Raw genomic sequence first — 57671 nt, forward strand, 5'->3', positions numbered from 1 at the left:
GGCTTATGTTGGCTTTTCCATAAGTGGGTTTCAATAAAGAAATTATTTTGAATCTGGGATTCTGATTCTTAGAGTCTGTGTTTTCTGTTAATTATTTATTAACCTTATTTTATCCACAGATTTGGCGGAATTTTAAAAAATTACAAAGCGGCTTTTTTAGAGCCTCTCTATTTAACCGATAAATTGCAAAATGATATATAAAATCAAGCAGGTTCTTTGTTTTACGATTGGTTATAAAGGGTGCTATAAATTTTTAACGAAACAGGGTTTTTCCCATAATCCAAAAGCGTGAATTTGAATTTCCCACAATGCATTGGCTTGTGTATAACATCATGGAGTTATCCTCACATTTTTTTGGTGTGCACAAAATGCTTGTTTCTTTGCACATCTTTCAACAAGGGCCTGTGAATCCTGTGACAAAAGAAAAATTGGACTTTCATTTATATATGATTTCTGATGCGACCGGAGAGACTCTCCTGTCGGCAGGTCGTGCTGTGGCCTCGCAATATGTAGAAGCGCGTGCAATCGAACATGTTTATCCGCTTATTCGTAACGAAGCCCAATTGCAGGAAGTGATCGGCCAGATCAACCGGAACCCCGGAATTGTGCTTTATACAATAGTGGATGAAAAAATAGCGCATTTATTACATTCGGCATGTGATAAAATGGGTGTGCCTTCGGTTTCTGTTCTTGATCCGGTTTTTCAGGCATTTCATTCCTTTTTAAGGCTGCCGGCAAACCGGCGTGCCAGTGCCCAACACCAACTTGATGCAGATTATTTCAAGCGCATCGAGGCACTCGATTACACAATGGATCATGATGACGGCCAATTGCCGGATGGCTTACAAAATGCCGATGTGATTCTCGTCGGAATTTCGCGAACATCAAAAACGCCGACAAGTATCTATCTTGCCAATCGTGGTATAAAAACAGCCAATGTTCCACTGGTGCCGGGTGTTGAACCACCCAATCAGCTCTTTTTGTCAAAAAAACCGTTAATTGTCGGTCTTATTGCTTCTGCCGACCGGATAAGTCAGGTGCGGCAAAGTCGCAATATCGGTGGAGGTCTCACCACTGAAAGCTATATCGACAGGGCAAGCATCGCGCAGGAACTCAATAATGCAAAACAGATTTGCATGCGCAACAATTGGCCTATTATCGATGTTTCACGCCGTTCTATCGAGGAAACGGCAACTGCAATTCTCGAACTTTACCTGCGCGATCATCAGATCTGAATATTGATAAAAAGAAAAATTATGCAACATAAACCGCTCATTCTCGCATCTTTAAGCCCGTTCCGAAAATCGATTCTGGAAAATGCCGGTCTCGAATTCGGTGTTGAAGGAGCAAAAATAGATGAACGTGAACTGGAAAAAGCTTTGGGTAAAATCACGCCTCAAGAGCTTGCCAAAGAATTGGCAATAAAAAAGGCTGAAGATGTTTCCGGCCGGTTTCCCGATTCGCTTGTTATCGGATGCGATCAAACACTCGATCTTGAAGGAAAAGCACTCCACAAAGTGTCAAATCTTGAGGGCGTGCGGCAGCGTCTCGTCGCTTTATCGGGAAAAACACATTATCTTCATAGCGGTATCGCTTTGGCAAAAGCCGGTAAAGCCGATTGGGTCGGGCTTTCGACTGCAAAAATGACAGTCCGTTCATTATCGCCGGAATTTATAGATTATTATATCGATAAAGCAGGAGAAAATGTTCAATCAAGTGTCGGTGCCTATCAGGTTGAAGGCTTGGGTATCCAGCTATTTGACAAAATAGAAGGAGATTATTTTACCATTATCGGTTTACCTCTCTTATTATTGTTGCAGAAATTACGCGAGACAGGAATCATCATTCGATAAGATGACACATATAACGACAGAAATTCCCCATGCTTTTGTAACCGGCTATCCGGTCGGGCATTCCCTTTCACCGCAAATTCATCGCTTTTGGCTCAAAAAATATAAGTTGGCCGGAACTTATGATGCGGTCGAGGTAACACCGGAAAATTTTGAAACATTTATCAATTCGCTGCAAAAAAAAGGTTTTTGCGGCGGCAATGTTACGCTGCCCCATAAGGAAGAAGCCTTCCGCCTTGCCGAAAAAAAAGACGAGGCCGCTTTAAGGATAGGTGCTGCCAATACATTATGGTTCGAGAATAACATACTTTGTGCGAGCAATACCGATGGCTATGGCTTTGAAGCCAATCTTGACGATTTTGCCCCCGGTTGGGGTGGAAATGTGGCACTTGTCATTGGCGCCGGAGGGGCGGCGCGGGCAGTTATCTATACACTCGAACAACGCGGTTTTGACAATATTTATCTTGTAAACCGGACGAGATCACGTGCCGAAAAGCTTGCCGGTTATTTTGGCAATCAGGTAAAAGCACGCAATTGGAGCCAAATAGATGATCTCGTTCCTCTGGCGGATTTAATCGTCAATACGACATCTTTGGGGATGACAAATAACCTTATCGAAAAAGATAGCAAACCGTTTATCCATCTCGATCAGGCAAAGCCGTCTGTTCTGGTGACAGATATTGTTTATACTCCTTTGATGACACCAATTCTATTGGAAGCCAAAGCCAAGAACCTCAATTATGTTGATGGAATCGGAATGTTGCTTCATCAGGCTGTACCGGGGTTTGAACGTTGGTTTGGAATGAGACCTGTTGTGGACAATGAATTACGACAAGAAATTCTGGGTAAAATGGGCGAATAAATGATTATCCTTGGGCTTACAGGTTCTATAGGCATGGGAAAAACGACAACGGCCGGCTTTTTCGAGGAAGCCGGTGTTCCTGTTTATAATGCCGACAAGGCTGTTCATGAACTTTACGAAAGTAAAGAGGTTATCGAAAATTTAAGCCGTATTTTCCCCGATTGTCTGACTGATGGCCGGATAGACCGGTCAAAATTATCAAAAGCAATTGTCAAAGATCCGTCAAAGCTTGCCGTTTTGGAAAAGTTCATTCACCCTCTGGTACGCAAAAAAGAAAAGGATTTTGTCAAAAAGCACCGCAATCAGGGTGCCCCGCTTGTGGTTCTCGATATTCCTTTATTATTTGAAACGGGGCCGGAAGGACGGGTTGACAAAATAGCGGTTGTTTCGGCTCCGCTTGCAATCCAGCGGCAACGTGTGCTTGCCCGCAGCGGCTGGGATGATGAAAAACTCGACCGCATCTTGTCTCGTCAAATAACCGATGAAGAAAAGCGAAGGCGTGCCGATTTTGTTATTGATACCGGCAAGAGTCTCGATGATGCCAGACAACAGGTAAAACATCTGATTGCCCGCTTGACCGGCAAGTAAACTGCCCGTCGATAAAAAATAAGGGTATTTTCGGGTGACAATTTTTGTAAAATTGAAATGACGACTTAATCGCAGATTTTGGCGATGTTATATCCGGATTATCCATAGTTTCTTTCAGAGATAGGATGTAGGAATCATCAAAACGTTTTTGCGTCGATTATTTTTGATTTTCACCCTTCCGGTGAGGTGAGCGAATATAGTCAACGGAAAGACGATTTGTTGTTTATTGCCTCTTCAAGACGCAAGAAAGATAGGAAATAATCCATTATGAAGGTGCAATTCGTGCAAAAACAGCAATGCAAGTCAAGGCAGGTTAAAGAGTAGGTGAGAGCAGGTTTTTATGAGAGAAATTATTTTTGATACTGAAACAACAGGCCTTCACAAAGAAACAGACCGTATTGTCGAAATCGGCTGTGTGGAGATGGTTGATCGCTATCTCACTGATAAAACTTTTCATGTCTATCTCAATCCTCAGGGTGTGATTATTCCTGACGAGGTTGTGGCAGTCCATGGTCTTACCAATGAGCGCCTCAAGGACGAGCCGAAATTTGAAGAAATAGCCGATGATTTTCTTTCCTTTATCGAAGGCGCGACACTGATTGCCCATAATGCGAATTTCGACCTCGGTTTTTTGAATGCCGAATTGGGGCGTATTCATAAACCTCTTATCAGTGTTGATCGTATTATTGATACATTGGCGATGGCACGACGGAAATTTCCGATGGGGCCAAATTCTCTGGATGCTTTGTGTAAACGCTTCGGTATTGATAATTCACGCCGGACGCTACATGGTGCTTTGCTCGACTCTGAAATTCTCGCCGACGTTTATATCGAACTTATTGGCGGCAAACAGGGTGCTCTGGGATTTGACGGTGGAAAAGCTGACAGCCAATCAAACGAAAACGAAGATCAGAGTAAAATTGTTCTGAAAACTCGCCCTCAGCCATTGCCAAGCCGTTTGAGCGAAGAAGATAAAGCCGCCCATGACGCTTTGCTTGCAAAAATCGGCGAAAAAGCCATGTGGAGCCACATTAAAAATTGAAGTGTCGGCAAAAGCCGAATAACGGCAAAATCCGAAATATCCTGACGCGGGGATTGGTTTTTGTGAAATCTTCAAAAAAATGAAATCAATTTCCGACAGAACCGATTTGAAATTTATAAAAACCGGCTAACACCTTTGAAACTCTGCTAAAAAGGGAATTTACAATCGAGCGGCGCGTGCTCTAACGATTGATTTATAGATGTTCTTGCAATCGACTTTATTGCAGTTGAATCTGTTCGATCTTGTTAAAACCTGTTTTCAGGCGGTCTTTTGATAAAAATAGGCCGGTTTATAAAAATAGACCGTTGTGGAGAGGGGGAAACCACAACGGCCTTTTTTACTGCACTTCAATCAACAGTCCGGAGAGGGAAAGTAGACTGTTGCATCCGGTAAACGGCGGGGGACAAAGCCGGACAACCGGACATATCGACGCAGTGTCGATAGGTCATATAAAAGAATTTAAAAATGGCTTTTCAAGGGCAACTATATTAACATTTTGTAACAAATGCGTGAAAAGAACCTATAAGGACCTGACGATAAATTTTGCGCGCTCCACATTTTCTATCGTTTGCCGATGGGCTTTTTTGGTTCAATATGCTTTTAGACTATAAAATGTTTTCAAAATTCGATGTCAGGATTGACGATGCACAAAAATGATCACCTTTTTCTCGTTGACGGTTCAAGCTATATTTTTCGCGCCTATCACGCTTTGCCGCCATTAACACGGAAAAAAGACGGTTTGCCTGTTGGTGCACTGGCGGGTTTTTGCAATATGCTCTGGAAATTGCTGTGTGATGCGCGTGATACAGCAGTTGGCGTTGTGCCGACGCATTTTGCTGTCATTTTTGACTATTCATCGGAAACGTTCCGTAAAAAGATATATCCCGAATATAAAGCAAACCGCCCTACTCCACCTGAAGATCTTATTCCCCAATTCAGCCTTATCAGGCAGGCTACCCGCGCTTTCAATCTACCCTGCATTGAAAAAGAAGGTTATGAGGCGGACGATATTATCGCGACTTATGCTTCGGCGGCTACCCGAAGTGGTGCAAAAACGACAATCATTTCTTCCGACAAGGATCTCATGCAACTCGTCAATCAACAGGTCGGGATGTATGACGGCATGAAAGACCGCCCGATCGGCATTAAAGAAGTTATTGAAAAATGGGGCGTTCCGCCTGAAAAGATGATTGATTTGCAATCTCTTACCGGCGATTCGACCGATAATGTTCCAGGTGTTCCGGGTATTGGCCCGAAAACAGCAGCCCAGCTTCTTGATGAATTTGGTGATCTTGATACGCTGTTGGCTCATGCCGGAGACATCAAACAACAAAAACGTCGTGAAAATATCATTGAATTTGCCGATCAGGCAAGATTGGCACGTCAACTTGTAACATTGAAAACCGATGTTCCGCTTGAAATCGGTCTTGATGGGCTTCTGTTGGAGCCAACCGACGGGCCGCGCCTTATCGGCTTTTTGAAAGCAATGGAATTCAATTCTTTGACGCGCCGTGTTGCAGAAGCGACCAATTGTGATGCAGCTTTGATCGAGCCGGTCAATCTTGATGTCGAATGGGGCAAGAGTGCCCACGGTCCTGATCTTGAGTCGGGTTCGGATGTCGGCGGAGCGCCGGAAGCGAGTGGCAATCTTGAGCAAGAACAAAAAAGCGGCTCTGACGGTGCACAGGAAAACACCCCGCAGCTTCTTGCAGAAAAACGTAAAAAAGAAGCACTCACAGAAAAAATAGATACCACCGCTTATCACACCATAACGGACGAAGCCGAACTGAAACAGTGGCTTGATCGGGCTTTGGAACAGGGGTTCTTTGCATTCGATACCGAAACGACTTCACTTGATCCGATGCAAGCGGAACTTGTCGGCTTTTCTATAGGTCTTAATGCCGGTGAAGCGGCCTATGTGCCACTTAACCATGTCGATGGTAGCAATGATTTACTGGGCGGCGGACGCCTGAAGGGACAAATTGATACACAAAAAGCCGTCGCTTTATTGAAACCGGTATTGGAAAATCCTGCAATATTAAAAATTGCGCAAAATATGAAATATGATTGGCTGGTAATGCGACAATATCAGGTCACAATCCGGTCTTTCGACGATACGATGTTGCTTTCCTATGTTCTGGATGCCGGAACTTTGACCCACGGGATGGACGCACTTTCAGAGCGCTGGTTGGGACATAAGCCGATTACTTTCAAAGAGGTTGCCGGAAGTGGAAAAACGGCAACGGGTTTTGCAGCCGTCGATTTGAAACGGGCAACACAATATGCGGCCGAAGATGCCGATGTTACGTTGCGACTTTGGCGGGTTTTAAAACCGCAAATTGTCGCGCGCGGTGTTACCCGTGTTTATGAACGTCTGGAGCGGCCATTGGTGACCGTTCTTGCGCGCATGGAAGAACGTGGTGTTCTGGTTGATCGGCAATTATTGTCGCGACTATCCGGCGAGCTTGCCCAGTCGGCGGCCGCTTTGGAAGATGAAATCTATCAACTTGCCGGAGAAAAGTTCAATATCGGTTCGCCCAAACAATTGGGTGAAATATTGTTCGGAAAAATGGGTTTGCCCGGCGGCTCGAAAACCAAAACCGGTCAATGGTCAACATCGGCTCAGGTTCTTGAAGATCTGGCAGCAGAGGGGCATGAATTACCCCGCAAGATTGTTGATTGGCGCCAGCTAACAAAATTGAAATCGACTTATACGGATGCTCTTCCGAATTATATTTTACCCGATACGGGGCGCGTTCATACGAATTATTCAATGGCTGCAACGTCGACCGGAAGGCTTGCCTCGTCAGATCCGAATTTGCAAAATATTCCGGTTCGCACCACAGAGGGAAGAAAAATTCGTGCCGCTTTTATCGCCGGTCCCGGTAATTTGCTATTGTCGGCCGATTACAGCCAGATTGAATTGCGTGTTCTTGCCCATGTCGCCGATATTAAAGCACTGAAGAAAGCGTTTGCAGATGGCCTTGATATTCATGCAATGACGGCATCGGAAATGTTCGGTGTGCCGATCGAGGGTATGCCACCGGAGGTTCGCCGTCGCGCCAAGGCGATCAATTTCGGGATTATCTATGGCATTTCTGCCTTCGGTCTTGCCAATCAATTGTCGATTCCGCGCGAGGAAGCAGCCCAATATATCCGCACCTATTTTGAACGTTTCCCCGGTATCAAGGACTATATGGAAAAAACCAAAGCCTATGCGCATGAACATGGTTTTGTCGAAACAATTTTCGGGCGTCGTATCCATTATCCGGAAATCAATTCAAAAAATGCGCAAATGCGTGCATTTAACGAGCGAGCGGCAATTAATGCACCAATTCAGGGGGCTGCTGCCGATATTATCCGTCGCGCCATGATAAAAATGGATGACGCGTTGAAGGAAGCCGGCTTATCGGCAAAAATGTTGTTGCAGGTTCATGATGAACTGATTTTCGAGTTGCCTGAAAACGAGGTTGAAAAAACCACCGCTCTCGTAAAAGACGTGATGGAAAATGCCACTATGCCGGCATTGTCTCTCACTGTGCCGCTTAAAGTTGATGCACGGGCAGCAAAAAATTGGGATGAAGCCCATTAAAATGAGCCATATTGAAAGTGTTATTCCGGTTATTCTGAATTGAATACCGGGTAATACTGCCCTTGAAATAGAAAATAGTGCTCCATATTGCTCCCTATTACTTTGAACAGGGAGCAATTTGATGAACCGGAATTTCCTTTTTCTTATTATCGGCATTCTTATCGTTGTTGTTGCAGGCTTGGGTTATAAGACTTACCAACAGAAACAACAGCAAAAACCATCCGGCGTCGAATTGACAATCGATAAAAATGGCGTTTCGGTCGATCGTCACTAGTGTTCAGATAAAACAATATTTAAAGAATAATAACAGCTAAAGGCGACGTGTTTTTCAATCGGCATTCATCTTATAATTGCATTGTGGCTCACGTCCCGTTCAAATTGAGATATAATCCCGATCGGGGTATATATAGCCCGGTTCGGGTAACGATACTATTCTCCGTAAAGAGAAGTAGGGTCTTTTAAAAAAGTTTTTTAAAAGGCGGAATTATTCTCGGAAGTTTTGTAATTACTAGAACAGCAATTTCAGAAAGAAGTAATAGAAATGTTAAGTTACATTTTTTCTATTAAAGGTTTTATTCTTTCACTGGATGGACTTCTGCTTTCGTTTCTGTTTGGTGCTGTGCTCGCCTATTTTACCAATATCAGTCTGAAGACGCTTTATCGCATTCCTTATATGTTTATACTTGCCTTTGCGTTTTTGGGCTATGTTTTATTAACTTATGCAATCAATTTGCTAGTGTTCAGATTAATTGGCACATTGCCACTGGCATTTCTGGTTTTGCTTGCAGCTATCCCGCCATTTCTGTTTGGTTATATCGCCATGTACCTTTCTGTTTCCCGTGCGCGGGACGGATTCGGTAAAAAAGGCGCTGCCTGGCTCCTGGTCATACCACTTCTCAATCTCGGCTTATTCATTGTCACGTTAGATGATGATCCGGAAGACCGCGACGAAAAGCCGATAAACCGGAACCCGATTGAAACACCGGCTTTTATGAATGGTGCAACCGGTATCATCGCCGCAACAATTATTTTCGTATTGAGTTTTACTGGCGGAATGATGTTAGTGACTTATCCGAGCATCATCCAAATTCCCGAATTACTATTCATGGGAACCCGCTAACGGACTGAAGTTTTTGGGTCAATGTACACCAAAGCGGCGAATCGTTTTATCAGTGTTTCAAAGGGCAGCTTGATAGGCCGAATATTTTATAAAGCGGGCAAAAACCGATAATTGCAGTGATAAGCGGAATAAGGCCGATCAAACCAAACCAGCGCGCGCCACTATCAAGAATGAAAATAAGAGAAAGCAGAACAACACCGATAATAATACGGATAATGCGATCAACGCTACCAAGATTTTGTTTCATCCAAGGAGCCTTTCCAATTTATTTCTCTTTTGGATTTAGTCCTGCATAAGGGAAAAAACAATCCTTTAGCCGGCAATTCGGGGTCTTTCACCTTGGCACATGGGACGAAAAGCACCTGATGATCGGTATTTTTTGTTGTTTTTGAGAAATCTTTTAACGACGTAACTTGCTAAATTCGGGCCGGATTTAGAGATGACAAAAGACAATAAAAAGCTCCGGAAGATTCATTCCGGAGCTTTTGTAAAATATGGATAAAAATGCTTATTTACGGTCGCGCGCAGCAAGGGTGCGAAGGCGCAGAGCATTCAATTTGATGAAGCCTGCAGCATCTTTCTGGTCATAGGCGCCGTGGTCGTCTTCAAATGTAACGAGTGAACTCGAATAAAGCGATTTGTCACTCTTGCGGCCTTCAATAATGACATTGCCCTTATAGAGTTTCAGCTTGACTTCCCCTTCAACATTTTCCTGCGACAGATCTATTGCAGCCTGCAACATTTTGCGTTCGGGAGAAAACCAGAAGCCGTTGTAAATCAACTCGGCATAACGCGGCATCAACTCGTCTTTCAGATGAGCGGCACCGCGATCAAGCGTGATCGATTCAATTGCGCGGTGGGCTGCAAGCAGGATTGTACCGCCCGGCGTTTCATAGACACCGCGTGATTTCATACCGACAAAGCGGTTTTCAACCAGATCAACACGGCCGATACCGTTATCGTGACCATATTTATTGAGTTCGGTCAGCAAAGTTGCCGGCGACATTTGTTTGCCATTGATTGAAACGGCGTCGCCATTCTTGAAGCCGATGGTGATAATTGTCGGTTTATCAGGTGCGGTTTCAGGCGAGACAGTGCGTAAATGCACATATTCGGGAGCGGGAAGTGACGGGTCTTCCAACACTTTACCTTCTGAAGACGAGTGCAGCAAATTCGCGTCAACCGAAAATGGTGCTTCACCCTGTTTATCTTTTGTCACAGGAATCTGGTGTTTTTGTGCAAAATCCAGAAGCTCTGTACGGCTCTTGAAATTCCAGTCCCGCCATGGCGCAATGATCTTTATATCAGGGTTCAAAGCATAAGCCGATAATTCAAAACGAACCTGATCGTTGCCCTTACCTGTCGCACCATGAGCAATCGCATCGGCACCGGTTTTTTCGGCAATTTCAATCAGATGTTTTGAAATGAGCGGGCGTGCAATTGATGTTCCAAGAAGGTAGACACCTTCATAAACCGCATTGGCGCGAAACATCGGAAATACGAAATCGCGAACAAATTCTTCGCGCAAATCTTCCATAAAAATCTGTTTGGCACCGAGCATTTCGGCTTTGCGGCGTGCCGGCTCAAGCTCTTCACCCTGCCCCAGATCGGCTGTGAAGGTGATAACTTCAGCACCGAGTTCGGTTTGCAACCATTTCAATATGATTGAAGTATCAAGGCCGCCTGAATAGGCCAGTACAACTTTTTTAACGTCTTTCCACTTTTCCATTTTTTCTGTCCGATAATTAATGGCCCCAATTGATTGACCCGAATGAATTGATATGAGCTGTTTTATCAGGAGATAGCAACCATGCAAGCAATCAAAAATTTTTTCTTACATAAAACTTATAAAAACAGATTGAAATGGTTTGATAAAACAATAAGACAAAGATGATTAACGAGAGATCATGACCATGTCTTTCTTGCCTGATGCCCATGTGTTTTTTGAATTTGCCGGTGCAGCAATCATTTTGACGCTCATTCCTGGTCCCGATATGGCACTTTTTGTCGGCCGTGCCATATCGCAGGGAAAAGCGGCAGGCCTTGCTTGCATTGCCGGTTGTACAACCGGCATTATCATTCAGGTTTTTGCGGTCTCTGTCGGCCTATCGGCGTTGATAATAGCCTCGCCAATGGCATTTTTTATCCTCAAAGTGGCCGGTTCCGTCTATCTCTTATGGCTTGCGCTACAAGCGCTTTTGAACCGGTCGAATTTTTTGGTCGACGGAAAAAAGCAGAAGAAGCTCAGTGTGAGACGGAATTACCTTACGGGTCTTGCGATCAATTTGTTAAATCCGAAAGTGCTTCTTTTCAATTTGACCTTTTTGCCGCAATTTGTTGATGCGCTCGACCCGCATGCGCCCGGAAAGATATTTTTTCTCGGAGCTTCTTTCATTCCGATCTCTCTTCCCTTCACGGTTTCGATGGTATTGGCTGCCGACAAATTTGCCAAAGCCTTAAAAGAAAACCCGCATTTTGTAAGAATACTTGATTTTTTAATGGCCGGAATTTTTACAGCCTTTGCTGTCCGACTGATCGTGACCGAAGTTAAATAAATATCGGCTTCATCCCGTCGGGAAAAATGGCTATAAATTTGAAAATTGCAAAAATGTGTATTCGGAAAAACGGTTAAAAACTTTATAAAGTTCGATTTTTCATAAAAGCCGGTCATCCGGCTTTTCCGGTCTTGAAAGTTTCCGAAAGTTTCTTTCAAACGAGAGGATAAAGAAATGAGTGATTTCATATTTACTCCCCCTGCAATTGTCAGTATCCCGATCAAAGGGAGCAGTAAAGTTTTTCCGGTTCACAGAATTTATTGCGTTGTTCGCAATTATGCAAATCATGCGATAGAAATGGGGCATGACCCGTCAAAGGAAGCGCCGTTTTTTTTCCAGAAAAATCCGGATAATCTGGTATTTGACGGTGTTTTCCCCTATCCGCCGAAAAGTCATGATGTTGAACATGAGATAGAGCTTGTTGTTGCTCTTCAAAAAGGTGGACAAAATCTGACGACGAAAGAGGCAGACGATTGCGTATTCGGTTTTGCTGTCGGCCTTGATATGACGCGACGTGATTTGCAGGCCGAACTTAAAAAAGCGGGGCGCTCATGGGAAACCGCAAAGGCTTTTGAACATTCGGCTCCCTGTTCCCATTTGATTGAAAAATCACAAACCAAAAACATGAACGAAGGTTCGATAACCCTTTCGGTGAACGGTAAAGGTCGCCAGTCGGGCAATCTGAACGAGATGATCTGGAAAATTCCTGAAATGATCGCCTATTTGTCGCAATTATTCGTGTTGCAGGCGGGAGATATTATCATGACGGGAACGCCGGCGGGCGTGGGGCCGGTGCAAAAAGGCGATGAATTGGTAGGCCATATTGATGGACTGGATGATCTGGTGGTGAAGGTTGTCTGAGGTGATAAGGTTTTAACACGCACATCGCCACACGCACATCCCAAAAAGTGTGAAACGGTTTTTGGACGAGATGTGCGTGCGCTTAAAAGCCACATCCCAAAAAGTGTGAAACGGTTTTTGGATAAGATGTGCGTGCACTTTAAAAGCCACATCCCAAAAAGTGTGAAACGGTTTTTGGACAAGATGTGCGTGCACTTAAAAGTCACATCCCAAAAAGTGTGAAACGGTTTTTGGACAAGATGTGCGTGCACTTTAAAGCAACATCCCGAAAAGTGTGAAACGGTTTTTGGACAAGATGTGCGTGCACTTAAAAGCGACATCCCAAAAAGTGTGAAACGGTTTTTGGATAAGATGTGCGTGCACTTTAAAAGCGACATCCCGAAAAGTGTGAAACGGTTTTTGGATAAGATGTGCGTGCACTTTAAAAGCGACATCCCAAAAAGTGTGAAACGGTTTTTGGACAAGATGTGCGTAAATTTTTTCCCGAAACCACTTGAAAGCCTATCAATTTCTCCACAGGGAAAACCGGTGAAAGCAATTGCAATTCCGGTTATGTGGGTAAACTTGTCAATCTTTGACTTTTTCGCCAGGGTAAGCACCCCAAAGTTGATCCTGAGCCACATAGCCACGCGTATGGTTTATGTTGAGCTCGCACCATTTCCCGTCGCATTTATGAATAGTGCCAATGACACCGGGTTCAAGTTCGGCAGCAAGCGGTGCGTTTTCACTCGGTTCCTGACGCATGGGGGCAAGTTTGGATTTATCTTTTTGCCAAGGCGTTATCATGGCTGTGCGATGACCCGATAAAAGGGACTGGTAGACCCAACCTTCATCACCATCCGAGTCGCGAATTTTCCGCCATTGATCGTATTCCTGCGTGATTTCCACAGGCAATCCTTGTTTTTGATAAGAAAATACAACCGTATAATTGCGTCCGGGACCAACACGCACATTGACCCGTGCCGGTTTGATAGAAACAAAACGCGGCAATGGTAAACCGCTAGGCCCCACATTGGCCGGAGTTTCCTGAGCGGTTTCTTCCTGTGCACAGCTTACAGCGGAAAGAGATAATGTAGAAAAGACCGTCAACGCGGAATAGACGAGCATTTTCGCGATGGTTGAAAAACGGAACTTGTCGAAACTGTCCACTGTGCATGCCTTTCTTCTCATATGTTCTTTGATTTCTTTTCTGCTATAACAGATCAGACTCAAGACAGTCTGATGATCCTATGCCACATCGGTGGTTAAAGAGGTCTCAACATTCGGGCAAAACACTGGAAATATTTCGAGGATTTCTATGCAGGGGAAAAAATTACCATTGGTCATTTTGACACGCAAACTTCCGGATCAGGTTGAAAAGCGTATGTGCGAGCTTTTTGATACAGAAGTCGTCAAACAGGATCGGCCAATGTCTCGACAAGAGCTGGTTGCTGCGGTCAAACGCGCGGATGTTCTGGTTCCGACCATTTCTGATGTTATTGACAAGGACCTTATCGATCAGGCAGGAAATAATCTTAAAATGATTGCCAATTTTGGCAACGGTGTTGATAATATCGACATTAATGCGGCGACCGGCCGCGGCATTCTCGTAACCAACACCCCGAATGTTCAAACAGAAGATACAGCCGATATGGCAATGGCGCTTATACTGGCAGTGCCACGTCGCCTTGTCGAGGGAGCCAATGTGCTGAGTGAAAACGGTGTTTGGCCGGGTTGGTCTCCGGACTGGATGTTGGGACGACGTATCTACGGAAAAAAGCTCGGCATTATTGGTCTCGGTCGTATAGGCACAGCGGTTGCCCGCCGCGCGAAAGCGTTCGGTCTTTCGATCCACTATCATAATCGCTCCCGCGTGAGCGAAAAAATCGAAGAACAGCTTGAAGCGACCTATTGGGCCGATCTCGATGACATGTTGAAAACAATGGATATTGTTTCGATCAATTGCCCGCTTACCGAAATGACCTATCATCTCCTTTCGGAAGAAAGGCTCGCTTCAATGCAAGATACTGCCTATATCGTCAACACAGCCCGTGGCGAAATTATTGATGAAAATGCACTTGCGCGCCAGATTGAAAGTGGCAAACTTGCAGGGGCAGGACTTGATGTATTTGAAAAAGAACCGGCCTTCAGTCCGGCTTTGGCAAAATTGGCGCATCTGGGCAAAGTTGTGCTTTTACCGCACATGGCGTCTGCAACAGTTGAAAGCCGGATCAATATGGGTGAAAAAGTTATCATCAATATCAAAGCTTTTATCGATCATCACCGTCCGCCTGATCGTATCATACCCGAAAAATTCCGTAGCTGATTCTTTCACGGAAATTCTTTGGCCTTTGTCAAAAGCGGTGTCGATAGCTGTTTACAGCGCTCCAATAGCGCCGTTCTGAATGAGGAAACCGATTTCTGTCGGGCAATTTTACGTGCTTACATTATTGGCGGTAATCCGTTTTTTAGATGTCGGCTTTTTTGCCGTTCATTTGAAATTGTCCATCGATAAAGTTTTGCATAAAAATATCTTCAAGCAGAAGAAAAAAGAGGAAAGCGAAGCTAACAGGCGACCTTTCAAATTATTCTTGCGGCTTTTCATCGCCTAACAGACCAAGACTTTAACCGCGAACCAATAACGATCGGCACGGACTGTTTTTTGAAGCCGGATGATGGACTTATGAATTTCACACCCGCAGGGGTTCAAATTTCAAAGCCAGTTTGTTGCCATTTTTCTTCTTCAGAGCATTTTTAGCCGGAAAGTTCCGGAAAAAGCTCAACGTGTGGGAATAGGCGTTTTACCGCTATAGTCATAAAAACCGCGGCCGCTTTTGCGCCCCAACCAGCCGGCTTCGACATATTTTATCAATAACGGGCAAGGGCGATATTTCGTGTCGGACAATCCCTGATGCAAAACATGCATAATAGCAAGGCAGACATCAAGTCCGATAAAATCGGCAAGTTCCAATGGCCCCATCGGATGATTTGCACCGAGTTTCAAAGCTGTATCAATAGCATTGACATCCCCCACGCCCTCATAAAGAGCGTAAATTGCCTCGTTAATCATCGGCACCAAGACACGATTGACGATAAAGGCCGGAAAGTCTTCAGTAACGGTAAAAGTTTTTCCGATTGAAGTGACAAAATCGCAGATTGTCGAGTAGGTCTCTTCGCTTGTTGCAATGCCGCGCACCACTTCAACAAGCTTCATTTGTGGCACCGGATTCATAAAATGCGTGCCAATGAATTTTTCCGGACGGTTTGTGGTTGCAGCAAGACGGGTGATGGAAATGGTAGAGGTATTGGTCGCAAGGATTGTTGAAGGTGAAAGGTTCTCGCACAATCCGATAAAAATATCCCGCTTTATATTTTCATCTTCGCTTGCTGCTTCAATGATAAGATCGGCCCCCTTCAATTCATCCAGAGTCAGTCGGGTTGAAAGCCTTTTGATCGTATCAAGGCGGCTTTGCTCATTCATTTTTCCGGCTTTGACCAGATGGGCAAGATTGAATTTTATGGTAGAAATTGCTTTTTCAACCTGTTCGGCAGAAATATCGTAAAGAAGAACCTCGAAACCGGCAGTCGCAACAGTTTGGGCAATTCCTCCACCCATTTGCCCTGCTCCGACAATAGCGACCGTCTTTATCATGCGCGTGCTCCTCCTCTAGCGATTCTTTCCCGGTACCCATAATACATCATTTTTGCCACAATCATTAGCATAACGGGCAGCGACAAACAGAAAATCCGAAAGCCGGTTGATATAGCCTAGAACATCTTTATTGACATTTTCTTGCTCGCTTAACGCGACAATGATGCGTTCGGCACGTCTTGCAACAGTTCGGGCAAGGTGTAGATAGGCTGATGCTTTGGATCCGCCGGGCAGAACAAAAGATTTCAAGGGCGAGAGTTTTTCATTCAATCTGTCGATTTCATTCTCGAGCCGTTTTGTCTGGGTAGAAAGAACGCGTAAATCGCCTTTATTTTCGCTTTGTTCAGGGGTTGCAAGATCAGCTCCAAGATCGAAAAGATCATTTTGTATTTCTTCGAGCATTTTGTCGAGATCGCTTACCGTTTCAAGACGGGCAAGCCCTATTGTTGCATTGGTTTCATCTATCGAACCATAAGCGTCAACGCGTAAATCGGCTTTCGAGCGTCTGGGACCATTAACAAGACCGGTTGTACCATCATCACCGGTACGCGTATAGATTTTATTGATTTTGACCATTTTTTAAGTTCCTTGAGAAGCCATTTTCTATTTGAAAATATAGATAGCTTTTGTTGCCCCAATGTCCATGAAACTTATGTGACGTTATCAAATGACGGGAAAACATTGAAATGCTCATTGTAATGCTTGTATAGATTGCGTTCTCAATTAAAATAATTTTATACGGTAGTCTGTGCGTTTTGCCCGTTAGGTGCGGGTTCATTAACGGGAAAGACATTGATTTGACGCTGAGACCCTTACGCTTTTGTTGGCGCATTTTATATAACGCTGTCAGCCACTATTTCCGTGATTCTGGCAGCGCTTTTGCCAGTCATATAGCTTTGTCCGGTTTGATGGCGCTGTTTCCTTTTCTGATTTTTGCAACATCGCTTGCAAGTTTTATCGGGGCACGTGCCTATACCCAGCAAAGCGTGAATGCGCTTTTGAAAATGTTGCCGGATGCTATCGCCGGCCCGATTGTCAAGGAAGTCGTCAATGTCATGACTATTCAGCGCGGTGGTCTGTTGACAATATCGGTCATCGGGACAGCCTATTTTGCCTCAAATGGTGTGGAAGCATTGCGAACAGCGCTCAATCGTGCCTATCGCGTGGTTGATAGACGCAGTCTCTTTTTCTGCCGGTTTCAAAGTCTGTTTTTTGTGATTGTCGGCACGATCGGCCTGATGGTTATCAGTTTTCTTCTGGTTCTGGCACCGCTTGTCATCAATATCCTTCAACATGATTATCCGGTGATTGCCCAATATGTCGGCACAATCCGCATCTGGCGTTATGCCATTGCGGTGGTTGTTTTGTTGATTAGCCTGCTGATTGCCCATAAATGGCTTCCTGCAGGAAAGCGGAAACTGGCCGATATTTTGCCCGGAATTGGTGTAACCATGGTGGTGTGGGTTGTGGCTTCCATGCTATTTGCACAATATCTGGCAACGTTTGCCAATTATGTTTCCACTTATGCAGGGCTTGCCTCGATCATGGTGGCAATCATCTTTCTTTATATGCTGAGTGCCATTTTTATTCTCGGCGGAGAAATCAACGCAGCCATTATGTTTTATCGCAACCGCCAGCAACAGCCTGGCCAATTGGTGCGTGCGATAGAACAGAACAAGGAAAAAGAAGAAGGGCTAAAACAGCAAAACAATGACGGACAAAATGATCATAAAGTTGTTTCTTGATGGCGATGCCTGTCCCGTCAAAACGGAAGCCTATCGTGTAGCCGAACGTTATTATATCAAGACTTTTATCGTCTCGAACAGCTTCATGAGGATACCGAATGAGGATTTTCTCGAAGCTGTTATTGTAGATCAAGGGTTGAACAAGGCAGACGACTGGATTGCAGAAAAGGCCGATGAGGCCAGTATTGTTGTTACCAATGATGTGCCATTGGCCGATCGTGTGGTCAAAAAGGGTGGAGTGGCTATTTCCCCCTCCGGTCGGCTTTTTGATGCGGCCACAATAGGCGCGGCATTGGCCACCCGTAATCTCTTTGAAAATCTGCGGGAAAGTGGCGTCGTAACCGGTGGCCCGCGCCCGTTTTCCAGCCGTGACCGCTCGGCATTTCTTGGCGCGCTTGATTTGGCTGTGCAACGCAAAAAACGTCAAGGTTTTGAGCCTGATTTTACCAAAAACCGCCATTGACCGGTTTTCAACCGGCAATTTCATATACTGATTATTGTGTTCGGTGCTGTTTTGGATGGAAAACCGGTAATCAGTCTTTTTTATCGGCTTCCATTGCCGCTTTCATCAGTTTTTCCGAATCGGCATTGCTCCAGGGTGCCGAACCGTTATAAGAGCCGAGCAAACACCCATTTTTATCGATCAACATGGTAATGGGAAGTCCCACAGCCAAACCCTGTTTGCGCACTTCATTAAAAACATCCATGGATTGGTCACGATAGAAAACAATATTGTCGGCTTTTATGTTTTTCAAAAAGTCTTTCACTTTTTCGTCGCTTGCTGTTTTATCAATATTGATGGCCATGACATCGAATGAATCATTGTGAATGGAACGTTTGAGATTGGCAAGTTCAGGCATTTCGGTGCGGCAGGGTACACACCAGCTTGCCCAGAGGTTGACAAGTAGGGTTTTGCCGGAAAATTCTGCCAATGTGTGATCTTTACCGGCTTCATCTTTGAAGGCGAGTTTGCGCGCATCATAAGGTTCGTCTGCAAAACGCATATTTTTGAAAAAACCGTTTGCCGATTGTTTAATCATATCAATTTTTCCGGCATTTCCGGTGCAGGGGGAAGCGGCTTCGGCATGGGCAACAGAAATCAGCGAAGGAAAAGAGTAAACTTGGTTGTCAGACCCCATCATTATCGCGTATATGCTCAGGGCACCAAGTGTAGTTTTGGCAATGATTTTCCCGAATGTTCCGGAAAATTTTGCTTTTTCTAGAATTCTTGCAACCATTTTTTCTTCCTTTCGATGGGGGCTAACATATATGAACAACAGTGGATCAAGCAACCAGATGTGGGGTGGTCGTTTTGCCTCAGGACCGGCGGCCATTATGGAAGAGATTAACGCTTCGATCGGTTTTGATAAAAAACTCTATAAAGAAGATATTAAAGGTTCGTCGGCACACGCCGCTATGTTGGCAGCTCAAGGTATTATATCGGCTGCCGATTATGACGAGATCGAAAAAGGCTTGAAAACCATTCTCGCCGAAATCGAGAGCGGCAAATTTGTCTTTTCGCGCAAACTTGAAGATATTCATATGAATATTGAAGCCCGCCTTGCAGAATTGATTGGTTCGGCTGCCGGAAGGCTTCACACGGCCCGTTCGAGAAACGATCAGGTTGCTTTGGATTTCCGGCTCTGGGTCAGGGAAGAAACCGATAAAACAATACAGTCTATCAGACATCTGATTGAAACATTGCTTGGTCGTGCCGATCAGGAAGTTGAAACACTTATGCCGGGCTTTACGCATTTGCAGGTTGCCCAGCCTATTACCCTTGGCCATCATTTAATGGCCTATGTTGAAATGTTCGGCCGCGATTTGTCGCGTATGCATGATGCACGTGAAAGGATGAACGAATCACCTTTGGGAGCAGCCGCCCTTGCCGGTACGAGCTTTCCCACCGATCGTTTCATGACTGCAAAGGCTTTGGGTTTCAGAGAGCCGACAAGAAATTCGATTGACAGTGTGTCCGATCGTGATTTTGCACTCGAATTTTTAAGTGCAACGGCCATATGCGCCACCCATCTTTCGCGCCTTGCCGAAGAGATTGTTATCTGGTCAACGGCACAATTCAACTTTATCCATTTGCCTGATTCTTTTTCGACCGGTTCATCCATTATGCCGCAAAAGAAAAATCCGGATGCGGCAGAACTTGTCCGCGCAAAGACCGGACGGATCAACGGGTCACTAATTGCTTTATTGACCATTATGAAAGGTCTGCCGCTTGCCTATTCAAAAGATATGCAGGAAGACAAAGAACAGGTTTTTGATGCCGCCCAATCGTTGGAACTATCGCTTGCTGCAATGGCAGGTATGATTGGCGATCTCGAGATCAATCGCGACGTTATGAAAAAAGCTGCCGGTTCGGGTTATTCGACTGCAACCGATCTTGCTGACTGGCTTGTTAGAAAATTGGGTCTGCCATTTCGTGAAGCGCATCATATTACCGGTCACGCGGTCGCTCTGGCAGAAAAGAAAAAATGTAATCTTTCCGATCTTACTTTGGAAGATTTGAAAACTGTTTACCCTGATATTACAGAAGATGTTTTTGATGTCTTGAGTGTTGAAAAGTCGGTTCAAAGTCGCAAAAGTTATGGTGGTACCGCCCCACAAGAAGTGCGTCGCCAAATCGACTATTGGAAAAAACGCCTTGCCAAAGCCTGAATTTGAACGCTACACAAAGAATAGATTGAATAGGAATAGATTTGAAATAGTTCGCAACGAGCGTAACGCTTGCTATTTTTGAATGGGACAAGCTTTTTGGAAAGAGACGCGATCATGAAAAAAACTCTGGCCGGTTTGATGATTGTCACAATCTGTGGCGTGGCTTTGGCCGGTTGCGGGCGTAAAGGTCCGCTTGAACCGCCGCCGTCCACGATGATTGAGGACTCTAACGGCAAAATGGTTCAAAAACCGAAAGTAGAAAAACCGTTTATTCTTGATCCATTGATTAAGCAGAGGCACTAAATGCAGCTTTTTCAATATCGTAATGGCTTTCTACATGCAGAAAATGTAGCAATTGCCGATATAGCAAAAAAAATTCCAACCCCGTTTTATTGCTATTCGGCAACAGCCATTGTGAACCAGTTCGAGCAGTATCGTCATGCCTTTGCCGACACCAATGCACTTGTCGCCTTTGCACTGAAAGCCAATTCCAATCAGGCAGTTTTAAGCCTGCTTGCAAAACAAGGCGCCGGTGCAGATGTTGTATCGGGCGGAGAAATGCGACGCGCACTCAAAGCCGGTATTCCTGCCGACAAGATAGTCTATTCCGGTGTTGGCAAAACTGTTGAAGAAATCGACTTTGCTCTTGGTCATGATATCCATTGTTTCAATGCCGAATCAGAACCGGAATTGCAGCAATTATCCGCGCGTGCTGTTGCACTGGGTAAAAAGGCACGCGTGTCTTTGCGCATCAATCCCAATGTTGATGCCAAAACACATCGAAAAATAGCAACCGGAAAGTCTGAAAACAAATTCGGCATTCCTATTGCAGTAGCACGTGACGTTTACGAACAGGCAGCAAAACTCCCCGGTCTTGATGTCCATGGAGTGGATGTTCACATCGGCAGCCAGATTTGCGAGTTGCAGCCCTTTGAGGATGCTTTTTCACTCGTTGCCGATTTTGTTCATGTCCTGCGCGACGAGGGGCACGATATTCGCCATGTTGATGTCGGCGGCGGGCTTGGCATTGTTTTTCGCAATGATAATACGCCTCCACCTTCCCCTGCCGAATATGCAAATGTTGTCAAAAAACATTTTGCGCCTCTTAATGTCGAGATCATTATGGAACCGGGACGTAATATCATCGGTAATGCGGGCATTCTGGTTACATCCATCATCTATATAAAACATGGAGCCGGAAAAAATTTCGTTATTGTCGATGCCGGGATGAATGATCTTATCCGACCGACTTTATATGATGCATGGCACGACATTGTGCCTGTAAAAGAGCCAAAGCAGAGTGATAAGCCGATGATGGCCGATATTGTCGGTCCGGTTTGCGAGACGGGTGACTATATGGGGCTTGGGAGGTTTCTTCCCTCGCCAAAAGCCGGTGACCTGCTGGCGGTCTGTAGCGCAGGGGCTTATGGTGCCGTTATGGCAAGCACCTATAATACACGGCTGTTGGTACCGGAAGTGTTGGTGAGTGATAGTCGTTTTGATATTATTCGCCCGCGTATTTCATATGAAGAGCTGATAGAATTCGATCGTGTCCCTGAATGGGTAGAAAATTCCTGATGTCGAAACGGCCGGTTTTCAGGTAAAATCGGCCGAACATTCTGGCAAAGGGATTCGCCTTTGCCGGTTTCATTGTTATGATATGCAAAATCAACTCGAAGGAAAGAACATAAATTTTGCTCAATCATGAACACCCTTTCCGGTTCCGGTTATCGGCACTTGCCAGAGCAAGAGCTGCCGCTTGGTGTGTTCTGACATTCGAGCGCCTGTGGCCACGTGTCATTACATGCGTTCTCGTCTTGTTGATGTTGCTGTCACTCACATGGTTCGGCGTTTTCAACTATCTTTCCTATTGGCCACATGTGATCGTGCTTTGGGCATTGCTTTTTATAGCAATCGGTTCGCTGCTTTTTATATCCGGTTTCCATTTTCCTTCGCGACACGACATCGACCGCCGGATTGAACAAGCAAGCGGCCTGAAAAACCGGCCACTCGAAACGCTGTATGATAAGCCGGTCAATGATGACAACAATGCTTTTGCCAAAGCTCTTTGGGCCGAACATCAACGCCGTATGGCCGGTGAGCTGCAAAACCTGAAAACAGGCGTTCCCGAAACCGGTATGACGCGGTCTGATCCCCTGGCATTGCGGGCGCTGGTGGTGTTGTTCACAGTAACAGCTTTTGCCTATTCTTCAGGCACGTCAGGCGGAAGGATTGCTGATCTTTTTGATTTTTCGCGGCCGGTCAATTTGTCTAGAATGCGGGTAGATGCCTGGGTTACCCCGCCAGCCTATACCGGTAAAGCACCTCTTTATCTCACCGAAAGCAACCTTCAGGGCGCAAAAATTCCGGAAGGAAGCAAAGTGACTATCCGGTTGGTTGATGGTGGCGACGCAACATTGAAATTGCATGATAAACAAACCGGAAAGACAGAAAATATTGGCGCTCTTGAAGAGCATGATACGACCAAAACCAATAGCCGGACATTCGAGACAATTTTGCTCTCGTCGAGTGAATTGACATTAAAAACCCGCCATTATGAAAAGAACTGGAATTTTGATGTTGTGGTTGATCGTGCACCGACAATCAGACTGACCAAGGAACCGGGGCGCATTCTCAACGGATCGCTGGAACTCAATTATGCGCTTGATGATGATTATGGTGTCGAGAAAGCTTACGTAGAAATCACCCCGACATCGTCTGTTAAGGAAACCGGACTTCCTCTTTATGATGCTCCTGATATAAAATTGCTGATTCCGCGTGGCGGAAAAGGGGATGCGCGTACAGTGCAAGATGTCAGTATCCATCCTTGGGCAGGTTCGGAAGTGCGTTTGACACTGGTTGCAGAAGATGGCGCCGGTCATCAGGGAAGAAGTGAAACCCGAACCATCACATTGCCGCAAAGAAATTTCGGCAATCCGCTTGCGCGAGCCGTGGTTGAACAACGTCGCCTGCTGGCTCTTAATACACTTTCGCGCGATCGGGTTCTTGATATGTTGTCGGCTTTAACGTTGCGGCCGGAAGAAACAATCAATAATTATACCCATTATTTGGCATTGCGTAGCATATGGACACGACTTCGTCTGGCAGAAACCGATGAAGATCTGAAAAATGTAGCCGATTTTATGTGGCAGACAGCCATCGGTATCGAGGGAGACAATGTCAATCAGGCTGAAAAAAACTTGAAAGCAGCCGAAGCGGCATTGCGTGACGCTTTGAGAAATGGCGCTTCGCCTGAAGAAATCGAACGTTTGACAGAGGCTTTGCGTCAGGCGATGAATGACTATATTGCCGCACTTGCCGAACAGCAACAAAACGATGGCCTTGGCCAAAAGCCTTCCGAAAAGGCACAAAATCTTTCACCTGATGAACTTGCCGAAAAACTGAAACAACTTGAAGATACGGCAAAATTGGGCAACCACACAGCCGCTGAACAGCTTTTGAACGAACTTGAGCAACTCATGGATAATCTTCAAGTAAGTCGTGGCGGATCGGGGGAAGAGGGAAGCCAAACAAGCGAAATGCAAAAGCAGCTTGACAAGCTTGGCGATTTGATGCGCAAGCAGCAAGAGACTTTAAACGACACCCATAAACTTGAGGACGAACGCGAGCGCGGAGAAAAGACCCCTGAAGAATATCGAAAAGATCTTGATGATTTGAAAAGGCGGCAAGACGAACTCCAGCAGGAATTAAAAAAATTCGATAAGGATTTAACTGATAAAGGCTTGAAATCGGGACAAGGCCTGAAGGATGCCGAAAATAAAATGGATAAATCCGGTCAAGCCCTTCAGCAGGGAGATGCCGGTGGCTCGGCAGACCAACAGTCAAAAGCATTGGATGCAATGCGTGATGGCGCAAGCAAGCTGATGAAAGAAATGCAGGAAGCCATGAAAAAAAATGGCAATGATGGTAAAAATGGTGACGGGCTTTCAAAAGATCCACTCGGGCGCAAACTCGGCTCGGCGGGCCATCAGACGGAAAAAAATGGTATTCCGCAAGAAAGCGATATGCAACGTGCACGCCGCATCCTCGATGAAATCCGCAAAAAATTAGGTCAGTCTGCATTACCCGATAGCGAGAAAGAATATCTCGAACGATTGTTGAAGTTCGATTGATATTGATAATGACGACGTCAATATTCCGGCAGATTATCTGTCGGCAGTTTGTTTTTTGAATGCCGGAATTGCTGCCGCTTTTACAGGCCGGAGAGTCTGAAACTTTCTTTTGCTCCATCAATAATGGAAATTGCGCCGATAACGAAAATTGCCGCGCTAATGGAAATTGCCTCTCTAGTGCAAATGGCTATATGTCATCTCGGATGTATCTTCTTCCGGCATCCGGTTATCGACATTTATCAGTATAATAAAACCCGTCTTTTGTGTTCATTATTATCAAATTTAGTATAAGTATTGTTAAATAAATATTGGCCGGATTGTAAAAATTCGGGATTCTTTTCTCGTTTAATAAATCGGTAAAAGGTGGGCTTTTACTCTATTCACAGCGGACGGATTAGCGTTGCCGCAGCGCGAAAAATTTTAATGGATAATTTTATAATTATTATAACCGATTGTTATTATTGATATATAATTTTCTCTAACACTTTCTTGGACAGTCTGTTTCTATCCATTGAGTTGAAGCATTTAGCCGGTCACGCAGTTGTTACAAAAAATGAAACAAAATTAGTTTTTTTTAAGAAATAATGAATTAGATCAATTTTATTCTTTATTCATGGAACTATATTGGATTTGACACGTTATATCGACTGTGAAAAGGAATGAGATATGAAAAAAATTATTGCAGCCTTATGTATTTCTTGTGCTTCTATCGGTTATTCGGCAGCGCAAAATGTCAATCAGAATATCGTTGATAAAGCACAAGGGGCAGCATCGGCTGTTTCTCAAACTTTGTCTGCATCTTCAACGGCTTTGGATAAAGTCAATGAATCCATGATGAAGAATATGTCGGTCAAAATGAGCGGCAATGCTGATGTCGATTTTATCAAAATGATGCTGGCTCACCATAAAGGGGCTGTCGACATGGCGGAAGTCGAATTGCAATACGGCAAGGATCCGGAAGCCAGAAAATTGGCCGAAACAATTATCTCTGCACAGCAAAAAGAAATCACTGAAATGCAGGATTGGCTCAAAAAACACGACAGCCAATAAGTTTTCCAGATATTTTATACATCTTTTTACATGAATAAGCCCGTTGCTGAAAAGGCTTAGTTTCATTGGGGTAGTTTATTCAGCTTTCTCGATCATGAAGGGTAATTATCATGGAAATTGATGACGGCGATTTTTTGTCAAGTTTTGAGACCGATGAAACGGGTTTTTTTGAGACCGATGAAACGGGTTTGAGTTATCCTCCACGTGTGAGGGAAAGTGGAAGAGAAATCCGTCCGAGACGTGCCCGGACGGCTAATCGCGTTATTTCCACTTCTTCGCCGAACTCATTCATTGCCCATCATAATGGTACTGTTAACGGTCGACGCCGCCTGAAGTCGGCACGGGAAATTTGACTTTCAGATGATTAATCCAGACCTTCAAAAAGCAGGGTAGACAAATATCTTTCTGCAAAATCGGGAATAATGATAACGATGTTTTTTCCCTCGTTTTCCGGACGTTTGCCCACCTCGATGGCGGCAGTCAATGCTGCACCGGCCGAAATACCGACGGGAATTCCTTCCAGATGAGCAAGATCGCGTGAATTCTTGAAAGCATCATCACTTGAAACGGTAATAACTTCGTCAATTATTTCGGTGTTGAGTATCTTCGGTATAAAACCCGCGCCGATGCCTTGAATTTTATGTGGGCCAGGTTGTCCACCCGATAAAACCGGAGAATCTTTCGGTTCGACAGCAACGATTTTAAAATCGGGCTTACGTTTCTTTATCACTTCACCAATACCGGTAATAGTGCCGCCCGTACCGAAACCGGCTACCAGAAAATCGACATTGCCATTGGTGTCGTTCCAGATTTCCTCGGCTGTGGTCTGACGGTGAATTTCCGGATTTGCCGGATTTTCAAACTGTTGGGGAATAATAGCATCGGGATTTTCGGCGGCCAGCTCTTCGGCTTTGGCTATCGCACCTTTCATTCCTTTTGCGCCTTCGGTCAATACCAGTTCGGCGCCAAGAAACTTCAGCAATTTACGCCTCTCGACAGACATGGTTTCAGGCATTGTCAAAATCAGCTTGTAACCTTTGGCAGCAGCAACAAAAGCAAGCGCAATACCGGTATTGCCGGATGTGGGTTCTATCAGCACTGTTTTGCCGGGTTTAGCTTTTCCTTGTTTTTCCAATGATTCAATCAAAGCCAAACCAATACGATCCTTGACACTTGCCAAAGGATTGAAAAATTCGAGCTTTGCCAGAAGGTTGGCTTTTACGCCTTTATTTTTGGCAAAATGGTCTATGCGGACGAGCGGCGTGTTTCCGATCGTATCCAAAACAGAATTATAAATGATGCCGCGCCCTTTTTTCTCCGAATGTTTATCCGTCATGACCGATCTCCCTGAAGATATTTAAGATGACAAATCCGCAAACCGCCGGAATGGCTGCGGCAATTCTTGATTATCAGGATAAAGGCAAAATTTAGAATGATATAGCTAAAAAATATTGTTCAATTCAAAAAAATAAAATTTTTTTCTAATGTATAAGCAATCGATGAAAACGCATACCGAATAAAAAGGAAGTTCGTTCTTGCTGCAAGAACTTCCTCTTACCTGTCGGTTCATGAATGGAAGCTATTAATAGCGGCTTGCCTGATCGAGTATTTCAATATCTTCATTGTTCAGATTGATTGTCACTGCTTTCACAAGACTGGAAAGCTGGTCAATCTTGGTAGCACTGGCAACATTAATAAATAAATTGACAATATCTCATATTTAGAATAACTCAAAAGAATAAATATGTTTGTGAGGGGGATCTCATGAAAAAAAGGCTTTTTTTTGCATCTATAGCTGCTTTAACTGCTGGCCTGACCGGCGGGGATGCGACAGCTTCTACGAATATCAATACCAAAGTTGAATCTGTTTCAGAGACTGGAATTAACAATGGTCTTACATCTAAAACCATGATGATTTCTAACGGAAATGATCCTTTTTCTTTTATTCTGAAAACTTCAGCTCCGGCAAATGCTATGGATTATCATATGTCACATATCTCACATAGCTCCCATAGCTCGCATAGTTCTCACGCCTCTCATAGTTCACATTATTCAGGTTATTAATAACCAGGTTATTAATAATATGTCTAACAGAGTGATATTAGAGTTTGATTGTGTAGTTTATAGTTCCACTGCAATCCAAAAGGCTGCATATAGAGCTATGAATTTTATGCTCGTGCACATTGATCTAAATGAAGAGAAAATTATTTGCATTTGTGAGCCTACATCTGACGCTGATAATGACCAATTCGAGAAAGCAATACAAGAATTTAAAAAAGACGTATTGGACTATAGCTTACGTGAAAAAATTCGAGATGAAACTACTCCGATACGGAATTTAATATTAGGTATTGCTTTTTCAAAAACAGGTGCGGGAAGTGAGTAAATTTAAAAGTATTGATTCCTATATTCCAAAAAAAGAATATGAACTTTTACCATTTAAATTTGATCATTTTGACGATAAGCGTTGTATCATTACAAATATGGTCGGAGAATACCTATTATTAAATAATAATGATTTATATAGTCTAATAAATAAAAAAATTTCGTCTGATAGTTCTATATTTTCTTCATTACGTAGTAAGCACTTTATTCGTTATGAAGGTGAAAATTCACCTTTAGAACTTTTAGCTTTAAAATATAGGACTAGGCTTTCTAAGCTGGTTAACTTTACTAATTTACATGTTTTTGTAGTTACATTACGGTGTGATCATAGTTGTCCTTATTGTCAAGTATCACGGCAATCAGAAGATAAAAATCAATTTGATATGACGTATGAGATGGCTGACAAAGCATTAGATTTTGTTTTTAAATCGCCAAATCCAGCCATTAAGATTGAATTTCAGGGCGGCGAACCGTTATTAAATTTCCCAATGGTTCAATATATTGTTGAACAGGCAGAATTTCGGAATAAATCGGAAAACCGTAATTTACAGTTTGTTATTGCTACTACACTTTCGTTATTGACGGATGAAATCCTTGAATTTTGTCGTGACCACTCTGTTATGTTGTCCTCATCTCTAGATGGCCCTCAAGATTTGCATAATGCAAATCGTCCAAGACCCTCAAAAAATAGCCATCAGCTATTTGAAGACGGATTAAATAAAGCGAGAGCAGTTTTGGGTTATGACCGAGTATCAGCGTTAATGACAACAACAGACAAGAGCCTATCCCGTGTTCGTGATATAATAGATGAATACGTTAGACTTGGATTTAACAGCGTTTTTTTACGCGCACTCTCGCCTTATGGTTTTGCGATCAAAACAAAACGTTACATGATGTATGACGTAGATCGCTGGCTGAAATTTTTTAAAGAGGGTTTGGATTATATTATATTTTTGAATAAGTCAGGCATTCCTTTTGTCGAGGTTTATTCGGCTTTGATATTAAAAAAGATGCTAACATCTGACGATCCAGGCTTTGTCGATTTAATGAATCCTGCTGGAGCAGGTATAGCCGCGATTGTTTTTAACTATGATGGTTATGTCTATGCCTCAGATGAAAGTCGCATGTTAGCCGAGATGGGCGATTTTAAATTTAGATTAGGGAATATATTAACGCAATCTTATGAGGATATTATCTTTTCGGATCAACTTCTCGATGCTTTGGAAGACTCATTTACGCTCAGTGTTCCAATGTGCTCTGATTGTGCCTTTGAACCATATTGCGGTGCAGAACCTGTCTTTCATTATGCCGTCTATAAAGACATGGTTGGACGAAAACCTGAATCTGCTTTTTGTAAAAAAAATATGTCGATTTATAAGCACTTAATAACACTGATGGAGAACGACGAAGAAACGAAAAGTATATTTCTTAGATGGGCAACTCAATGTTAAAGTTATTTGGAAATATAAAAAATCATATTTTTGATGACAATTTGTTTGTGAATCCAATTAAAATTTCAACTAACGCGAATTTACCAAACGTTTTAAAAAATAAATATGCCTATTTAATTAATGATAATAATTACAGTGAGGGGTTTTTTCATTATATAGTTTTTAATGATTTTTTTGAAAAAAATAAAGAAATTTTAGATACAAAAAGTTACTCTATAATTCCTGACGATTTTAAATATTTATCCAACGATGATATCGTAAGTATTAATCCGAATCAGAACAAAATAAGAGTTCTTTTTAGATCACATTCAAATTTTAATAGTATATTAGTCACAGAACAATGTAATCATTATTGTTTAATGTGCTCCCAACCGCCGAAGCCGAAAGACGATTCATATCTTCTGGACGAAATCGAAAATTTAATACCTTTGATACCAAGGTATACAAAGGAAATCGGGTTTACGGGAGGAGAACCTACTACGAATCGTGATCGATTTTTGAAAATACTCCGGCTAACTAAAAGCTATCTACCAGAAACGAGTATTCACATATTATCAAACGGCAGGAGTTTTCGGGATTTCCATTTTGCAAAAAGTTATGCAGATCTAGAACTTACTGATAGTATGGTGGGTATCCCTCTTTATTCTGATGACCCGAGTTTGCATAATTATATTGTGCAGTCGGATAATGCTTTTGATGAAACTGTACAGGGCATAATAAATTTAAAAAAGTTAAACCAAAAGGTTGAAATTAGAATCGTACTCCACCGGTTATCTGTAAAACGTTTAATTCAGTTATGCGAATTTATAGGTAGAAATTTGCTTTTCGTGGACCATGTGGCTCTTATGGGGCTTGAAATAATGGGTTTTACTCGAGCGAATTTACAAGAGTTATGGATAGACCCGTTTGATTATAAAGATAAATTAAGCCAAGCGACATCCATTTTAAAATCGTATGGTCTAAATGCCTCTATATACAACCATCAACTATGTGTTGTGAACGAAAATGTTTGGCCGTTTTGCCGCCAATCCATTAGCGACTGGAAAAATGAATTTGCAATTGAATGTCAAACATGCACCAAGCGTTGTGATTGTGGCGGTTTTTTTTCTTCGGGCCTATTATATAAACACAGCGACCACTTACATCCGTTGTAAGGAAGTTGATATGAGAGGAAATTTTTCTCAAATCGCAATTAATGGCAGGATCGAAAATAATAAAAGCGAAGAGTAAAATGCATTTAATGGATTTATATAATCGTATTATTTAATTCCATAACTTAAAACTTGGGTGCCGCATATTTTGACCATTGATACGACTATAGCCGCTGCATCATATCCGGTGCAGTTTCCTGTAAAACTGCATATGGCTTCAGAAACACTAACATTGGCGCATTGGCTTCGATTACCTCCTAAAGCTAAGCATATACCTACGCCTAGGTCGTTATCTCCTATTCCGGTACAGTCGTAGCTGGCTCTCCCCCCTGAAATGCAAAAAGCTTCGCCTAAGCTCATCAGGCTGTTACATAGAAATGATGAACCTGTTGAAGCCGTTCCAGCAGCACAGATGCCTGCTCCCAAGCTCATCTCGCTGTTACATAGAAATGATGAACCTGTTGAAGCTGTTCCAGCAGCACAGATACCGGCTCCCAAGCTCATCAGGCTGTTACATAGAAATGATGAACCTGTTGAAGCCGTTCCAGCAGCACAGATGCCGGCTCCCAAGCTCATCTCGCTGTTACATAGAAATGATGAACGCGTTGAAGCCGTTCCAGCAGCACAGATGCCGGCTCCCAAGCTCATCTCGCTGTTACATAGATATGATGAACCTGTTGAAGCTGTTCCAGCAATGCAAACTGCTTCTCCGGAAAAATTTCCTGAGCGTAGAAATATGGGCATGAGCATTTGCGAAATTTTACAAAAGTTTCGAATTTCGTTGTATGTTTGGCCAATAGAAAGAGAAGGGAAAGCAAGTAATATAAATAAAGCAATAGGAAAAATTTTTTTCATACGGGCTAGCTTTTTTACAGTTCATGGGCATGAGTAGTTTAAATCTTGTTCAGTTTCCATGATAGTCGTTTTCTTCAGATGCGTTATAGTCCGAACAATTTTTTCACGTTCCCGCTTGCTTGTTATCATGAAAAAGGAAAATTTAGAATGATATAGCTAAAAAATATTGTTCAATTCAAAAAATAAAATTTTTTCTAATGTATAAGCAATTAATGAAAACGCATACCGAATAAAAAGGAAGTTCGTGCTTGCTGCAAGAACTTCCTCTTACTTGTCGGTTCATGAATGGAAGCTATTAATAGCGGCTTGCCTGATCGAGTATTTCAATATCTTCATTGTTCAGATTGATTGTCACTGCTTTCACAAGACTGGAAAGCTGGTCAATCTTGGTAGCACTGGCAATTGGTGCGGTTACTGCCGGTTTGGCGATAAGCCAGGCAAGGGCAATTTCAGCCTGTTTGGCGTTATGCTTTTCACTGATTGTATCAAGAGCGTCCAAAATCCGCATTCCGCGGGGGTTCAAATATTTTTCGACTCTTGAACCACGTTTATGACCGGCAAGATCTTCTTTCGAGCGATATTTACCGGAAAGGAATCCTGAAGCGAGACTATAATAGGTAATGACTCCGAGACCATATTTTCGAGCAGTATCGGCAAGCGACCCCTCGAATGTGTTGCGATCATACAAATTATATTCGGGCTGGAGCGTTTGATAAGAGGGGAGATTGTTATTTTTAGCGACGATCATTGCTTGTTCTAGCTGTTCTGCCGTTATGTTTGAACAGCCAATTGCGCGAATTTTTCCCGCTTTCAGCAATTTGCTATAAGCTTCCAGTGTTTCTTCAAAAGGGGTTTCCGGGTCAAACCAGTGTGATTGATAAAGATCGATAAACTCGACATGCAAACGACGAAGAGAATCCTCGACAGCCTGTTCGATCCAGCGCGCGGAAAGACCTTTGTGACCGGCTATCCCCATATCCGAGCCGACCTTGGTGAAAATATAGAATTTGTCTCGCTTGGACGGATTTTGTTTCAACCAGTTGCCGATAATGGTTTCGGATTCGCCCCCTTTATTTCCTTCAACCCATGTTGAGTAGGCATCGGCTGTATCAATCGCATTAAGTCCGCTTTCCGAAATCGCATCAAGCATTTTAAAGGATTGTTTTTCGTCCAGCGTCCAGCCGAAGACATTGCACCCGAAAACCAGAGGTACAATATTGAAACCGGTATTACCCAAAGCACGATATTTCATGGAGTGTCCTTTCAACGGTTCTCTGCCGGCAAGAAACGTATTGTCTATTGGCAAAAGAGATTGTTCGAGCCTAACCACTTTTCCACTCCGGAGAAAGCGTCTCACAGGGTTTTGATAATTTCATGCTTTTGTCAGATTTTAACCGTAAATTAACGAATATTTTTATTTTGAGGGAAAAGTTTGTTATTGTCATTTTTGGACAATGCACGAATATCGAATGAATGGATTATAATTCATGGTCAGTTTGAATCGTTTTATATCAGCCAAAACATTATTTCTGCCATGTTTTCTGATGCTTACGGGATGTGCTACCCAAGCGACTGCATGGACTGAAAAAATTACGACCCAGAAGGTGGAATTGCCGACAGAATGTGCCGGTTGGCAAAAAATCAATGTAAAGACGAGAACGCGTTATTATATGATGAAAGACGACCAACGTGCGCTTGTTGATATTGATGCACATAATTTGCGGGGAAAAAATCTTGGTTGTTGGGATAGGAATGTGCAGTCCGCACAACCGGTCCAGTCACAGGCGCCGGTTTCTGCACCGGCCGATATACAGTGAGAGAATAAGGATCCTATTTGGATATACTGACATTCAGATCCTTTTATCAGACAGTGCTTGGTGAAAAAGTTTTTTCAACCATTACAAATAAGCTCGCCCTAAAAAATTGTGATGTCGCCGGTGAACGGGTTTTGGGACTCGGATATGTAACGCCCTATCTTGAACAATTGAAAGATCGCGCCGAAAGATGTTTTGCTTTCATGCCTGCCCATCAAGGGGCATGTGTCTGGCCATCGGCAGACAAAGTCGCAACCGCATTGGTATTTGAAGAGGATTTACCATTATCGGATTCCGCAGTTGACCGCATTATTTTGATCCATTCGCTGGAATTTGCTGAAAATGCGCGCGAAATGCTTAGCGAAATGTGGCGTGTGCTTGCTCCGAATGGCCGTATCATTATCGTTGTACCCAACCGGCGGGGCCTCTGGGCGCGCAATGACCATACGCCTTTTGGCAGTGGCCAACCTTATAGCCGCCAACAATTGTTACAATTATTGCATGAAACCAATTTCAGCGTCGTCAAAATCGGTGAAGCACTTTATTTTTCACCTTCCGGTGGTGCTTTGGCACGCGGTTTTTCCGCGGTTTACGAGCCTCTGGCGCGGAGCTTTTTTCCTTATTTTGGCGGTATTATTGTTTGCGAGGCTCAAAAACGCTTATTTCAGGGATTGTTGGTCCATCGTCGCCAGTCACGTCGGGTATTTGTACCGGCTTTATCTCCGCAAATCACCAATCGCAAATCATTTCGTGCTGCCGATATTATACGGAATGATTCTGCTAACTGAGCCATTCGAGTGCGTCACTGCAAAATGGATTCATTAAAACTGGATTGATTTTGCTTTCCCATATAATCCTCGACTTTTTACGCCGCTACTTTTGTGATATTCCGCAGATTAAAAGCTTGAACTTTTGAAAATCAGGGGCGGCGGCCAAAATGGTCAATAAGCAAAGCCCCGTCGATTTGATAGAAAAAGGCCGTAAACTGTTCGGGAGTGGCTTTTTCAGGGATTATTTTTTCGGGGATTATATAGAGTTCGTTGCAAAGCAAGAAAAGAAATGAACGGGGAAACAAACAGGATAATCGCAGCAACTCTGTTCAGTTTTTTTTCAAATCGGTGAGATGGTTGATATTGCTTGCAAGCTCGCGCATACGCTCGCTTACATAGTCATATATATGTTGGGTAATCTCAGGAAATTCATTTATCAGCTTCAGGAATACGATACGATTTATTTTCAGTGTTTTTGTATTGCTTTGCGCTATTGCGGTGAACGGCCGGTTGACTTTCGTGATTAAAGCAAGCTCGTTAAGCAGGGCATTTTTGTTGATGATGTCAATTGGCTGGTTGGGTTGGCTATTTTGCCGATAAAGATTGACCGTTCCGGAAAGAACGACATAGGCGCTTTCAGCGGGCTGTCCTTCTGTGAAAATAATCTCTCCGGTGGCAAATTCCTTTCGTTCTGCTCCAAAAATCAACAAACGCAATTGTTCAGTCGTCATTTTGCTGAAAAAATCGAATTTTTCCAATAAAGCAATGTCGTCGGTAATCGCCAACGAAAACTCCCTATTTTTATGAATTGACGATTTATTTCGGCCAATTCATTGCGTCACGTTTCGTAAGTGCCGGTTTTGGCAAATAAAGTTATATGTCTATTTTGCCAAAACGTTACGGATTTAATCTATAGCCACCGCTATCAGTTATCAATATCTGCGCATTTGCGGGATCTTTTTCGATTTTTTGCCGGAGGCGATAAACATGGGTTTCCAACGTATGCGTTGTTACACCCGAATTATATCCCCACACCTCTTCCAGAAGCGTGTCACGGCTTACAACATTGTCACCGGCACGATAGAGGAATTTGATAATGGCAGCTTCTTTTTCAGTTAGCCGTATTTTGCTTCCCTTATCGTCGATAAGCAGTTTTTGCCCCGGTTTGAAAGTGTAAGGCCCCACTTGAAATGTTGCGTCTTCGCTTTGTTCATGTTGGCGCAACTGGGCGCGAATGCGGGCAAGAAGAACCGCAAAACGGAAAGGTTTTGTTACATAATCATTAGCACCGGCTTCAAGGCCGAGAATGGTATCCGAATCGGTATCATGGCCGGTCAACATGATGATAGGTGCACGGAATCCTTCCTGACGCAATTTTTTTACCGCTTCACGCCCGTCGAGATCAGGCAGACCAATATCCATAATAATCAGGTCTACATTCTCGTTTCTGGCGGTTTCGAGACCCTTTGCAGCCGTACTTTCCTGAAGAACATTGAATTCTTCATGCATTTGTAGTTGCTCTACCAGAATAGAGCGCAGATCCTCGTCATCATCTACAATCAAAAGGGTGCGATCGGTCATTTTCAGTCCTTATAAAAAACGCTTTCACGCGTTATGTAATAATTGCAGTCAACAATCACGAAAAACTGAACGTCATGCAAGTGTCTTTCATCAGAAATTCGTTAAAAACACCAAAAATTGTTCCTTTTATCGTTGTGCGCAAGAAATGCGGTACAACAACAAAAGGGATCTTGGCAATTGGTCAATACCGTTTTCCTTGTGCATTGGGAAGAAGCGGGTTTACTGCAAGGAAGCGGGAAGGCGATGGTGCAACGCCTGTTGCTGTTATGCCGATTCTTGGCGGTTTCAGGAAAAGCGGTTTTGTCAGCCTACCACATCATCCGATGAAGCTCCACCGTATAAAACCTTCCGATGGCTGGTGCGATGAGCCATGGGACGCAAATTATAATCGTCCTGTCAGATTGCCTTACAGAAATAGCGCAGAAAAACTCTTTCGTGATGATAAGCTCTACGATATTGCACTGATACCGGATTGGAATATCCGTTGCCGGATACAAAAACGTGGTAGCGCTATTTTTTTTCATCTCGCACACCCTGAATACAAACCGACCGAGGGTTGTATAGCTGTTTCAAAACGCACAATGGAACGGATTTTACCCTTTGTTTCACGTCAAACCAGAATAATGACATTGGGCACATTAACTCGGTCAAAACCGGCCGGCCTGTTTAAGAAAAAACATGCGCAGTGTTTGAAAAAAAGCATGCGCGGTAGGGAATAGGTAAGTCCTTTATTCCGTCAGGAAAAACAAAACTGTTTGTTGCGGGAATTTATGAAAGTAAAACTTCCGGATAGGTTCGCTATTTTGTTGTTCGGTTGGAAAACGGCAATATGAACAGGGTGGAAACGGTTTGAACATCTATTTGAACATACCGTTTGAACCTACCATTTGAGCACACCAATTGATCTATTCACGATCGGGGTTTCGTGAACTTCTACTGAATGGTGATCCCGATCGGCTTGTAACCGGAAGAATTTTATAAGCTTGTTGAATGCGATAAGCCTAAAATTCATCGGCTATCCGGCAGTCGACCAATCGGGGTGGTCGCCGGCATTTTAAATATTTCAACCGCTTTGTTGAAGAAATGCCAATATGTTTCCGGCATTCTTCTTCTATTTTTAAAAATTGGACGAGAATAATTGAGGGAGTCGATAACAGGCGCTTTTCAATTATCAGGAATGATCGGAAATTTTATCGAACATTGAAACAGCGCGATATAAATAATGCTCAGGTCAAACATAAAATCATTGAAACAGATGTTTTCACGTGAAACAAAATATATCACGTGAAATAAAATATAAGTGTCTCTTATAAACGGCTATGTCGACAATTGTAGACGAGCTTCCGCAATCCAGTGTTTCGATGGTTACAACCATGAACGTCCGGATTATGAAAGGGAGCGTCCGATTTCGAGATATTTATCCCAACGTTCTCTTTTCAATGTCTCGCCATCTTTTCCGGCCATGCCCTTCAAAGCAGCTTCGATCACTTGGCCAGTTGCATCAATGGCTTCTTTTTTATTGCGATGCGCGCCACCCAGAGGTTCGGGAATAATACCGTCGATGATTTTCAGTTTATAAAGATCCTGAGCTGTAATATGCATTGAAGTTGCGGCATCTTTTGCTCGCGTTGCATCACGCCATAATATAGAAGCAGCCCCTTCGGGAGAGATGACAGAATAGATAGCGTGTTCAAGCATATAGACCTTGTTGGCTGCGGCAATAGCAATAGCCCCGCCTGAGCCACCTTCGCCAATAATGACAGAAACAACAGGGACTTTTAATCGTAACGTTTCGGCGGTTGACTGTGCGATAGCCTCTGCCTGTCCGCGTTCTTCAGCGCTTACACCCGGATAGGCACCGGCTGTATCAACCAGAGTAATGACCGGAAGCGAGAAACGGTCGGCCAGTTCCATAATTCTTACGGCCTTGCGGTATCCCTCCGGACGGGCCGAACCGAAATTATAGCGTAGTCGTGATTGGGTATCGTACCCCTTTTCCTGTCCGAGATAGGCAATCGCCTGTCCATTGAAACGGGCAAAACCCGCCTGAATGGCTTCATCCTCGCCATATTTGCGGTCACCGGCCAAGGGTGTTACGTCGGTAAAGAGTGCGGCTGAATAATCAAGAAAATGCGGCCTGTCGGGATGACGTGCAACCTGGGCCTTCTGCCAGGGAGTGAGTTTTTTATAAAGATCACGCAAGGCCGTTTGCGAGCGTTCTTCAAGACGGGATATTTCGTCGCCCATGTCGACGCTACCTTTTTCCTGGGCAATTTTTTTCAGTTCAAAGATTTGCCCTTCCAGATCAGCAACCGGCTTTTCGAAATCAAGATAATTATACATCGGCTCCAACTTTTATCGTGTTACTCGGCTTTTATCATACCATTTGACGGCTTATTTCAAGCTTTCACGCTGTCTTATAAATAATATATCATTTTCTTTACTCTGCATGAGAGCGCTCGGCAAGCGGGTGATGCTCATTTACAAGACTTTGCAGCTTTTCTTCCAGAACATGGGTATAGATTTGTGTTGTTGATATATCGGAATGGCCGAGCAACTGTTGAACAACGCGCAAATCTGCACCATGTTGCAACAAATGGCTTGCAAAAGCATGGCGAATAACGTGCGGTGAAACATTATGGGCGCTGATTCCGGCTTCAACGGCAAGCGCTTTCAATTCGCGTGCGACAAGTTGGCGCGCGATATAGCCCTGATCGGCATGGGCAGGAAAAAGATAGGGACTGGTGCTGCCTGAGGTTTTATCACGTAACTCCAGCCATTGACTGACGGCTTCTTTGGCTTTTTGCGAAAGTGGCACCAGCCGGTCTTTGGAACCTTTCCCGCGAACCGGCAAAAAATCCGGCGCTCCACGAACAATACGAACCGGCAGGCTCACAAGTTCGCTAATGCGCAAGCCCGTTGCATAAAGCAATTCGACAATTGCATGAAGACGCATAGCCCTTTTATGTTCAGCCGGTGATACATCTTCACGTTTGGCATTTGCTTCGGCGAGATCAAGCAGGTTACTAACCTGTTTCTCGCTGATGATTTTCGGCAAATTCGCGCGCTTTTTCGGGGTATCAATGTCGCTTGAAGGATCATCATTGCGCAATCCTTCCGCATAAAGAAATTGGAAAAACTGGCGTAAAGTCGATAAACGCCGTGCTTGCGACGTTGCGGCAAAGCCGTCATGTTGCATAGACGCCAATATTTTGGCGAGCTCATCCCCGCTTGTTTCCAACAGCGTTGTTTTGAACGCCGCCAGTTCTTCATTTGCCCAAAAAAGATCACGGCGATAGGCTTCAAGAGTATTTTTTGAAGCACCACGTTCGGCACTCATCATTTCAAGAAAATTGTCGATTGTTGCTGCAAGATTCATTTGTTGCCGCCATTCCTTTGTGCGGGCGAGCCGCCTTCCGACATGTCCGGCTTCTGCTCTTTCCGCTCGCCAGACTCTTGGCTGTGCCGGTTTTCGGAGATTGAAGAATTATCATCTTTCCCGCTGTCTGTCTGGCCACCCGCTTCATCTTTCGGCAGCGGTTTGCCATCGGGCATTTGCTGCATATCAGTGTCATTATTTGTCGGCATTTTCTGTTCTGTCGTTGGGGAGATAGACGCACGATCACGCAAATGCAGGTTTTCCGGTTGAATTTCGATTGTTATATCGGTGGTTACCGGTTTTACGAGATAAACAAGCCCGACCATTGCACCGTAAATCAGCGCAACCAATATGACGAGGGCGAGTAACAAACGGGTAAGAGTCGGCATGGCAAGAGAAAATTATCCAAAATCGAAAAGGTTATAAACACTATCATGCCTTATAAAGATTAACAGGGATTGACTTATTCTGCGATAAATGTCGAAACAAAATCATGAAAAGCAGATTTTCAAAAACTGGCCCGATGGCAAAAACAGCGCATCGTCTGATGTCTCATCTGGACGGGCGTTCGCTCGTCCTTGTAGGGCTTATGGGGGCAGGCAAATCAACGATCGGCAAACGTGTGGCCACTATGCTGGAGCTTCCCTTTCATGATGCCGATTACGAGATCGAGCAGGCGGCACGCATGACAATACCCGAATTGTTCGAGTCTTATGGTGAACCGGCTTTTCGTGATCTTGAGAGGCGTGTGATTTTACGGCTGTTGAAAGACGGGCCGATGGTACTTGCTACGGGCGGTGGTGCCTATATGAACGGGGAAACGCGCAGTGCTATTGCCGAAAAGGGTATTTCTATCTGGCTTCATGCGGAGCTTGATGTATTGATGGAACGGGTTTCCCACCGTCAAAACCGCCCTTTGTTAAAAAGACCTGATCCGCGTGCCTTTATGGAAAAACTTATGGCAGAACGTTACCCTGTTTATGCTTTGGCCGACATTCGCATAAACAGCCGTAAAACGCGTCGTGACGTGGTGGCACGCGATGTCGTGCGTTCGGTTGAAAGCTATCTTTCAAAATCCGGAAACAGCAATAAAGGACAGCTTAAAAATGGAAAATCAGACAGTTAAAGTAACCTTGGGGAAACGTAGTTACGATATTCTGATAGGACCCGGTCTGGTTGTCTCGGCAGGTAAGGAAATTGCCAACCGTTTTCCGGAAAGACGCGTTGTCGTTGTGACGGATGAAAATGTTGCAGCATTGCATCTTGGCATGTTGACACAAAGTTTGCACGATAGCGGTATTGATGTTGTACCGGTCGTGGTGAAGGCAGGCGAAAAATCGAAGTGCTTTGAAACGCTGGAAAACGTGGTAGATCAAATTCTTGATAATCGTCTGGAGCGGGGCGATTTCGTTATAGCCTTCGGCGGTGGTGTGGTGGGCGATCTTGCGGGATTTGCAGCCGGAATTGTGCGCCGCGGCATGAACTTTATCCAGATTCCGACATCACTTCTCGCTCAGGTTGATTCGTCGGTGGGCGGCAAAACCGGTATTGATACGCGGCAAGGAAAGAATCTCGTCGGTGTATTTTATCAGCCAAAACTTGTCATTGCCGATACAGAGATTCTTGATACTCTGCCTGAACGCGAATTCAGAGCCGGTTATGCCGAAGTCGCCAAATATGGCTTAATCAATCAGCCCGACTTTTTTTCATGGCTGGAAAAAAACTGGCGGCAAATTTTTCTGGGTGGTCATGAGCGAATCGAAGCTATAGCGCAATCCTGTCGTTCAAAAGCCGAAGTGGTCGCCCATGACGAACATGAGTCGGGCGAGCGTGCATTATTGAATCTGGGGCACACCTTTGGTCATGCACTGGAAACAGTCACAAATTATGATTCGGCCAGACTTGTACATGGCGAGGGTGTCGCTATCGGCATGGTTCTTGCGCACCAGTTTTCAAATTACCTCGGCCTTTGTCCGGCCGATGTTGCAACCCGTGTTGAAACCCATTTGAGCACTGTCGGCCTTCCTGTTGCCTTGCAGGATGTTCCCGGTGGTGTGCCGGATGCTGAAACATTGATGAAAATTATTTCGCAAGACAAAAAGGTCGAACACGGTAGCCTGACTTTTATTCTCACACGCGGGTTGGGCCAATCATTCATTGCCAAAAACGTACCGCCGGAAAAAGTATTGGCATTTCTTAAACAAAAACTTGGTGAAAAATGATTGATCGAAGCAGTCATATTGGTTAATGCTTCGACTACGATGAAGTCTGCGTAGCTCAGCAGGATAGAGCACAGGATTCCTGAAATAAATTGGGCGCCTCTAAAGGAAACTTTTGAAGCGGATCTGCTCAAAGTCGGGGAACGCTTCTGGCTTTTTATAGCCATTGCCAATCCCGAACCAAGCCCTCACAAAGGGAAGGTGTAGAGACTGGACGGGCAGCACCTAAAGGCTTTTGCCAATGGTGAAGGGACAGTCCAGACCACAAACGGTCATAGTTTTGACCGGCGGCGAAAGTCGAAGTGGTATGAATCCTGGGGTCGTGGGTTCGAATCCCACCGCGGACACCATCGTATTTTCCTCGAAATGAAATGGTTATTCCAGTGGGTAAAAGCCTGCTGGACCGTGAATTGAGAGGTTTTTTAATTCGCGAATTTTTGTTTATATCTGATCGTCGGTCAATCCGGAATTTATATCCCGTCGCCGGTTGAAGCGAAAAATGAACGGGAATCAATTTGACCCGACAACGCCGTTCATGCAGATATGGCCGTTCATGCAGATATGGAAGAACGGCCTCGCCCTTTTGCAGCAAGCTTGCAGTTTTTTGCATTTACAGGATCGGGTTTCATTTTTGTATTTCCGTTTGCTCAAGTATTTTGGATGCAAAAAATCTTGTGAAAGCAAAACCATAAAAATAGATCAACAAATGACGTTCGACAGCTCATTGACCCGTTCGTGCATTCCTCCTTTTAACCCTCGAATTAACCCTCGAACTATCAGCAGATAGAGTTATCGAAAATACCGGAAGAATTATAAAGCTGTGCCAGCATCCCGTTTGATAAAAAGCACGGCTTTTTATCCGGCTTGTCTTCAAGATTTGTTACAATGACACATAAGAGTGATAAAGTAATCATAAAATAATATTTAATTTTTTAATGTTTAAAACGATCAGTCAAAATACAGAAAACGCATTCTATGTTCAAAATGAATAGAAAATACATAGTAATGAATGGTATCTATGATGAATCTCCTATCCGTGTTGAAACCGGTAGGTTGATTATCATCTTGAATCCTGTATAACAAAAATAATGAAATACGACTCACCGGCGTTATTTACTAAAAATTAACGTTATTACAGGAGCGGGTCTTAACGTAAACGTTCTTATGCAGCATGATAGAAAGAGCTAGGTTCTTTGCGTTTCTTGTTTCATATTGCTTAGGTTCAGGCAGGGTAGACTGATGCGTCTTTTTAAAGTTTTACGGTTTTCGATCGCGTTAATCATTGCGGTTGCGAGCGTCTTGTTTTTTACACTTGCATCAGTTCAGGCGAAATCGAATGCTGTCGAGCTTCCGGCAATAGTGGTTGATGCCAATACCGGAAATGTCCTTTATGCAAATCGCGCGGATGAAATACGGGCACCCGCATCGATTACCAAGGTCATGACGTTATATCTCGTTTTCGATGCAATCCAAAGCGGCCGGTTGAGTTGGAATACCGAAATGCCGGTTTCCAAATATGCTGCGAGCAAACCGCGGATGAAACTGGGCTTGCCTGCCGGTTCCAGAATTTCGGTACGTGATGCAGTCAATGCCATGATTGTTCTTTCGGCCAATGATGCGGCCGTTGTTGCTGCCGAATATCTGGGCGGGAGCGAAGAAAATTTTGCGCGTGTTATGACTTTGAAAGCAAGGTCTCTCGGCATGCGGAACACGACTTTCAGAAATGCCAATGGTCTACCTGCACAAGGGCATGTATCGACAGCCCGCGATATTGCTTTGATGTCAATTGCCATGCGTGACCATTTCCCGCAATATTATCACCTTTTCAGTCAGCGCGAATTCAGTTATCGCGGTCAGGTTTATAAAGGCCACAACCGTGTTCTTGACAGGATTGACGGTGCAGACGGTTTAAAAACCGGTTTTACCGGCCTTGCAGGTTTTACAATTACCACAACTATCGCCAAGGATGGCAAAAAACTGGTTGTTGTGGTGCTTGGCGGTACTTCAGGCCGTCAGCGTGATGATGTCGTTGTATTGCTTGCAAATGCCTATATGGGTAGTGCCAGCCGGTCGACGAAAAAACGTATTTTTGCCCAATGGAACGTAGCCCAATCGGCTTGGCGTGGGCAACCACAGCCAAAGAATGTCCAACCGGATACAAACAATGCCGAGATTGTGACAGCTTCTGTTTCCCAACGTGGCAATCGCGCAACCGAACCGGCAAAAACTGTTGTCGAAACACGTTCTACTATTTCTATTCCGGTGAAAAAAACAGTCAAAGTTGAAACCAGCCCGACGACAATGGCTTATGCCGATGATAGCAAAAAGACAGTCACCGACATTCTAAAAAATGAAATGTCGGGAAATTACATTGTTCAGGTGGCCGCGTTACCCGATAAAGGTTCAGCGGAAGGCTTTTTGAAAACAATAAAAAAATCTTTGTCCGATACAAATGTTGCATCGCTCGGCCATGTCGAACCGGCAACTGTTGACGGAAAAAGGGTTTATCGCGTCAGGTTCGGTTCATTCGGAAGCGAAAGTGAAGCAAATGCAGCTTGTGGCAAAATAACAGCACAAGCCTATTCATGTTTTGTTGTTGCGAATTGAAATAGCTTTTTTTGTTAGAAAAAGCTGACAACTGAACCGGATAATCTTTCCGGAACGCATTCATAATCCTTTTATCGCCGTGAACGTCATTGTTTAAAACATTGGTTGAATTCTGGTAAAAAGACCGAAGCTTCGGGTAAGAACCGGAGATATTTTTATTCAACTGCCAAAATGACGGAATGTGCAAGATTGTCTTTGCCCTTATATTGTTTTGGCACTTGTCTCATGGAGAGAGTTTGAAGGGCAGTTTCTAAAAAAATTGAACCTAGCCGGTTATTGTAATGATTGGAAGCCGGTAATCTATTCAGGAATTATGCCCAAGCATAATCAACTTCCATCACTTCCATATTTATAAATTGCCAATCACGAAGCTTTAACAATTGCCAATCACGAAGCCAAATGCTTGCCGGATAATGGATATAGATTCATAGATTGTTTGATAAATATAGCCGGTATGGTTGCACGTTACGGCTCGACCAATTCCCCTTTCAGGAACAATGTTTCCTACGCAGTGCAACGGGAATGAAACGATGAAGTTTCCCGAAAGCATTCAGAAAAAAGAAGGCTCGAAATTGTAGAAAATTAAAAAAGGCGGAATTTTACCGCCTTTAATAAAGAGCTGAACAACGGATCGACACTTTAAACCTCGACAGAGAGCTTCCTGACAGCTTTTTTTGTACAGTTATACGGGTTAAAGCGCAAACAGGCTCTAATCCGCTTTCTTGTCATTATGCTCGGCGTTTTCCGTGCTTTTCGTATTTGTTTCTTTCGGCCCACCTTTGGAAACACCGACCATGGCCGGACGTAATACGCGATCTCCGATGACATAACCGGCCTGAACAACTTGTTGTACGGTGTTGTTTGGCACATCGGTATTCGGGATTTCAAACATAGCCTGATGGAAATTCGGGTCGAATTTTTGCCCTTCAGGTTCAATTTTTTTCACGCCATTGCGCTCCAACGCTGCCATCATGGCGCGTTCTGTCATTTCAACCCCTTCGGCCAAAGCATTCAGCCCGGAATCTTTTTCACGTGCACCTTCGGGAATAGCCTGCAAAGCGCGGTTGAGATTATCCGAAACCTGAAGCATATCGCGTGCGAAATTGGCAACCGAATAGGACCGTGCATCGGCAACGTCACGGGCAGTGCGGCGGCGCAAATTTTCCATTTCAGCCGCGAGACGCAAAACCTGATCTTTCAGTTCGTCATTTTCTGCCTGCACGGCAGCAACCGGATCAGCCCCCTCATCGGTAACCTGATCTTCCTCGGCTTCGGCTTTCGCTTCTTCCTTGCGCTGTTTCAAGAAATCATCGGCCGCACGTTTCAATGCATCTCTGTCAGCCGGATTCTTTATGTCACGGTTATTGATATCGCTTTCGCCAGACTTCTTTTTTTCCTCAGACATAGGATTCCTACTTCTCGATAATAGTTGTTAAATTCGATATCGAAATTTTAGCGAGAAAAATCAAGAGGCAAACCGTAAAACGACAGTCTAAATACGTTCAGCCCCCCGCTTTTAACCGATAATCGGTAGCCGGTTGAAAAATTGTCGGGATTCAAGCTTTTAGCAGGCTTTCGACCTTTTTTCTATTGCTATTGACTGTGCAGGCTCTTAGCAGCTCGCCGGCTCCCTTATCAAGTAGCCGTTCCGCCAGAACCTTGCCCATTTCTTCAACGCCATAAGTACAAGTTGTCGCGTAATCGACAATCTGCTTCAAGCCGTCAACGCCTGTTACGGTGGCTTTCATATAAAGCATTGTGTTTTTCCATGTCGAGCAAACACCCACAGGCAAATTGCATCCGGCATTGAGATATTTCATCAATGAACGTTCGGCGTCGGTTTCGGCACGCGATTTTTTGCATTCAATTGCTTTAAGCAGTCTTAGAATATCGCGGTCGCCTTGACGGCATTCTATACCAAGAGCCCCTTGGGCAACAGCATAGGGGAATATTTGCGGATTGAGACATTCCATGCTGTCTTCAAAAAGGCCAAGCCGTTTTAATCCCGCAGCCGCAAGAATTGTCGCGTCAATACCGTTTTTGTCAACCGCACGGCGCAATCTCGGCGGTACATTGCCACGAACCGGCACAATCTCGATATCCGGAAAGAACGATCTGAGCTGGGCAGCACGACGAATGGAGCCGGTGCCGATTTTATGATGATTGCTGCGAATATCATCAAATTTCAAGCCGCAAAGAACGTCACGCGGGTCTTCACGCTTGGGAACCGAAGCCAGAACAAGCCCTTCGGGCTGCACTGTCGGCAAATCTTTCAAAGAATGGACAACAACATCCACTTCCCGATTCAACAATGCCTCTTCACCACTCTTGGTGAAAACACCGACATTGCCTATATCCTGAAAACTCGTGTGCTTATCTTTGTCACCTACACAGCCAAGCAAGACAGTTTCAACTGTTAACGTAGGATCAAGCTCCCGCAAAAGCTTAGCCACACTTTCCGCTTGCACGCGCGCTAACGCACTTTTCCGTGTTCCAAGCCTTATCCGCATAACTCTAAGCCTATTCCGTATATTCCAATAATCGAACTTCACACTCTTTAGAGCGTTTCTAAGAGTATCTAACTCAACTTGCGCATAAAAGAAAGTTCTCTTCGCTTAAATTGTGATTCAGAGTGTCATTTTCAAATTTTAAGGCAATTTTTCCTTAAAATGTCAGGAAAAGAAACAAATAATTCTTTGTTTTGCGCGTTGATTATAACGTTTTTTTGAAGCGATATGTTGCGAGCCGGTGGCAAAAAATCAGGTTATCTTTGTCCATCCCAGAAAATGATTCTGTGTTTTGCGAAACCGACAATCAGATGCATGATAACACCAATGAGCGCCAGAATAACAAGAATGGCGAATTGACCGGCAATGTTGAACTGCTCGTTGAACTGCATAAGCATTTTGCCCAACCCCTTTTGAGCGCCGACAAATTCGGCAACAATCGCGCCAATCAGGGCAAAGATAATGCCAAGGCCGAGACCTGCAAATACAAACGGCAGGGAAGCCGGCAATTTTACTTTCAGCAAAATCTGTATTTCGTTGGCACCGAAAGCCTTGAGCATCTGTATTTCTTCGCGTCCTGCCGATTGTAAACCGGCAATGACATTGATGAGCATGGGGAAAAACGAAATAAGTGCGGCCATAACAATTTTTGATGTGATGCCATAGCCGAACCATTGCAGAAAAATCGGTGCGAGAGCAACCGTCGGTATCGTCTGGAAGGCAATGATATAAGGCAAAAGTGCGAGCTGGAAAACGCGAACTTGCGAAATGGCAATGCCGAGAATTGCCGCAAGCACCAAGCCACAAATATAGCCGAGCAAAACTTCGACCATTGTAACACCGAGGTTATCCCAGAAAAGGGTTGACTGCAGCAGCCGCACGAGCTGGGAAAAAATGCGGCTGGGCGGTGGCAACAGATAGTTCGGAACCTGCCACAGCCACACGGATGTTTCCCAGAAGCCGACAACAAGAATAAAAACAACAACAACAAGCAATGCTTGAAGCGTTTTTTCATTTTTAAACATTGCCAGCCTTTCTGCGGTTTTGCCGATTTCTCAATCACAGGATTTGATGGATATGCAACGGCAGTTCAACAATTCATACTAAAATTTTCAAAATGTTGTCTTATTTGGCCTAAAATTTTTCCGACTTTTTTATCTGTCAATTCCTGAAGTTCGCGCGGGCGGGGCAATTTGACATCGACAATTTCCTCGATATGGCCGGGACGCGGGCTCATCACCACCACCTTATCGGCAAGAAATACCGCTTCGGGAATGGAATGGGTAACAAAAAGCACGGTTTTTTTGCTTTCAAGCCAGATATTTTGCAATTCGCCATTCAAAACTTCGCGGGTCATTGCATCAAGCGCCCCGAATGGCTCATCCATAAGCAGGACTTTCGGGTCACGGATAAGGGCGCGGCAAATTCCGGCACGTTGGCGCATTCCGCCTGAAAGCTCGGTGGGCAATTTGTTTTCAAACCCTTTAAGCCCCACTGTTTCCATCAACATCAAAGCACGGTCATAATATTGTTTTTTGTCAAGATGCATCAATTCGACCGGCAAGAGGATGTTTTGCAGGATTGTGCGCCACGGAAGCAGCGTAGGGTCCTGAAAGACAAAGCCTACTTCCGGCGAAGGGCGGGTAACGGCGATGTCATTAAGCATGACTTCGCCGGAAAAATTGTCAACAAGACCGGCAAGGATTTTAAGCAGAGTCGTTTTGCCACAACCGGATGGTCCCACGAGTGCAACAAAAGCACCTTCGGCTATTTCAAGATTGACATCTTTCAACGCATCGATCGTGCCGTCTTTTTTACTTTCATAGCATTTGTGCAATCCCTTGATGGAGATAAGGGGTTTTTTGACAGACGGCATAGACGTTTTCTCGATCTTTCAGGTAAATAACCGTGGGTTTAGACGGATTAATCCTTTTTAACAATTGCCTTGATATCGAAATTATAAATTTCCGGCATCAAGGAATTGTTCCAAACGTCTTTTACATGAAGCAGGCGTTCGGTTGAACCTGTTTGATGCGCAAAAGACAAAACTGCTTGCCAGCGTTCATCAGGAATATCAAGCCATTTTCCCCAACTTGCCGGATCCGGTTTGTCAGCCGGTGTCGAATCGGCAAGTGCTATGGCCATTGCTTCGGCAGTATTTTTGGCATCCTGTCCTGTCGGATTATCAGAACCTCCCAGTTCGGGGAATTCTTTAAAAGCAAGTTTCAAGGCACTATCGGGATAAAGTTTGGTGTAAATCATGCCTTTATAGGCAGCGCGTGCAAAAGCCGAAAGTTCATGTGGCTTGTCATCGAATATTTTCTGGCTTGTGACCATAGTAACGCTGAAAAGGCGGTTCATTTCTTCAGGGCGTTGCAAAAGATCGAATTCAACGCCGTTTTGACGCATAACGGTAAAACTGTCGGAATAGCTGTCGACTGCGTCGATATCCTTCGCATTGAGCGCGGCTGCCGCGCGCGCACCTGCACCAACAGGGACAATTGTAACGTCATTTTCTTTCAAGCCGGCAATTTTTAAATTCGCCCGTAAATCGGCATAAGAAGCCGAAGCCAGACTGATTACGCCCACCCGTTTTCCTTTAAGATCGGCAATGGATTTGATAGTGGAGCCTTTCGGGACACCGATAAAATAAGGCCATCTGACCGTTATTCCGGCAAATGCCTTGAGCGGCACACCTTTATCAACGGCAGCGGCAATATTGGCAGATGACGCATAGGCAATATCGGCAGAACCGGATGCAACTGCCTGAAGAGCTGCTGTGGAGCCATCGGTAAAGAGCAATGACGGATTGATATTTTCTTCCTGAAAATAGCCGAGTTGTTTGGGAATGGCATAGGTAAATGTTTCTTCCGCCGGCGTTGTTGTGCTGCGGGCGAGTGCCAGAACAAAATGCACAGGTTCGGCAAATCCGGATAGAGTGAAAAATAAAAACGCATTCAGTAGTACAACGGCATGGATGAAAACGGCTTTCATGGGATGCTCTCCTTTGTACTTTCCGTAAAACAAATGCAGCCCATAAAACAGATGTGGCTTGCGGAAAGGGGCGGACAATGACAGGGCCTATCCGGAAAGTATCCCATCTCTAGCCGATAAGTGCAATAGAAGCGGAAGTTTTAATATATTTACCGGCGTTTGATTTACGTCTATTTGAGAAGTCGCGAGACAAGTTGGGCAGTATAGTCGACCATCGGAACAATACGCGCATAATTCAAACGGGTTGGCCCGATAACGCCGAGAGCGCCAAGAACATGCTGGTTTGAATCGCAATAAGGCGCAACGATAAGAGAGGAGCCGGATAACGAAAACAACTTGTTTTCAGAACCGATAAAAATACGCACACCTGAACCTTCCTCGGCGAGATCAAGAAGCTGCATCATGCTTTCACGTGTTTCAAGATCATCAAAAAGATGGCGCAAACGTTCAATATCTTCTGCGGCTTTGACATCTTCCAGAAGGTTGCCGCGCCCGCGCACAATAAGTTGGGTTTTGCGCCCCTGATCTTCGCCTCCCCAAACGGCAAGCCCCTGATCGACGAGATGTTGCGACAATTCATCAAGAGCTGCCTTGGTCTCTTCTCTCTGCCTCGAGATTTCAGCCTTGGCTTCGCTTAAAGTTCGTCCCTGAATATGGGCGTTCAGAAAATTGGTGGCTTCGCTTAATTGCGACAATGTTACCCCTTCGGGCAAATTGACAATACGATTTTCCACATCACCATTTTGGGTTACGAGAACTGCCATGGCGCGGGAAGAATCAAGCCGTACAAATTCGATATGTTTGAGTGTTCCTTCGTTTTTTGTCGACAAAACCAGTCCGGCACCACGTGAAAGACCGGATAGAATCTGGCTCGCACCGGTCAGGAATTGTTCGACCGATTGGCTATGACCGGCTTCTTCAACCTGTGTTTCTATGGCTTTGCGTTCGTCTTCCGGAAGGTCGCCAACTTCGATAAAAGCGTCGACAAAAAACCTCAAACCCGATTGTGTCGGCATACGACCGGCAGAAATATGGGGCGAATAGATAAGGCCGAGATGTTCGAGATCGCTCATAATTGTGCGAATGGTCGCCGGAGAAAGGCTTTGTGGCAATTGTCGGGACAGATTGGCCGACCCGACCGGGTCTCCTTCGCTCAAATAGGTTTCGACAATTCGCCTGAAAATATCGCGGGATCTTTCGTCGAGACTTTTCAATTCATCCGGAATGGTGGCGTGTTTCATCATATTCCTTCAATGACAGAATTTCTTTCCTTCTATATAAGTTTTGCCAAACACGGGTCAAATGGTCTAAAGATGCTTCAAACAACGCTTCAGGGAAAGGAATATTTATGCGCCCGTCCAATCGTGCCAGCAACGAGATGCGTGCCGTTTCGTTTGAACGTCATGTGAACAAACATGCCGAAGGGTCATGTCTGGTCAAGTTCGGTGATACCCATGTGTTATGTACAGCAAGCCTTGAAGAACGTGTCCCCAACTGGATGCGCAATTCCGGCAAAGGATGGGTTACCGCCGAATATGGTATGTTGCCCCGTTCAACCGGTGAAAGAATGCGCCGCGAGGCCGCTTCGGGCAAACAGGGTGGGCGCACCATGGAAATCCAGCGTCTCATCGGCCGCTCGTTGCGTTCGGTCGTTGATTTGAAAGCCTTGGGCGAAATGCAGATTACGATTGATTGTGATGTTATTCAGGCTGATGGCGGAACCCGCACAGCATCAATCACCGGCGCATGGGTTGCCCTTTATGATTGTCTGGGTTTTATGGAAACACGCCAGATGGTTTTGCGCAATAAGGTACTGAAAGACCATGTTGCAGCAATTTCCTGCGGTATTTATCAGGGAACGCCGGTGCTCGATCTCGATTATGCAGAAGATTCCAATGCCGAAACCGATGCCAATTTCGTGATGACCGGCAAAGGCGGAATTGTCGAAATACAGGGCACTGCAGAAGGCGACCCGTTCAGTGAAGAGCAGTTTTCAACATTGATGTCTCTGGCAAAAAGCGGCATTCATGATTTGATTGAATTGCAGAAGAAAGTGATAGCTTCCTGAAAGGTGATTATCGATGAGAAAGCTTGAAGGGAAAAAACTGGTTGTTGCAACGCATAATTCCGGAAAACTCAGGGAAATAGCCGATCTTATTGGCCCGTTCGGGTTTGAAACCACATCGGCGGGTGAATTGGGATTGGAAGAACCGGAAGAAACCGGCACGAAATTTGAAGAAAACGCCTATATCAAGGCTTTTTTTGCAGCCAAATCGACAGGTTTGCCGGCATTGTCGGACGATTCAGGACTTGAGGCAGACGCTCTTGACAAGGCACCCGGCGTTTATACTGCCGATTGGGCGATAGAACCTGACGGACACCGCGATTTCGACAAAGCAATGAAAAAAGTTGAAGATGCATTGGAAAAGAAAGGTGCAACAACGCCTGATAAACGGCATGGCCGTTTTGTCTCGGTGCTTTGCCTTGCCTGGCCTGATGGACATGCGGAATATTTTCGCGGTGAAATCGAAGGCACTTTGGTCTGGCCGCCGCGTGGCAAAAAGGGTTTCGGTTTCGATCCTATCTTCCAGCCGGAAGGTTATGACAAAACATTCGGTGAAATGACGGCAGAGGAAAAACATGGTTGGAAGCCGGGCGACAAACATGCTTTGTCACACCGCGCACGGGCGTTCAAACAATTTGCCGAAGCGTTACTGGAAAACTGATGGACGAGCCATTCGGTATTTACGTCCATTGGCCGTTTTGTGCCGCCAAATGTCCTTATTGCGACTTCAATTCCTATGTCCGGTTGAAAGGCGTGGATGAAGACCGTTTTGCCAAAGCTTTTGCAAGAGAAATGGCAACAGTGCGTGAATGGACAGGAGCCCATAAGGCAACGACTGTTTTTATCGGCGGTGGTACGCCATCGCTGATGTCGCCAAAAACAGTCGAATCACTCTTGAAAAGCATTGATCGTTATTGGCCGATTGTGGACAATGCCGAAATTACAATGGAAGCCAATCCTTCAAGCGTCGAGGCCGGGCGTTTTCATGGTTATCGTTCAGCCGGTGTCAACCGGCTTTCCTTGGGCGTCCAGTCATTGAACGATGAAGAATTGAAACGCTTGGGGCGCATTCATAATGTCGAACAGGCACGTTTTGCTATTGGCCTTGCACGCGAGATTTTCCCACGGCTTTCCTTTGACCTTATTTATGCGCGCCCCAACCAGACATTGCATTCGTGGAAACATGAACTGGAAGAAGCAATTGATCTCGCAGCCGACCATCTTTCGCTTTATCAATTGACCATTGAAGAAGGCACGGGGTTTGACAGGCTCTATAAAGCCGGAAAGCTTAAATTGCCGGAGGCGGATTTGAGTGCCGATCTTTATGATCTCACACAGGAAATAACCGAAAGTCGCGGGCTTCCTGCTTATGAAATATCCAATCATGCAGCCGCCAATGCGCAGTCGCAACACAATCTCATTTATTGGCGCTATCAGCAATATGTCGGTATTGGTCCGGGGGCGCATGGCAGGTTTCTTCCTGTTTCAAATGGCGATTTTCCGGATCGGCGATTGGTAACGATCACCGAAAAAATCCCCGAACGCTGGTTGGAACTGGTTGAAAAACAAGGTCACGGTATTGTTGAAGAAGAACATTTGACAAAAAGTGAACAGGCGGAAGAAATGGTCTTGATGGGTCTGCGCCTCACCGAAGGGCTTGATCTTGCCCGCTACGAGAAACTGGCAAATCACGGATTGAACCAGAAAAAAGTTGCCGATCTTCAACAACAAGGCCTTGTAGAAATGGTGGGCAATAGCCGCATCCGTGCAACAGGAAAAGGCCGCATGGTGCTGAATTATATTATCAGCGAACTGGCTTGAGCTTTTTTATTCGCTTTTATTCGCGTTATTTATAGCTTGAAACAAGTGACCGGAGCGGCTTGAAAATTCAATATTGAATAGGGTTTAACTGGCTTTAACAGGTGATGAAAAATCCCCGATAAAGATCAAGCGTGCTGTGACGTGATGGTTATCAACCCATTTATTATGAAGTGACTATTATGAAGTGACGATTGTAACCCCTGTCATATTATAAAATGTTCGCCATTTCAGGCTTCTGTCAGAGTGATACCACTCCCGCCCGATATTACTGTTTTATATGTTTTTCTTCGTTTGATACGAATAGTGTGGCAGTTGTCTTTTGCACAATTGATAGTGTGAAAAATCCTCTCTGTTAGAAAAAGTTCTTTCAAATCAACAAAATCAATTATGTCTATAAAAAGCACAAAATGAACAATAACCGCGCCTTAATTGCGCAAAATACGCATTTTTAAGCTTAATATTGGCATTTACAATTGACGAACTGCGCAAAATACGCAATTAATATCCTTGAAGAGTACGAATTGTCTCGATTTGTGGAGGCAAATTTCAGGGAGTGAATCGAAATGCAAATACCTATAAAACGCGGGATTGAAAAAGTACCTGGAGGAATGATGGTTGTTCCCCTCCTGATTGGTGCAGTGATAGCTACTTTTTTCCCTGAAGCGCCGGGGTTTTTCGGTTCATTCACCGGAGCGCTTTTTAAAGGTTCGTTGCCGATACTGGCAGTTTTTTATGTTTGTATGGGGGCAAGCATCAATTTTAAAGCAGCTCCCTACATTATTAAAAAAGGTGGAACATTATTTATCGTGAAGGTGGGCATAGCCATTCTGGTTGGTGTTATTGCCGGCAGGTTTTTAGGTGAGGCGCCGATTACTTCCGGTATTTTTGCGGGCGTTTCGACCTTGGCACTGGTGGCAGCTCTGAACGATACAAATGGCGGTCTTTATATGGCACTGATGGGGCAATACGGGCGCCCGCGCGATGTCGGAGCCTATACGATCATGTGTTTGGAGTCAGGACCGTTTCTAACTATGATTACATTAGGAGTGGCGGGGCTTTCTGCCTTCCCATGGCAAGCATTGGTTGGCAGCATTTTACCACTGGTTGTCGGAATGATATTGGGTAATCTCGACAAGGAAATGCGTGAATTTCTTGGTAAAGCCAGCGGTGTGATGATTCCGTTTTTTGCTTTCGCCCTTGGAGGTTCACTTGATCTTTCCAAGGTCTGGCAAGCCGGACTTTTAGGACTTGCCATGGGAGTGGGCGTGGTCATCATTACCGGAATTCCGCTGTTTTTTGCCGACAGGTTAACCGGCGGCACAGGTGTTGCCGGTGTAGCGGCTGCATCCACAGCCGGTAATGCTGCCGCCGTACCGGCAATTGTCGCTTCCGCCAATCCGGCTTATGCAGATGCAGCAATTCCGGCAACAATGCTTGTTGCGGCCTGCGTTGTGGTGACAACAGTATTAGTGCCATTCGTTACAGCCTGGGTTTCTAAAAAATACGGGAGACCGGTAGCAGAAGCCGGAGAAGAAACCGGTTTGGAATAAGGGAGTGGCATTATGAAAAACTGGCTTATTCTGGCAGATGATCTCACCGGTGCAGCCGATTGTGCAATCGCCTTTTGCCGTCAGGGAGCAACAGCGACCGTCGGCTGGAAGAATGCCTATCCTTCGCTGACAGATCGGGCACAAATATTTTCTTATAATATTGACAGTCGCGAATTGAATGTAAGCGAGAGTGTCCGTCTCCAGCGTCAAACATTGGAAAAACTCTGGTCGCCGCAAGCATTCCTGTTTTGTAAGATAGATTCGACATTACGGGGGCAACCGGGAGCTGTCATTGCTGCAACGTCCGATTTTCTGAAACAGCATACGGGGCGTGCCGTGGGCGTTCTGGCACCGGCATTTCCTGCGACAGAGCGTACCACCAGAGGCGGAAAGATTTTTGTCAACAATATCGGGCTGGAAAATACCGAGCTTTGGGCGCGTGACCATACTTATCCGACATCCGATCTAAAGCAGATTCTTCATGATGTCGGTTTGAAAGCTTTTGTTATAGATCTCGAAACCTTAAGGCAAGACGCCAATAGACTGTCTGCCTATATTGAGAATATCGAGCAGCAAAATAAAGATTTCGTTTTTATTTTTGATGCCGAAACGCCCGAAGATCTGCAACAGATTGCCAATGCTTTTTCCAAAGCGGATTCATCACATTTCTTTATAGGAAGTGCAGGTCTTGCGCACGCTTTTGCTGCAAGATGCCCTGCAAGGCTGCGCAACGCCACAATAAATGTGAAAAATGAAGGTGGCATCATGATTGTGGTGGGGTCGTTGGCCAAAGCTTCCCGCCTGAGCGCAAAGAAGCTGTTGGATACCCGTTTGCTGCGGCATTTCCCTGTTGATCCGGATGTTCTCTTAGAAGGAGGAGCAGGGATTGCCGGTTTTTCGCACGACGTGGCAGAGGCTTTGCGAAAGGGCGATGATATATTGGTTGAAATTACCGTGGGTAAGAATGTTGATATGTCACTTGGATCGCGGCTTGCTCTCGATCTTGCCGGAGCACTTCAATGTGTGGGGAGTGATCTCGCCGGTTTTGCCGCAACCGGTGGTGAAACTGCAACTTATTTGATGGATGCATTAGGAGTGAACGGCATTACTTTGGAAGACGAGATTGAAGCAGGTGTTTGTCTCGGTATAACGCGTGGAAAAATTGTCGTACCAATCGCCACGAAAGCGGGAGCCTTTGGTGATGAAAACAGTCTGGTGAAAATTTTCGACAGACTTTCCGACATAAGGAATAAAGGAAAACTTTGATGAATAAGCCGAAAATCGTAATTACAATGGGTGATCCTTCCGGAATCGGGCCGGAAGTTATTATGAAAGCGCTAAAACATAAAGATGTTTATGATATGTGCTCGCCTGTTGTCATTGGCGATGCATTGCGTCTGGAAGAAGCAGGTAAAATTGTTCACGCTGGCCTTGATGTCCGCTCGATAAACGATGTCGAGGAAGCAAAATGTGAATTCGGCACAGTCGATTGTCTTGATTTGAAATTGTTGAAAGCCAATCATCCATTCGGCGTTGTACTGAAAGAATCCGGCGAGGCCGCTTATCAATATATAAAAAAGGCGGCTGAAATTGTCATGGATAACAAGGCTGATGCTATTTGCACGGCTCCACTTTGCAAGGAAGCATTGCATAATGCAGGACACAATTTTCCCGGACATACAGAACTTCTGGCCCATCTCACCCATACGCCGGAAGTTTCCATGATGCTGGTCTCGCCCAAATTACGAGTCATCCATGTTACGACACATATCGGCTTGATTGACGCAATCGCGAAGATAGAACCCGGTCTTGTCGAAAGGGTAATTTCACGTGGGCATAACGTTCTTGTCAAGCGTGGCATGAAAAACCCCAAGATTGCTGTTTGTGCAATCAACCCGCATGCCGGAGAAAATGGACTTTTCGGTTACGGCGAGGAAGAAAAGAAAATCGTTCCTGCTGTCAAGGCTTGTCAGGCAAAAGGCTGGAATGTTGTAGGGCCACTTCCTGCCGATACATTGTTCTATCTCGCCGGTCGGGGTGATTATGATATGGTTGTTGCCATGTATCACGATCAGGGACACATACCGATAAAAGTTCTAGGGCTTGAAAGCGGCGTCAATATTACGGTGGGTCTACCTGTCATTCGTACATCTGTCGATCACGGTACAGCTTTCGATATTGCCGGAAAGGGAATTGCCGACGAGCAATCGATGGTCGAAGCATTGCGGCAGGCTGCCGAACTCGCACCACGAACGGAATAGTGTTTTTGTAGTTTTGTTTCGTGTCATCTGGTATAATAACCGGAATAGACGAACAGCAAGTTCTATTTGAAACGGATAGGACTTATGTTGCAAAATAAAGACGGAGAGTTCAGGAATATATATTCCTGAACTCAAAGTCTTTTTGTTGGAGAACAAAGCTGCTATGACCCGCAAGGAACGACTCACATGCCTCATCCACGCGATCAAGGTCGGCATTGTCAATGTCGAGGCAATGGCAGAAAAATTTGGTGTGTCTGCTTCAACAATCCGGCGTGATTTGCAACAACTTGAAAAAAACGGCCATATTCAGCGAACCTATGGCGGTGCGGTGCTCAGTCAGGCTGTGCCGGAAACGTCTTTTGTCGAGCGTATGGCACGTCATAGCGATAGCAAACATAGTATTGCCAAGCAGGCCAATGAATTGGTTTCCGACGGCGACACCATTCTACTTGATGCCGGTTCGACAGTCTGCGCGTTAGGGCATTTATTGAAAGAGCGTAAGCTTCACATTATTACAAATAACCTTATGCTGGTGCCGCTTTTTGAAGGAAAAACGAATCTG

Annotated in this window: 56 protein-coding genes (1 of these 56 running past the window's edge); 37 read left to right on the forward strand and 19 right to left on the reverse strand. The window is 44.6% G+C overall.

Translation table 11 applies throughout. From position 1 onward, the window contains the following. The first annotated feature begins 413 nt into the window (after positions 1 to 413). The 8 genes from BBC0122_RS00005 to BBC0122_RS00035 all read left to right on the forward strand — a co-directional run bounded on the left by BBC0122_RS00005 (position 414) and on the right by BBC0122_RS00035 (position 9054). Positions 414 to 1235, forward strand: a complete 822-nt coding sequence (locus BBC0122_RS00005; protein ID WP_077994356.1) for a pyruvate, water dikinase regulatory protein — start codon at positions 414 to 416, stop codon at positions 1233 to 1235. A 21-nt stretch (positions 1236 to 1256) separates the two neighbouring features. Continuing rightward, positions 1257 to 1853 (forward strand): Maf family nucleotide pyrophosphatase, encoded by a 597-nt coding sequence (locus tag BBC0122_RS00010; protein WP_077990206.1) that lies wholly within the window; start codon positions 1257 to 1259, stop codon positions 1851 to 1853. Between the two features lies 1 nt (position 1854). Further along, positions 1855 to 2712: a shikimate dehydrogenase gene (locus BBC0122_RS00015; RefSeq protein ID WP_077990208.1), complete on the forward strand. Its 858-nt coding sequence runs from the start codon at positions 1855 to 1857 to the stop codon at positions 2710 to 2712. Beyond that, entirely contained in the window at positions 2713 to 3300 is a 588-nt protein-coding gene (coaE, locus tag BBC0122_RS00020) for a dephospho-CoA kinase (RefSeq protein WP_077990209.1), read from the forward strand. Between the two features lie 340 nt (positions 3301 to 3640). Continuing rightward, positions 3641 to 4342, forward strand: coding sequence for a DNA polymerase III subunit epsilon (gene dnaQ, locus BBC0122_RS00025; RefSeq protein WP_077990210.1), 702 nt, complete (start codon positions 3641 to 3643; stop codon positions 4340 to 4342). A 643-nt stretch (positions 4343 to 4985) separates the two neighbouring features. Then, on the forward strand, positions 4986 to 7934 hold the full coding sequence (gene polA, locus BBC0122_RS00030) for a DNA polymerase I (protein ID WP_077990212.1): 2949 nt from the start codon (positions 4986 to 4988) through the stop codon (positions 7932 to 7934). Between the two features lie 121 nt (positions 7935 to 8055). Continuing rightward, positions 8056 to 8208: a hypothetical protein gene (locus BBC0122_RS12930; protein WP_188318054.1), complete on the forward strand. Its 153-nt coding sequence runs from the start codon at positions 8056 to 8058 to the stop codon at positions 8206 to 8208. Positions 8209 to 8475: 267 nt separating this feature from the next. After that, on the forward strand, positions 8476 to 9054 hold the full coding sequence (locus BBC0122_RS00035) for a hypothetical protein (protein ID WP_077990214.1): 579 nt from the start codon (positions 8476 to 8478) through the stop codon (positions 9052 to 9054). A gap of 49 nt (positions 9055 to 9103) precedes the next feature. Here the strand turns inward: BBC0122_RS00035 and BBC0122_RS00040 are convergent, their stop codons facing one another. Together BBC0122_RS00040 and BBC0122_RS00045 are read right to left on the reverse strand one after the other, a co-directional pair. Further along, positions 9104 to 9301: a YgaP family membrane protein gene (locus BBC0122_RS00040; RefSeq protein ID WP_077990215.1), complete on the reverse strand. Its 198-nt coding sequence runs from the start codon at positions 9299 to 9301 to the stop codon at positions 9104 to 9106. 261 nt (positions 9302 to 9562) lie between these two features. Further along, complete coding sequence (locus BBC0122_RS00045; RefSeq protein WP_077990216.1) at positions 9563 to 10783, reverse strand: argininosuccinate synthase; 1221 nt, start codon at positions 10781 to 10783, stop codon at positions 9563 to 9565. A gap of 184 nt (positions 10784 to 10967) precedes the next feature. Here BBC0122_RS00045 and BBC0122_RS00050 point away from each other — a divergent pair, with 184 nt between their 5' ends. Both BBC0122_RS00050 and BBC0122_RS00055 read left to right on the forward strand, forming a co-directional pair. Next, the gene (locus BBC0122_RS00050) at positions 10968 to 11609 is read left to right on the forward strand and encodes a LysE family translocator (protein WP_077994358.1); all 642 of its coding nucleotides are present in this window, start codon (positions 10968 to 10970) and stop codon (positions 11607 to 11609) included. A gap of 174 nt (positions 11610 to 11783) precedes the next feature. Beyond that, complete coding sequence (locus BBC0122_RS00055) at positions 11784 to 12470, forward strand: fumarylacetoacetate hydrolase family protein (RefSeq protein WP_077990217.1); 687 nt, start codon at positions 11784 to 11786, stop codon at positions 12468 to 12470. A gap of 567 nt (positions 12471 to 13037) precedes the next feature. Here BBC0122_RS00055 and BBC0122_RS00060 read toward each other — a convergent pair. Next, complete coding sequence (locus BBC0122_RS00060; protein ID WP_225868126.1) at positions 13038 to 13619, reverse strand: SH3 domain-containing protein; 582 nt, start codon at positions 13617 to 13619, stop codon at positions 13038 to 13040. A gap of 148 nt (positions 13620 to 13767) precedes the next feature. On the opposite strand from BBC0122_RS00060, the gene BBC0122_RS00065 reads away from it, so the two are divergent. Beyond that, a complete protein-coding gene (locus tag BBC0122_RS00065) occupies positions 13768 to 14775 on the forward strand; it encodes a 2-hydroxyacid dehydrogenase (RefSeq protein WP_077990218.1) in 1008 nt (335 codons plus the stop codon). A gap of 453 nt (positions 14776 to 15228) precedes the next feature. On the opposite strand, the gene BBC0122_RS00070 is transcribed toward BBC0122_RS00065, so the two are convergent. Together BBC0122_RS00070 and BBC0122_RS00075 are read right to left on the reverse strand one after the other, a co-directional pair. Continuing rightward, a complete protein-coding gene (locus tag BBC0122_RS00070; protein WP_077990220.1) occupies positions 15229 to 16101 on the reverse strand; it encodes a 3-hydroxybutyryl-CoA dehydrogenase in 873 nt (290 codons plus the stop codon). A gap of 15 nt (positions 16102 to 16116) precedes the next feature. Beyond that, a complete protein-coding gene (locus BBC0122_RS00075) occupies positions 16117 to 16677 on the reverse strand; it encodes a cob(I)yrinic acid a,c-diamide adenosyltransferase (protein ID WP_077990221.1) in 561 nt (186 codons plus the stop codon). A gap of 221 nt (positions 16678 to 16898) precedes the next feature. On the opposite strand from BBC0122_RS00075, the gene BBC0122_RS00080 reads away from it, so the two are divergent. Together BBC0122_RS00080 and BBC0122_RS00085 are read left to right on the forward strand one after the other, a co-directional pair. Continuing rightward, positions 16899 to 17846 carry a YihY/virulence factor BrkB family protein gene (locus BBC0122_RS00080; RefSeq protein WP_077990222.1) on the forward strand — a complete coding sequence of 316 codons (948 nt, stop codon included), beginning with the start codon at positions 16899 to 16901 and terminating at the stop codon, positions 17844 to 17846. Continuing rightward, a complete protein-coding gene (locus tag BBC0122_RS00085) occupies positions 17824 to 18309 on the forward strand; it encodes a YaiI/YqxD family protein (protein WP_225868127.1) in 486 nt (161 codons plus the stop codon). The genes BBC0122_RS00080 and BBC0122_RS00085 overlap by 23 nt, the downstream gene beginning before the upstream one ends. Before the next feature lie 70 nt (positions 18310 to 18379). Here the strand turns inward: BBC0122_RS00085 and BBC0122_RS00090 are convergent, their stop codons facing one another. Then, positions 18380 to 19084 carry a TlpA disulfide reductase family protein gene (locus BBC0122_RS00090; protein ID WP_077990224.1) on the reverse strand — a complete coding sequence of 235 codons (705 nt, stop codon included), beginning with the start codon at positions 19082 to 19084 and terminating at the stop codon, positions 18380 to 18382. 31 nt (positions 19085 to 19115) lie between these two features. On the opposite strand from BBC0122_RS00090, the gene argH reads away from it, so the two are divergent. The 6 genes from argH (at position 19116) to BBC0122_RS00120 (ending at position 26052) form a co-directional block, all read left to right on the forward strand. Continuing rightward, positions 19116 to 20516 (forward strand): argininosuccinate lyase, encoded by a 1401-nt coding sequence (gene argH / locus BBC0122_RS00095; RefSeq protein WP_077990226.1) that lies wholly within the window; start codon positions 19116 to 19118, stop codon positions 20514 to 20516. A 114-nt stretch (positions 20517 to 20630) separates the two neighbouring features. Beyond that, complete coding sequence (gene lptM / locus BBC0122_RS00100) at positions 20631 to 20819, forward strand: LPS translocon maturation chaperone LptM (RefSeq protein ID WP_077990227.1); 189 nt, start codon at positions 20631 to 20633, stop codon at positions 20817 to 20819. Further along, positions 20820 to 22094, forward strand: coding sequence for a diaminopimelate decarboxylase (gene lysA, locus BBC0122_RS00105; protein ID WP_077990229.1), 1275 nt, complete (start codon positions 20820 to 20822; stop codon positions 22092 to 22094). A gap of 116 nt (positions 22095 to 22210) precedes the next feature. Next, a complete protein-coding gene (locus BBC0122_RS00110; RefSeq protein ID WP_077990231.1) occupies positions 22211 to 24649 on the forward strand; it encodes a TIGR02302 family protein in 2439 nt (812 codons plus the stop codon). A 666-nt stretch (positions 24650 to 25315) separates the two neighbouring features. Next, a complete protein-coding gene (gene copM, locus BBC0122_RS00115) occupies positions 25316 to 25699 on the forward strand; it encodes a CopM family metallochaperone (protein ID WP_077990232.1) in 384 nt (127 codons plus the stop codon). Between the two features lie 110 nt (positions 25700 to 25809). After that, on the forward strand, positions 25810 to 26052 hold the full coding sequence (locus tag BBC0122_RS00120) for a hypothetical protein (protein WP_077990234.1): 243 nt from the start codon (positions 25810 to 25812) through the stop codon (positions 26050 to 26052). An 11-nt stretch (positions 26053 to 26063) separates the two neighbouring features. Here BBC0122_RS00120 and cysK read toward each other — a convergent pair whose 3' ends face one another. Beyond that, positions 26064 to 27035 (reverse strand): cysteine synthase A, encoded by a 972-nt coding sequence (gene cysK, locus BBC0122_RS00125; RefSeq protein ID WP_077990236.1) that lies wholly within the window; start codon positions 27033 to 27035, stop codon positions 26064 to 26066. A gap of 428 nt (positions 27036 to 27463) precedes the next feature. Between cysK and hxsA2 the strand changes: the two genes are divergently transcribed. From hxsA2 to BBC0122_RS00150, 5 genes are all read left to right on the forward strand, one after another. Then, positions 27464 to 27763 (forward strand): His-Xaa-Ser repeat protein HxsA2, encoded by a 300-nt coding sequence (gene hxsA2, locus BBC0122_RS00130; RefSeq protein WP_077990237.1) that lies wholly within the window; start codon positions 27464 to 27466, stop codon positions 27761 to 27763. Between the two features lie 19 nt (positions 27764 to 27782). Then, entirely contained in the window at positions 27783 to 28085 is a 303-nt protein-coding gene (hxsD, locus tag BBC0122_RS00135) for a His-Xaa-Ser system protein HxsD (RefSeq protein ID WP_210188144.1), read from the forward strand. After that, complete coding sequence (hxsB, locus tag BBC0122_RS00140; protein ID WP_077990239.1) at positions 28078 to 29535, forward strand: His-Xaa-Ser system radical SAM maturase HxsB; 1458 nt, start codon at positions 28078 to 28080, stop codon at positions 29533 to 29535. Before hxsD ends, hxsB begins: the two co-directional genes overlap by 8 nt. After that, positions 29529 to 30689, forward strand: a complete 1161-nt coding sequence (hxsC, locus tag BBC0122_RS00145; RefSeq protein WP_077994363.1) for a His-Xaa-Ser system radical SAM maturase HxsC — start codon at positions 29529 to 29531, stop codon at positions 30687 to 30689. Before hxsB ends, hxsC begins: the two co-directional genes overlap by 7 nt. Before the next feature lie 331 nt (positions 30690 to 31020). Then, entirely contained in the window at positions 31021 to 31578 is a 558-nt protein-coding gene (locus tag BBC0122_RS00150) for a hypothetical protein (RefSeq protein WP_077990240.1), read from the forward strand. Between the two features lie 258 nt (positions 31579 to 31836). Here BBC0122_RS00150 and BBC0122_RS00155 read toward each other — a convergent pair whose 3' ends face one another. After that, complete coding sequence (locus BBC0122_RS00155; RefSeq protein WP_077994365.1) at positions 31837 to 32793, reverse strand: aldo/keto reductase; 957 nt, start codon at positions 32791 to 32793, stop codon at positions 31837 to 31839. Between the two features lie 235 nt (positions 32794 to 33028). On the opposite strand from BBC0122_RS00155, the gene BBC0122_RS00160 reads away from it, so the two are divergent. Both BBC0122_RS00160 and BBC0122_RS00165 read left to right on the forward strand, forming a co-directional pair. After that, the gene (locus BBC0122_RS00160) at positions 33029 to 33358 is read left to right on the forward strand and encodes a hypothetical protein (RefSeq protein ID WP_225868128.1); all 330 of its coding nucleotides are present in this window, start codon (positions 33029 to 33031) and stop codon (positions 33356 to 33358) included. A 17-nt stretch (positions 33359 to 33375) separates the two neighbouring features. Next, positions 33376 to 34143 (forward strand): class I SAM-dependent methyltransferase, encoded by a 768-nt coding sequence (locus BBC0122_RS00165; protein WP_077990242.1) that lies wholly within the window; start codon positions 33376 to 33378, stop codon positions 34141 to 34143. A 311-nt stretch (positions 34144 to 34454) separates the two neighbouring features. Here the strand turns inward: BBC0122_RS00165 and BBC0122_RS00170 are convergent, their stop codons facing one another. Further along, positions 34455 to 34910, reverse strand: coding sequence for a Crp/Fnr family transcriptional regulator (locus BBC0122_RS00170; RefSeq protein ID WP_077990244.1), 456 nt, complete (start codon positions 34908 to 34910; stop codon positions 34455 to 34457). A gap of 112 nt (positions 34911 to 35022) precedes the next feature. Continuing rightward, entirely contained in the window at positions 35023 to 35706 is a 684-nt protein-coding gene (locus tag BBC0122_RS00175; protein ID WP_077990245.1) for a response regulator transcription factor, read from the reverse strand. Between the two features lie 74 nt (positions 35707 to 35780). Between BBC0122_RS00175 and BBC0122_RS00180 the strand changes: the two genes are divergently transcribed. Next, the gene (locus BBC0122_RS00180; protein WP_149866619.1) at positions 35781 to 36425 is read left to right on the forward strand and encodes a L,D-transpeptidase family protein; all 645 of its coding nucleotides are present in this window, start codon (positions 35781 to 35783) and stop codon (positions 36423 to 36425) included. A 667-nt stretch (positions 36426 to 37092) separates the two neighbouring features. Here BBC0122_RS00180 and BBC0122_RS00185 read toward each other — a convergent pair. The 3 genes from BBC0122_RS00185 to BBC0122_RS00195 all read right to left on the reverse strand — a co-directional run bounded on the left by BBC0122_RS00185 (position 37093) and on the right by BBC0122_RS00195 (position 39474). Continuing rightward, positions 37093 to 38049, reverse strand: coding sequence for an acetyl-CoA carboxylase carboxyltransferase subunit alpha (locus BBC0122_RS00185; RefSeq protein WP_077990247.1), 957 nt, complete (start codon positions 38047 to 38049; stop codon positions 37093 to 37095). Positions 38050 to 38146: 97 nt separating this feature from the next. Then, a complete protein-coding gene (locus BBC0122_RS00190) occupies positions 38147 to 39085 on the reverse strand; it encodes a site-specific tyrosine recombinase XerD (protein WP_077990248.1) in 939 nt (312 codons plus the stop codon). Continuing rightward, a complete protein-coding gene (locus tag BBC0122_RS00195; RefSeq protein ID WP_077990250.1) occupies positions 39082 to 39474 on the reverse strand; it encodes a hypothetical protein in 393 nt (130 codons plus the stop codon). The genes BBC0122_RS00190 and BBC0122_RS00195 overlap by 4 nt, the downstream gene beginning before the upstream one ends. Before the next feature lie 134 nt (positions 39475 to 39608). Here BBC0122_RS00195 and BBC0122_RS00200 point away from each other — a divergent pair, with 134 nt between their 5' ends. The 3 genes from BBC0122_RS00200 to BBC0122_RS00210 all read left to right on the forward strand — a co-directional run bounded on the left by BBC0122_RS00200 (position 39609) and on the right by BBC0122_RS00210 (position 43911). Continuing rightward, the gene (locus BBC0122_RS00200) at positions 39609 to 40211 is read left to right on the forward strand and encodes a shikimate kinase (protein ID WP_077994367.1); all 603 of its coding nucleotides are present in this window, start codon (positions 39609 to 39611) and stop codon (positions 40209 to 40211) included. Then, entirely contained in the window at positions 40192 to 41307 is a 1116-nt protein-coding gene (gene aroB / locus BBC0122_RS00205; protein ID WP_077990251.1) for a 3-dehydroquinate synthase, read from the forward strand. The genes BBC0122_RS00200 and aroB overlap by 20 nt, the downstream gene beginning before the upstream one ends. A gap of 1236 nt (positions 41308 to 42543) precedes the next feature. Then, positions 42544 to 43911 carry a serine hydrolase gene (locus BBC0122_RS00210; RefSeq protein ID WP_077990253.1) on the forward strand — a complete coding sequence of 456 codons (1368 nt, stop codon included), beginning with the start codon at positions 42544 to 42546 and terminating at the stop codon, positions 43909 to 43911. 709 nt (positions 43912 to 44620) lie between these two features. On the opposite strand, the gene grpE is transcribed toward BBC0122_RS00210, so the two are convergent. From grpE to hrcA, 6 genes are all read right to left on the reverse strand, one after another. Next, positions 44621 to 45316, reverse strand: coding sequence for a nucleotide exchange factor GrpE (gene grpE, locus BBC0122_RS00215; protein WP_077990255.1), 696 nt, complete (start codon positions 45314 to 45316; stop codon positions 44621 to 44623). Positions 45317 to 45467: 151 nt separating this feature from the next. Further along, positions 45468 to 46421, reverse strand: a complete 954-nt coding sequence (hemC, locus tag BBC0122_RS00220) for a hydroxymethylbilane synthase (RefSeq protein ID WP_077990257.1) — start codon at positions 46419 to 46421, stop codon at positions 45468 to 45470. A gap of 254 nt (positions 46422 to 46675) precedes the next feature. Further along, positions 46676 to 47443 (reverse strand): ABC transporter permease, encoded by a 768-nt coding sequence (locus tag BBC0122_RS00225; RefSeq protein ID WP_077990259.1) that lies wholly within the window; start codon positions 47441 to 47443, stop codon positions 46676 to 46678. Positions 47444 to 47508: 65 nt separating this feature from the next. Next, positions 47509 to 48294: an ABC transporter ATP-binding protein gene (locus tag BBC0122_RS00230; protein ID WP_077990261.1), complete on the reverse strand. Its 786-nt coding sequence runs from the start codon at positions 48292 to 48294 to the stop codon at positions 47509 to 47511. A gap of 47 nt (positions 48295 to 48341) precedes the next feature. Beyond that, positions 48342 to 49412, reverse strand: coding sequence for an ABC transporter substrate-binding protein (locus BBC0122_RS00235; RefSeq protein ID WP_077990262.1), 1071 nt, complete (start codon positions 49410 to 49412; stop codon positions 48342 to 48344). A 170-nt stretch (positions 49413 to 49582) separates the two neighbouring features. Then, on the reverse strand, positions 49583 to 50653 hold the full coding sequence (hrcA, locus tag BBC0122_RS00240) for a heat-inducible transcriptional repressor HrcA (RefSeq protein WP_077990263.1): 1071 nt from the start codon (positions 50651 to 50653) through the stop codon (positions 49583 to 49585). Between the two features lie 107 nt (positions 50654 to 50760). On the opposite strand from hrcA, the gene rph reads away from it, so the two are divergent. From rph to BBC0122_RS00275, 7 genes are all read left to right on the forward strand, one after another. Further along, a complete protein-coding gene (rph, locus tag BBC0122_RS00245) occupies positions 50761 to 51480 on the forward strand; it encodes a ribonuclease PH (RefSeq protein ID WP_077990265.1) in 720 nt (239 codons plus the stop codon). 13 nt (positions 51481 to 51493) lie between these two features. Further along, positions 51494 to 52138, forward strand: coding sequence for an RdgB/HAM1 family non-canonical purine NTP pyrophosphatase (rdgB, locus tag BBC0122_RS00250; RefSeq protein WP_077990266.1), 645 nt, complete (start codon positions 51494 to 51496; stop codon positions 52136 to 52138). Further along, a complete protein-coding gene (gene hemW, locus BBC0122_RS00255) occupies positions 52138 to 53298 on the forward strand; it encodes a radical SAM family heme chaperone HemW (RefSeq protein WP_077990268.1) in 1161 nt (386 codons plus the stop codon). The genes rdgB and hemW overlap by 1 nt, the downstream gene beginning before the upstream one ends. Before the next feature lie 563 nt (positions 53299 to 53861). Beyond that, the gene (locus tag BBC0122_RS00260; RefSeq protein ID WP_077990269.1) at positions 53862 to 54848 is read left to right on the forward strand and encodes a 2-keto-3-deoxygluconate permease; all 987 of its coding nucleotides are present in this window, start codon (positions 53862 to 53864) and stop codon (positions 54846 to 54848) included. A 12-nt stretch (positions 54849 to 54860) separates the two neighbouring features. Further along, positions 54861 to 56114 carry a four-carbon acid sugar kinase family protein gene (locus tag BBC0122_RS00265; protein ID WP_077990271.1) on the forward strand — a complete coding sequence of 418 codons (1254 nt, stop codon included), beginning with the start codon at positions 54861 to 54863 and terminating at the stop codon, positions 56112 to 56114. After that, on the forward strand, positions 56114 to 57109 hold the full coding sequence (gene pdxA / locus BBC0122_RS00270; protein WP_077990273.1) for a 4-hydroxythreonine-4-phosphate dehydrogenase PdxA: 996 nt from the start codon (positions 56114 to 56116) through the stop codon (positions 57107 to 57109). The genes BBC0122_RS00265 and pdxA overlap by 1 nt, the downstream gene beginning before the upstream one ends. 163 nt (positions 57110 to 57272) lie before the next feature. Further along, positions 57273 to 57671, forward strand: partial view of a DeoR/GlpR family DNA-binding transcription regulator gene (locus BBC0122_RS00275; RefSeq protein ID WP_077994368.1) — the 5' portion only. The gene runs 369 nt beyond the window's last position; the window shows 399 of its 768 coding nt (coding positions 1-399); its start codon is at positions 57273 to 57275; the stop codon falls past the right edge of the window.

The organism is Ditibartonella choladocola (assembly GCF_002007565.1).
In the GTDB taxonomy this organism is placed as follows: domain Bacteria; phylum Pseudomonadota; class Alphaproteobacteria; order Rhizobiales; family Rhizobiaceae; genus Bartonella; species Bartonella choladocola.

What these genes read in the sequence shown, in the direction of transcription:
- BBC0122_RS00260 (WP_077990269.1), top strand. Translation starts at nt 53,862, where the DNA reads ATGCAAATACCTATAAAACGCGGGATTGAAAAAGTACCTGGAGGAATG.
- BBC0122_RS00195 (WP_077990250.1), bottom strand. Translation starts at nt 39,474, where the DNA reads ATGCCGACTCTTACCCGTTTGTTACTCGCCCTCGTCATATTGGTTGCG.
- BBC0122_RS00035 (WP_077990214.1), top strand. Translation starts at nt 8,476, where the DNA reads ATGTTAAGTTACATTTTTTCTATTAAAGGTTTTATTCTTTCACTGGAT.
- BBC0122_RS00085 (WP_225868127.1), top strand. Translation starts at nt 17,824, where the DNA reads ATGATCATAAAGTTGTTTCTTGATGGCGATGCCTGTCCCGTCAAAACG.
- grpE (WP_077990255.1), bottom strand. Translation starts at nt 45,316, where the DNA reads ATGTCTGAGGAAAAAAAGAAGTCTGGCGAAAGCGATATCAATAACCGT.
- BBC0122_RS00065 (WP_077990218.1), top strand. Translation starts at nt 13,768, where the DNA reads ATGCAGGGGAAAAAATTACCATTGGTCATTTTGACACGCAAACTTCCG.
- hxsD (WP_210188144.1), top strand. Translation starts at nt 27,783, where the DNA reads ATGTCTAACAGAGTGATATTAGAGTTTGATTGTGTAGTTTATAGTTCC.
- hxsC (WP_077994363.1), top strand. Translation starts at nt 29,529, where the DNA reads ATGTTAAAGTTATTTGGAAATATAAAAAATCATATTTTTGATGACAAT.
- BBC0122_RS00055 (WP_077990217.1), top strand. Translation starts at nt 11,784, where the DNA reads ATGAGTGATTTCATATTTACTCCCCCTGCAATTGTCAGTATCCCGATC.
- BBC0122_RS00225 (WP_077990259.1), bottom strand. Translation starts at nt 47,443, where the DNA reads ATGTTTAAAAATGAAAAAACGCTTCAAGCATTGCTTGTTGTTGTTGTT.
- BBC0122_RS12930 (WP_188318054.1), top strand. Translation starts at nt 8,056, where the DNA reads ATGAACCGGAATTTCCTTTTTCTTATTATCGGCATTCTTATCGTTGTT.
- argH (WP_077990226.1), top strand. Translation starts at nt 19,116, where the DNA reads ATGAACAACAGTGGATCAAGCAACCAGATGTGGGGTGGTCGTTTTGCC.
- aroB (WP_077990251.1), top strand. Translation starts at nt 40,192, where the DNA reads ATGGAAAATCAGACAGTTAAAGTAACCTTGGGGAAACGTAGTTACGAT.
- BBC0122_RS00090 (WP_077990224.1), bottom strand. Translation starts at nt 19,084, where the DNA reads ATGGTTGCAAGAATTCTAGAAAAAGCAAAATTTTCCGGAACATTCGGG.
- hemW (WP_077990268.1), top strand. Translation starts at nt 52,138, where the DNA reads ATGGACGAGCCATTCGGTATTTACGTCCATTGGCCGTTTTGTGCCGCC.
- BBC0122_RS00015 (WP_077990208.1), top strand. Translation starts at nt 1,855, where the DNA reads ATGACACATATAACGACAGAAATTCCCCATGCTTTTGTAACCGGCTAT.
- BBC0122_RS00190 (WP_077990248.1), bottom strand. Translation starts at nt 39,085, where the DNA reads ATGAATCTTGCAGCAACAATCGACAATTTTCTTGAAATGATGAGTGCC.
- rph (WP_077990265.1), top strand. Translation starts at nt 50,761, where the DNA reads ATGCGCCCGTCCAATCGTGCCAGCAACGAGATGCGTGCCGTTTCGTTT.
- BBC0122_RS00045 (WP_077990216.1), bottom strand. Translation starts at nt 10,783, where the DNA reads ATGGAAAAGTGGAAAGACGTTAAAAAAGTTGTACTGGCCTATTCAGGC.
- polA (WP_077990212.1), top strand. Translation starts at nt 4,986, where the DNA reads ATGCACAAAAATGATCACCTTTTTCTCGTTGACGGTTCAAGCTATATT.
- BBC0122_RS00175 (WP_077990245.1), bottom strand. Translation starts at nt 35,706, where the DNA reads ATGACCGATCGCACCCTTTTGATTGTAGATGATGACGAGGATCTGCGC.
- cysK (WP_077990236.1), bottom strand. Translation starts at nt 27,035, where the DNA reads ATGACGGATAAACATTCGGAGAAAAAAGGGCGCGGCATCATTTATAAT.
- BBC0122_RS00265 (WP_077990271.1), top strand. Translation starts at nt 54,861, where the DNA reads ATGAAAAACTGGCTTATTCTGGCAGATGATCTCACCGGTGCAGCCGAT.
- hrcA (WP_077990263.1), bottom strand. Translation starts at nt 50,653, where the DNA reads ATGAAACACGCCACCATTCCGGATGAATTGAAAAGTCTCGACGAAAGA.
- coaE (WP_077990209.1), top strand. Translation starts at nt 2,713, where the DNA reads ATGATTATCCTTGGGCTTACAGGTTCTATAGGCATGGGAAAAACGACA.
- BBC0122_RS00155 (WP_077994365.1), bottom strand. Translation starts at nt 32,793, where the DNA reads ATGAAATATCGTGCTTTGGGTAATACCGGTTTCAATATTGTACCTCTG.
- BBC0122_RS00040 (WP_077990215.1), bottom strand. Translation starts at nt 9,301, where the DNA reads ATGAAACAAAATCTTGGTAGCGTTGATCGCATTATCCGTATTATTATC.
- BBC0122_RS00235 (WP_077990262.1), bottom strand. Translation starts at nt 49,412, where the DNA reads ATGAAAGCCGTTTTCATCCATGCCGTTGTACTACTGAATGCGTTTTTA.
- dnaQ (WP_077990210.1), top strand. Translation starts at nt 3,641, where the DNA reads ATGAGAGAAATTATTTTTGATACTGAAACAACAGGCCTTCACAAAGAA.
- BBC0122_RS00210 (WP_077990253.1), top strand. Translation starts at nt 42,544, where the DNA reads ATGCGTCTTTTTAAAGTTTTACGGTTTTCGATCGCGTTAATCATTGCG.
- BBC0122_RS00120 (WP_077990234.1), top strand. Translation starts at nt 25,810, where the DNA reads ATGGAAATTGATGACGGCGATTTTTTGTCAAGTTTTGAGACCGATGAA.
- BBC0122_RS00185 (WP_077990247.1), bottom strand. Translation starts at nt 38,049, where the DNA reads ATGTATAATTATCTTGATTTCGAAAAGCCGGTTGCTGATCTGGAAGGG.
- copM (WP_077990232.1), top strand. Translation starts at nt 25,316, where the DNA reads ATGAAAAAAATTATTGCAGCCTTATGTATTTCTTGTGCTTCTATCGGT.
- hemC (WP_077990257.1), bottom strand. Translation starts at nt 46,421, where the DNA reads ATGCGGATAAGGCTTGGAACACGGAAAAGTGCGTTAGCGCGCGTGCAA.
- BBC0122_RS00180 (WP_149866619.1), top strand. Translation starts at nt 35,781, where the DNA reads ATGCAAGTGTCTTTCATCAGAAATTCGTTAAAAACACCAAAAATTGTT.
- BBC0122_RS00200 (WP_077994367.1), top strand. Translation starts at nt 39,609, where the DNA reads ATGGCAAAAACAGCGCATCGTCTGATGTCTCATCTGGACGGGCGTTCG.
- BBC0122_RS00070 (WP_077990220.1), bottom strand. Translation starts at nt 16,101, where the DNA reads ATGATAAAGACGGTCGCTATTGTCGGAGCAGGGCAAATGGGTGGAGGA.
- BBC0122_RS00010 (WP_077990206.1), top strand. Translation starts at nt 1,257, where the DNA reads ATGCAACATAAACCGCTCATTCTCGCATCTTTAAGCCCGTTCCGAAAA.
- BBC0122_RS00050 (WP_077994358.1), top strand. Translation starts at nt 10,968, where the DNA reads ATGTCTTTCTTGCCTGATGCCCATGTGTTTTTTGAATTTGCCGGTGCA.
- lysA (WP_077990229.1), top strand. Translation starts at nt 20,820, where the DNA reads ATGCAGCTTTTTCAATATCGTAATGGCTTTCTACATGCAGAAAATGTA.
- hxsA2 (WP_077990237.1), top strand. Translation starts at nt 27,464, where the DNA reads ATGAAAAAAAGGCTTTTTTTTGCATCTATAGCTGCTTTAACTGCTGGC.
- BBC0122_RS00230 (WP_077990261.1), bottom strand. Translation starts at nt 48,294, where the DNA reads ATGCCGTCTGTCAAAAAACCCCTTATCTCCATCAAGGGATTGCACAAA.
- BBC0122_RS00150 (WP_077990240.1), top strand. Translation starts at nt 31,021, where the DNA reads ATGCAAAAAGCTTCGCCTAAGCTCATCAGGCTGTTACATAGAAATGAT.
- pdxA (WP_077990273.1), top strand. Translation starts at nt 56,114, where the DNA reads ATGAATAAGCCGAAAATCGTAATTACAATGGGTGATCCTTCCGGAATC.
- BBC0122_RS00160 (WP_225868128.1), top strand. Translation starts at nt 33,029, where the DNA reads ATGGTCAGTTTGAATCGTTTTATATCAGCCAAAACATTATTTCTGCCA.
- BBC0122_RS00075 (WP_077990221.1), bottom strand. Translation starts at nt 16,677, where the DNA reads ATGGTCAAAATCAATAAAATCTATACGCGTACCGGTGATGATGGTACA.
- rdgB (WP_077990266.1), top strand. Translation starts at nt 51,494, where the DNA reads ATGAGAAAGCTTGAAGGGAAAAAACTGGTTGTTGCAACGCATAATTCC.
- lptM (WP_077990227.1), top strand. Translation starts at nt 20,631, where the DNA reads ATGAAAAAAACTCTGGCCGGTTTGATGATTGTCACAATCTGTGGCGTG.